Genomic DNA, 57671 nt, shown 5'->3' on the forward strand with positions numbered 1-57671 from the left:
CCTGACCACTCCCCCCTCACCCCGGGGGTCGGACAGGGACCACCGGGGTGACCCGACAGGGCCCGGGCCCGCGCGATCCGCGTGGCCCGGGCCCTCTCGGGGTTGTGCTGCCCGCGCCGGGCGTTGTCAGGATGCGCACCGGGCCTGCCTTCCGGGGTCGCGCCCGTTCAGCGCGTGGCGGCCTCCTCCCGGGCGCGGCGGACGTCGTACGCGAAGAACCGCCGGACCGCGTGGCCGAGTTCGTCCGGGCCGGAGAAGCCCCGACGGGCCGTTTCGACCTCCGATGAGGTGCCGGGCCGACGCCAGTGGCGCAGGAAGAGCCTGGCGCACATCGCCGGCGGCGGGACGATGAGGCGGTGACGGGCCTCCTCGGCGGCCGCGTCCGCGCGGGCGACCAGGTCGCACCACTCGTCCCAGCGTTCGTCCGCGCGCAGCCGGGCCAGGGCCGCCGGCCGCCAGTCGACCGACTGCCATACCGGCCAGACCCGCACCATGAGGAGCCGGTTCCGGTTCGCGGCGGTGAGCCCGTCCACTTCCGCTGCCGTGAACCAGCGGGTGAGCGCCGGTGGCAGCGGCGCGTGGTCGTCGAGTCCCAGCCGGGCCCGCGCGTAGGCCTCGGTGGTCGCGCCCTCGGCGCGGGCGAGGTCGTCGAGCAGAGCGCTGAGGACCTCCTCGTGCAGCCCCGGGTAGTCGTCCTCGAACAGCCGGACCGCGTCCAGGACGTCGAGGTCGGACATCCACCGGCCGGGGGCGTGCTCGCGCCGGGTCCGGCGGGCCAGGGCCTGGGTGCGGCTGATCCCGGTGACGGGCACCTCCGTGGCGGCCGGGCCGGGTGCCGTGGTGCCACCGCTGCGGATCGCGCGCAGTGCCGACACCGCGTCATTGCGCTTGAGGTCCCAGAAGCCCGAGCCGATCATCTCCTCCAGCGTCCGCAGCGCGTCGTGGTCCTCCTCCCCCACGGCCCGTTCGAGGTCCTTCCACCCCCGGTGGGTGAACGGCAGGGCCTTGGCGGCCGCCACGATCCGCCGCCCGGCCGCCTCGGGAACGAGATCCGTCTCGGCGCCCTCCCGGCAGCCGTGGCGCAGGTTCACCAGCGCCACGGTCTGCGCCGGGTACCCGACCGCGGCGGGCCCGTGCAGGACGCCCACCTCGTCGTCCCCGTCGATCTCGCCGGAGGCGTACATCTCGTAGACGGTGCCGATGCCCCGCATGCCGCACGGGGCCAGTTCGGCGGCCCGCAGCGCGCCCATGCTCGCCGCGCCGAGGACGTGGGCGCCCTCGGTGATCACCTGGAGGATCTCCTTGTGGCCGACGGACCGGCGTTCGCGGAAGTAGCCGTCGATGATGACGGCGACGTCGCCCGGACTCCAGTGGTCCGCGAGGAGGTCACCGCGCCCGGCGGGCGGGCGCACCTCGGCGTCCGGGAGCACCGCGTGGACCTCGGCCGCGGACAGCGTCGGCCCGGTGTAGACCACCACCCTGGATGCGCTCACTACAACACCTCCGGACAGACGCGGCTTCCGGGCGCCACGACCTTGACGACGGGGACCCCGATCTCCTCCCGGGTCAGATCGACCAGGAGGGGCGGGTTGGAGAAGGCCTCGGCCGCCCGCTGGACGACGTACCGGAGGTCGTCGACCAGGCCGCCGCGCTCCACGGGCCGGTCGATCAGGTCGCCGAGGTCGGCGGCCGGGCCCCGGTCGCGGCTCAGCCGGCCGACGTCCACCTGGTCGAAGTCGTCCTGAAGGTCGTCCCTGGCTCCGGAGATGTACGCGAGCCGGGCCTGCGCCGCTTCGGTGACGGCGCGGGTCAGCGCGATCGAGGGGTTGACGTGGCAGCCGAAGCCGAACATCGCGGCCGGGTAGTCGTGGCAGGCCACCCAGGAGAGGAAGCAGGGCAGGCCGGTGGGCGACGGCACCAGGCGGACCTCCAGGGTGACGCCGGCGCGTTCGATCAGCGTGCACAGTTCCTCGGCCACCGCAGACCCGGACGTCCTCGGATCGACGCGCACGCCCAGCTCGCCGCCCGCCTTCACGGCCGCCGTCATCGCGTCCCGCTCGATCACCTCGCAGAGCGCGTGGAGCGCGGCCTCCACCAGGGTGTTGCCGCTGGCCAGGCCGTTGGTCGACTCGAAGAAGGCGGGCGGGTTCCAGCCCGCGTGCTCCACCAGGGTGAGCCGCACGACGTCCACGGGGACGAGGGTGGGCGCACCGTCGACCAGCGATCTGGCCGCCGTCCACTCCAGGGGCAGGCCGTCGTGCAGCACGCTCGGATCCGAGGGCGCCAGCGCCGCGACGTCGTAGCCCAGTTCCCCGCCCAGTGCCCTGCCGACGTCACGGGGAGCGGCCGTCAGGACGGATTCCACGGGCTGCTCGACGTGCCAGGTCTCGACGGACTCCATCACCGCCGACAGCCGAGCCAGCTCGGCCGTCACCCCTTTGCCCTGGGACACGGCGAGGGTGCGGGACAGCGGCCGGACGGCCTGGAAGGTCGGGATGCCGATGGTGTCGAGCCGGGTGATGTCGGCGATCCGGGTGACGCCCACCTGCTCCGCCGCCCGGCGTGCCATCTCCCACGTGGCCTCCGGGGGCCGGGCCCGGTTCGTCCCCGGCAGCCTGAGTACCGCCCGGTCCTGCTGCGAGGCCGCCCAGTGCGGGGACGGGTTGTCGGTCCGCGCGATGGCGGCGGCTGCGTCGTCGTTCTGCACGGTGATGGGACTCCCTGCGGGTCAGAGGTTCTGGGTACGGCGCAGCAGCGCCCGTCCGGCGACGGCGTTGGCGACGAGGGCGACAACGGCCAGCACCACCAGCGCGGGCCAGGCCTTCCCGAGGCCGAAGATCGCGGCGTCGCGCATCCCGTTGACCGCGTACGTCACCGGGTTCACCGTGGAGATCCAGCGGAGCACCTCGGGGAGCTGCTGCGTGGTGGACAGCGACGGGGCGGAGAACACCAGGACCGGGACGGACACGCTGGTGAGCACCATGAAGGTGCGGTAGTCGCTGATCAGGATCGCCGCCGCCAGGTAGAGCCCGTTGAAGGCCACCGAGGACAGCACCAGCGCCACCAGCAGCCAGGTCCACTGAGCGACGCCGAACGGGTAGTCGAAGAGGATCGCGGCGACAACCAGGGCCAGCAGGCTCTGCGCCAGCACCAGCGTGACCCCGGCGAGCAGTTTGCCGGCCAGGAAGCGCGACCGGCGCAGCGGCCAGCTCCACAGCTGGGTCGACACACCGCTCATCTCCTCCTGGAACATCGCCATGCCGGTCGTCCCGGAGGCGCTGACCACCGACATCGCCAGCACCATGGGCAGGAGGAAGACCGAGAACGGGAGCCGGTCGCCGCGGTAGGTGATGTCCCCGACGACGTTGCCGAGCGAGGTGTTGACCAGCAGCAGGTAGACGAGCATCGGGGTCAGGCCGAGGACGAGGTTCACCCGGTTGCGGGCGAGGAGCGCGTACTCGCGGTAGAACACCGCGGTGAAGTCGGCCGTCCTCCTCGTCGCGACCGGTGCGGTGTTCTCGAATACGGGCACGGTCACGGTGTCAGCCCTCGCTCCCGGTCATGCGCAGGAACACCTGCTCCAGTGAGTCTGTGACGGTGGAGACTCCCGAGACGGCCACTCCGGAGTCCTGGCAGTGTCGGGACAGTGGCGGCAGCACGTCCCGGACCTGCGCGTTCTCGATGCGCACCTCGGTGTCGTCGACGGCGGCGGTGAGCCCGGCCGCGTCGGCCCACTCCTTGACGACCTTCGCGCCGACCGCGTCGTCCACCTTCACCAGCACGTGCGCGGCGCCGAACTCCCGGACGAGCTCGCTCGGTTGGGCGAAGCGGACGACCTTGCCCCGGTTGACGACCAGGACGCGCTGGGCGTTGCGCTCCAGTTCCTCGATGATGTGGCTGGTCCAGATCACGGTCATGCCGTTCTCCTCGCGCAGCCACCGCACGAAGCGCTCGATCTGGTGCCGGCCGGCCACGTCCAGCCCGGCCGAGGGCTCGTCGAGGATCAGGAGCGCCGGGATGGTCAGCAACGCCCGTACGAGTTGCAGGCGTTGGCGCTGGCCGCCGGACAGCTGGAAGACGAGCTGCGAGAGCGCGTCCTTCAGACCGAGGAACTCGGCCACCTCCAGCGCCCAGGGCCGGGCGGCACGCCAGGACAGGCCCCGGAAGCGGGCGGCGATCTGCAGGTTGTCCAGCGCCGAGAGCATCTCGTCGTACGGGGTGGACTGGTGCATCGCGCCGATGCCGCTCTTGGCGGCGACCGGGTCACGGGTCGGGTCCGCGCCGAAGACCCGGATCTTCCCGGTGGTGGGAGGGGTGACGCCGCAGATCATCTTCATCAGGGTCGTCTTTCCGGCACCGTTGGGGCCCAGCAGCCCGATGGTCTCGCCCTCGGCGATGTCGAACGATATACCGTCGACGGCCGGTGTCGTTTTCCCCCGGTAACGCTTGGTCAGTTCTTCGGCGTGCACCACAGCATTCGCCACGATCCCTCCCTTCGCATTTCTCACATCGCGCTCGATCTCTTCTTGATCTCTTGTCGATCTCTTTCGGGCGGGTCGGCCGAGGTGTTCCCGGTGGACCCTACGCCGATCGGAGAACACGCAACCGGCCACTGCGGAAGCTGCCTTGGAGCTGCCGCCGATCTGCCGCGGCACGCCCGGGCCGAGTGGCTAGCATTCCTGACGTGAGCCGTTCAGGACATGCGGGGAACCACGACGGAAAGGCCGCCGTGGTGCTGGTGAATTGCGCGGGCGGCCGCGAATTGGAGATCGTGCGCGAGATATTGACGGGGCCGCTGGAAACGCCGACGATACTGATCCGGCAGGCCGACCTCCACTCGACGCCCATGGCACTCGACGTGGACACCGGCCTGCTGGACGTCGCCGGTCAGCGGGTCAGGCCGGCGGTCGTCTGGGTCCGTCACGCGGCGGCCTGCGCGCTCGTGGCGCAGGCCGAGCCTGCGGGCTCGGTGACGCCGCTGCAGGCGGCGGCCTGGTCCGGGTTCCTCCAGCAGGTGGCGTCAACGGCGACCACCGCCCTGCCCGGCAGCACCCTCGTCGGGCCGGGTCAGCTGGCGCAGGCCCGGCGGCTGGGCGTGCGGACTCCCCGCACGGTCGTCACCAACCACGTCCCGACGGGCACGCGCGGGCTGGGCACGCCGAGTGTGATCGTCAAGACCCAGGACTTCCGGTTGTTCGAGCCGGATCGGCGGAACTGGTCGAGGTGGCTGCCGTCGGTCATCGGTCCGGACCCGGTGCCGGGGGGTCATCCGGTCGCCGACGATCCGCTCGTCGGTCGTCCGGTCGTCGGTCATCCGGTCGTCGTCCAGGAGTACCTGGGCGGCGCCCGGGAGCTGCGGGTGTACCACCTCGGCGGCGGGATCTGCGCTTTCGAGGTCGACAAGCCGGATCCGTCGAGCCTGATGACGGACCCCGGCAGCGTCACGGTGCGGCGGGTCTCGTGCCCGCCGGCCGCCGCCGACGCGGTGCGCGCCCTGTGCGCCGCGTGGAACCTGCGCTACGGGGCGTTCGACCTGCTCGTCCCCGACACCGGGGAGCCGGTGTTCCTGGAGGCCAATCCGGACGGTGACTGGCTCTGGTTCGAACGCAGGGCGCGTTGGCACGGCGTCTCGTTCATGGCCGCCGTGATGGTCCGCGAGTTGTTCCTACGGACGTCGTGAGGAGACCGCACCGATGACGGCGATACGGGGTGTCGAGGTCTCCGCCCGGGACCTGCTGCTGGTGGCCATGCTGGCGCGGGGGCACACGACCGACCGCGTGGCCCGCGAGCTGCGGCTGAGCAGGCACACCGTGGGTGAGGAGATCAGCGTCCTGCTCGGGCGGTTCAACTGCCGCAACCGGGCGGAGCTGGTGGCCTACTGCTACGTCCACCGACTGCTGCCGATCGGCATCTGGCCGCCGCCGTGCGGCCCTCGTGAAAGGGATGTGTGAAGGGGATGGGTGTCATGTTCGATCCGCTGACCAGCCTGCGCGAAGCGGGGCTCCCGGTCGACCAGTTGAGCGCCGCGCAGCGCGAGGTGCTGGCCGGTCTGACCGAGGAGGAGACGGCCGTCGTCGCATCGGTCCAACGCCGGCTCGCCCAGGCGGAGGCCGAGCCGGACGCCGAGGTGTGGGCCCACGACCTGAAACTGCTCTGACCCCTGTCCACGACGATCCCCTGTCCACGACCCGCATCGACCCGCGTCACCGACCCCGCACCACGACCGAGCCCGGCCGGAGGACCACGCATGAGTCGCAGGTTGGTGGTCGTGCTCTTCCTCGACCTCGTCGGCTGGACCCGGCTCGCCGAGCACGTCGATCCGGAGCCGTTGCAGCAGCTCCTTGAGCAGTACTACGAGATCTGCTGCACCACGGTGGAGGAACACGGCGGAACGGTGGAGAAGTTCATCGGCGACGCCGTCATGGCGGTCTTCGGGGCGGACACCTCGCGGGAGGACGACGCGCTGCGGGCGCTGCGCACGGCCGTGCTGATCCGCACCGGGGTCGGCCGGCTGCGCGCACCGGCCGCCGACGTCGTACCGGTGGAGATCCACTGCGGCATCGCCGCCGGTGAGGCCCTGGTGACGCGCTCGGCCCGGGCCGGTCTGCGGATCGTCGGCGACGTGGTCAACCTCGCCGCGCGCCTGCAGTCCTCGGCGGTCGCCGGCGAGATCATCGTCAACGAGACCGTCGCCCAACTGGCGGGCCCGCACTACGCGATGGACCCGGTGCCGCCGCTGACGCTGAAGGGCAAGGCCGAACCCGTCGCCGCGCTGTGCGTGACCGGCGAGGCCGCCGTCGACGGGATCGGCGACGAGCCGCGCATGGTGGACCGCCGTACCGAACGCCGTCGGCTGCGCCGGATCTACCACCGGGTGGCCGGGGACCGGAGACCGGCGGTGGTGTCGGTGCTGGGGCCGGCCGGCATCGGCAAGACGCGCCTGGTCAGGGAGACCGTCGAGGGGCTCGTCGCGGCCGGGGCCGGGCCGGTCGCCGTGTTCGGCAACTGTCCGTCCTACGGGGCGAAGGGCACGTACGCGGCCCTCGTCGACGTCCTGGACGGGCTGGAGCGACAGGTGCCCGCCTGCGCGGAGTTGCTGCGCACCGACCAGCGCATCGCCGGGGTGTTCGACGGCCTGCGCGAGGCCTCGCCCGCGCGCCCCGCCACCGCCGGACCGGGCCCGGGGGTGGAGGAGGTGTCCTGGGCCGCGCGTGAGCTGCTCGCCGCCGCCGCGGCCACCCGCCCGCTCGTCGTGGTGTGGGACGACCTGGAGTGGGCGGGGCCTTCGTTCCTGCAGTTCATCGCCGAACTGACCGGCGCCCTGCGGGACGTCCCGCTGCTGACGCTCTGCGTGGCCCGGCCGGAGTTCGGCGGGCCGGACGGGCCCCGGCTCGGCGGCGACCAGGTGATCGACCTCGGCGCGCTGGACCCGGTCGACAGTGCCCGGCTGGTGGCCTCGCTGGCCTCGGGCCGCGGCCCCGGTGAGGTGCAGCTGCACGACCTCGGCCTGGCCGACCGGGTCGCCCTGTACAGCGCGGGCAATCCGCGGTTCATCCGGCTGATGGTGGAGTGGCTGGGCACCGGCCGGACGGTGGACGAGGTGCCGCCGACCATCACCGCCATGGTGGGCGCGATGATCGACCGGCTCCCACCGCCCGCCCGGCGGCTGCTGGGCGCAGCCGCGGTGATCGGTCCCACGTTCACCCTGGAGCAACTCGCCCTGCTGGACGAGACGGCGCCGGAGGGAACGGTGCGGGAGGGGACGACGCCGGACGAGACGGCGCCGGCCGCGACCGCCGACGCACTGGCGCGGCAGCAGCTTTTCCGCGCCACCGCGGACGAGGGCGGCTACCGCTTCATCCAGCAGCCGGTCCACGAAGTGGCGTACGGGCGGCTGGAGAAGCAGCAGCGCATCGCGTGGCACCGGCGCCTGGCCGAGCGCGGCTTCAGCCCCGGCTTCCACTTCGAGGCCGCCGCACACCTGCTCGGCGGGCTGCGCCCGGACGACTCGGAGCTGCCGCAGCTGGCCCGGCGGGCGGCCGAGGCGCTGCTCGCCGAGGGGACGGCGGCGCTGCGGCAACGCGACCTGCCGAGCGCGATCGAACTGCTGGAACGCGCGCTGGTGCTGGCGGGGCGGGGGCCCGGCCGGTGGCGGCAGGTCGCGGCGATCCGTCTCAGCGACGCCCTGATGCTCGCGGGGCACTCCGGGCGCGCGGTGGAGGTGGTCGCGGACGGCCTGCGGCACGGTCCCGACGCCCCCGGGCGACGGCTCTACCTGGTGCAGCGCTCCCTGCTGGCGGCGCGCCTGGGCACGGTCACCGAGGTGGGCGTCGAGGAGCTGCGGGCCGAACTCGACGGCGACACAGGCGCCCCCGGCGACACAGCCCACACCGACGGCACGGCCGACCCCGGCGACACGGCCGACCGGTTCGCCCGGTGCCGGTTCGAGCAGCTGCGAATGCTGCTCCACCTGTCACGCGGCCGCTTCGGGGCCGCCGAGGAGGCGGCGAGCGCCGCGCTAAAGCACGCCCGGGCCGCCGGTGACGCGTACGAGGAGGACCGGCTCCTGGTCGCCCTGTGCGAGGTCCGGCAGTGGTCGCCGACCCCGGTGCCCAGCAAACTGGCGGGCTGCGCCGAGCTCGTGGAGCGCTTCGCCGCCGACCGGTTCCTGCTCCTGCCCGCACTGGCCGCGCGGGCCCGTTGCCTGGCACTGACCGGGGACGACACCGGGGCCCGCGCGGCGCTGGCCGAGGCCGGGTCCGTCGTCGAACAGCTCCGGCTGACCATGGGAGGCGTCCTGGTCGACCAGGTGACCGGGCTGGCCTGTTCGCTGCGCGGTGACCACGCCCGGGCCGAACGGCACTTCCGCCAAGCGGCCGAGGCCCTGGAGGCGGCCGGCTACGTGTCGGTCCCGCTGGGCATGCGGGTACAGGCGGCCCGTGAGTGCGCCCGGCGGGGCCGCCTGGACGAGGCCGGCGAGCGGATCGCCGAGCTCCTCGACCGGCGCGAGGAGATGGACGTCCGGGGGCGGATCCTGTGCCTCTCGGCGGCGGTGCTGATCGCCGCCGGGCGCGGCCGCGCCGATCCGCTGCTCGCCGAGATCCCGGCCCTGCTCGACGGCGTCGACGACCCGTGCCTGCGCGGCGAGGTCTGCTTCGACCTGGCCCGCGCGGCCCGGCTGCTCGGCGACGAGGCCGGGGCCCGTGCCATGGCCGTGGCGGCCGTCGACAGCTACACCGCCGCCGGTGCGACCCAACCTCTGGAAACGGTGCGGAATTGGACGTGAACGGCGCGCCCTGGCGGCGTGAACGGCCGCAGCACTTCTCCGGCATGCCCGCCTGGAGCATGCCGTCCGACGGTGACCTCGGCGAGCCCCTGCCGACCAGCCTGTTCGACGGGATCGACTCCCGGTGGGCCTGGGCGGGCGCGAGCGGTGAGGGCATCCGGGTCTGCGTGCTGGACAGCGGCGTGGACGCGACCCATCCGCTGGTCGGGTCGGTCGAGCGGGCGTGGCAGGTGGTGACGGCCGAGGGCCGGGCGCCGCGGGTGGCGGAGTGCGAGCCGAACGACGACGCCGGGCACGGCACCGCGTGCGCGGGGATCATCCGCGCGATCGCGCCGCGGGTCTCGCTCAGTTCGCTGAAGGTCCTCGGCGACGGGAGGTCCGGCAGCGCCGCCGCACTGGTCGCCGGGCTCGCCTTCGCGATCGAGGAGGGCTTCGACGTGATCAGCATGAGCCTGTCGACGAGCAGGCTGGAGTTCCGCGGCCGCCTCAGCGAACTGTGCGACCGCGCCTACTTCCGCCGCACGACGATCGTGGCGGCGGCGCACAACCTGCCGATCGAGAGCTTCCCGTGGAACTTCGCCTCGGTGATCTCGGTCGCCAGCCACGCCGAGCCGGACAGCATGCGGTTCTACTACAACTCCGCGCCGCCGGTGGAGTTCCGCGCCCGAGGGGTGCGCGTCCCGGTGGCACGGCCGGGCGGCGGTACCGTCCGCAGCACCGGCAACAGCTTCGCCGCGCCGCACATCGCCGGGATCGCGGCCCTCGTGCTGAGCAAGCACCCCTGGCTCACGCCGTTCCAGCTCAAGACCGTGCTGTACCACTGCGCCGCAAACCTATCGGCCCCAGGAGGCAGAGAATGAAGCCCTTGCCACCCGATCCCGTCAGCGGGGCGACCGAGCGTCAACTGCTGCAGTCCGTCGTGTCGGTGGCCCGTTACGTCTACGGCGCCGCCGCGTCCTCGGTCTTCATGGTGAGCCCCGACACCGGTGAGCTGGTCTTCGCGGCGGTCGCGGGCGAGGGCGAACAGGGCCTGGTCGGCAAGCGCTTCGAGCCCGGCACCGGCATCGCGGGCTGGGTGGCGGCCAGCGGCCAGCCGCTGATCACCGACAACGTGGCCGACAGCGACCGGTTCGCCCACGACGCCGCGGCTTCCACCGGGTACGTCCCCACCAGCATCCTGGCCGCCCCGCTGATCGCGGACGGGGAGTGCATCGGCGTGATCGAGGTGCTGGACCGCCACGTCCGGCCGGCGAACGACCCCAGCCGCGAGCTCGACGACATCGAGCTGCTGGGCCTGCTCGCCACCCAGGCCGCCCTGAGCCTCGCCCTGCTCCGGCGCGGCGAGCGGACGGTGGACGCCGCGCCGCGGCTGGGCGAGCTGGTGGCCCGGCTGTCGGACCACGCCGTCATGGACTCCTCCGACCCGCTGGCCGCCGCGCTGCTGGGCATCTCCCTGGAGCTGCTGGACCGGCGGGCCCAGCTGGCGCCGAACTCGGGGTGACGGCCCGCGAAGACGCACCGCAGACGCAGCGCAGACGGATCGGCGACGCAGCGCAGACGGGCCGGCGACGCACCGGAGACGCACACGGAACGGGCCTCGTCTACCGTCCTGGCCCATGGTGCACAGTACCGAGACCGAAGCGCCGTTCCCCGAACTGCTCCGCCACAAGCGGGTCCAAGCCGGACTCACCCAGCGGACGCTCGCCGATCTGTCGACCATCAGCCCCCGGACGATCCGGGACCTCGAATCGGGCCGTGCCCACGCGCGGATGCAGACCGTCCGCCTGCTCGCGGACGCCTTGCGGCTGCACGGCCTGGCGCGCGACCTCTTCATCAGCTCGGGTTCGGGCGGCCGCTGCGGAGAGCCGGACGGAACCGACCCCGTCCTCGCCGCGCCTCGGGCCGTCAACGCCCTGCTCGGGCGCGACACCGAGGTGCGGGCGATGGCGCAGGCCCTGGAGTCGGGCCATCGCCGCATGGTCTCCGTCTCCGGGCTCCCCGGCGTGGGCAAGTCGAGGGTGGCCGCCGAGCTGGCCGCCCGGCTCGGCTCGCGCCGCGGCTGGCCGGTGCTGTGGATCGGGACCGGCCCACAGCCTCACGGCGCCGGCGGCACGGCGTTCGGCCCGTTGACGAAGTCGCTGCGCCTGCTCGTCGAATCGGGGGCGGCGGACGTCTCCGCGGTCTGCCGGCTGATCGGCCGCCACGAGGCGCTGCTGGTGCTCGACGGGGTCGCCGACACCGGCCCCCCGGCCGGGGTGGAGGAACTGCTGGCGTACTGCCCCGGCATCCGGGTGGTCAGCACCTCCCGGACGCCTTGGCAGGTCGCGGGCGTCCAGGCGACGGTGCTCCCACCGCTGGCCGCGCCGGGGGCGGAGTGGGACGCGACGGGGTCACCGGACGCGCTGACCGGCGTGCCGTCGGTGCGGCTGTTGCTGGACCGGCTCTCAGAGGTCCGGCCGGGGTTCGCGCCCGGCCGCGCCGACGCGGACGCGCTGGCCCGGGTCTGCCGACGACTGGACGGCCTGCCGGTCGCCCTGGAGGCCGCGGCCGGCCGGTTCGGGGTGCTGGGCCTGCGCCAACTCGCGGAGGAGCCCCTGCCGAGCCTGCTCGACCTGCCGGTCCCGGCCCGGTCCGCCGGTGCTCCCGGAACGATCGGCGGCCTGCTCGGGGGCGAGGTCGACCGTCTGGACGCCGCCCACCGCGCGATCCTGCTGGAACTGGCGCGCTGCGACCGGGCGCCGACCGTACCCGAGGCCGCCACGGCCCTGAACCTCCCGCGGAACGACCTCGTCGACGGCGTCGGCCAGTTGCTGGGCCGTGGGCTCGTCCGCGCCTCGCACGAGGAGTCGGGGACGCGCCTGCACCTGCCGAACCTGCTGCGGGCGCTGCTGCGGGCCCCCCGGAACCCTCGCGGGTCGCTGTGACCGGGACCCTCGATCTGGATCCGAACGCCCCGGAGCACCGCGCCGACCCGTACCCGCTCCTGCACCGGATGCGCCGACTCGCGCCGGTCCACCGCCGGGTGGACCGGGTGAGCGGCCGGGCGTCCTGGTACCTGACCCGCTACGCGGACGTGCAGCGCACCCTGCTCGACCCGGACCTCGGCCGTCAACTCACCCGGCTCCCCGCCGAGTTGGCCGCAGCCCACCGGCAGTGGGAATTCGACCCGCTGGCGATGGTGCGGCGCAACGTCTTCAACCTCGACCCCCCGGACCACACCCGGCTGCGCCGCCTGATCGCCCCCGCCTTCGGCGCCCGCACGGTGGCGGCGGTCCAGCGACGCGTCGAACAGGTCGTGGACGGGCTCCTGCCGGCAACCCGGGTCGCCGCCCGGGGCACCGGGGACGTGGTCGACGTCATCGCGGAACTGGCCCTGCCGCTGCCGGTCGTGGTCGTCGCCGAACTGGTCGGCTTCCCGATCGACGACCTGGCCGCGCTGCGCCGGTGGAGCGACGAGATGCTCCGGACCAGGGACCCGGTCCGGGTGCGCCGCGCGGGATTCGAGTTCATCGCGTACGTCGAGGAGCGGATCGACGAACGGCGGCGCCGCCCGGGCGCGGACCTGCTCTCCCGGCTCGTCGCGGAGCAGGACGGCGGCGGGATCAGCCGGGCCGAGCTGGTCTCCACGGTGTTCCAACTGCTCCTCGCCGGTGACGAGACGACGGTCAACCTGATCGGCAACGCCGTCCTGGAACTGCTGCGCCACCCCGACCAGTTGGCCCGGCTGCGCGAGCGGCCCGCGCTGCTGGACTCCGCGATCGAGGAGGTGATCCGCTTCAACGGCCCGGTGGGACACACCCGGCCGGTGTACGCGCTCACCGACGTGGAGATCGGCGGGGTGGTCGTCCCGCGCGGCGACACCGTGGTGCCCGTACTGCTGGCGGCCAACCGGGACCCGGCCGTCTTCGCCGAGCCGGACGCCTTCGACCTCACCCGCAGTCCGAACCGCCACCTCGGGTTCGGCCACGGCATCCACTTCTGCCTCGGCGCGGCCCTGGCCCGGCTCCAGGCCCGGGCCGCCGTCGGGGCCCTGGTGCAGCGCTTCCCCCGGCTGGCCCTGGCCGTCGACCCGGCCGAGCTGGACTGGACGCCGGAGCTGTTCCTGCACGGGGTGCGCCATCTACCGGTATCACTGGGAAGGGACTGACGACGTGATCGATCCGAAGGTGTCCGGGAACCTCTCCCGGATGGCGTTCGGCCATGCCACCTCGCAGATCATCTACGCGGCCGTCCGGCTCGGGGTGCCGGAGGCGCTCGCTGACGGGCCGCTGACGGCGGGCGAGCTGGCCCGGGCGGTCGACTGCGACCCGGACGGGCTGACCAGGCTGGTCCGGGCCCTGACGGTGCTGGGACTGCTCGACGAGGCCGCGCCGGGCCGCTTCGCCCTGGCCGAGCCGGGCCGCCTGCTGTGCGCCGGCCACCCGCGGTCGATCCGCGCCAGCGTGCTGCTGCTGGGCGACCCGGTGACGTGGCGGGCCTGGGGTGCGCTGACCGAGGGCGTACGGACCGGCGGCGCGGCCTTCGACCGGGCCCACGGCCGGCCGCTGTTCGACCACCTGGCCGACGACCTCGAACTGTCGGACCTCTTCAACGCCGCCATGGGCGAGGGCACCGAATGGACCGCCCGGGAGGTACCCCGGGCGTACGACTTCACGGGCGGCCGCACCGTGGTCGACATCGGCGGCGGGAACGGCACCCTGCTGGCGGCCGTGCTCCGGGCCGCCCCCGACGCCCGGGGGGTCCTGTTCGACAGCGCCCAGGGGTCGGCGGCCGCCGCCGAGACCTTCCGGGGAGCCGGGCTCGCACCGGACCGCTGGTCGATCGAAGCGGGCGACTTCTTCCGGGCGGTGCCGCGGGGCGACGTGCTGCTGATGAAGGGCATCCTGCACGACTGGGACGACGAGCGCTGCGCCGCGCTGCTGCGCAACTGCCGGAAGGCGATCGCCCCGGACGGACGCCTGCTGGTGGTGGAGCCCGTCCTGCCCGACCGGCTGGACGCCCAGGAGGCCGCCGGCGTCGTCATGAGCGACATCGCGATGCTGGTCTACACCGGGGGCCGGGAGCGCAGCCGGGACGAGTTCCGGGCGCTGCTCGCCGACGGCGGTTTCCGACTCCTCGACGTCACCCGGCGGTTGGCGGCCACGCCGGTCCGGATCCTGGTCGCGGCCCCGGACTGACCGGGGCCGGCGGCCCGGCCGGCCGGGAGCGGCCGGGTGGAGCGGTTCGACGGAGCAGTGCGGCGGAGCAGTGCGGCGGAGCGGGTCGGCTGGACGAACCAGCCGGCCCGTCATGCCAGGTGCTCGGCGAGGAAGCGTTCCACCGCCGCATAGTAGGTCTCGCGGTTGCCGGGCCTGGCCAGCCCGTGGCCCTCGTCGGGGAACAGCAGGTACTCGTGCGGCAGTTTTTTGGCGGCCAGCGCCGCGACGATCTGCTCCGCCTCCTCCCGGGGCACCCGGACGTCGTTGGCCCCCTGGGCCACCAGGACGGGGACGGCGATGTCGTCGACCCGCGACAGCGGCGACCGCTCCCACAGCATGTCGCGCTCGGTCTCCGGGTCCCCGACGTTGGCGGCCATGAACGCCCGTAGCGGGGTCCGGTACGGCGCCCCGGCCGCCAGCATCGTCAGCAGGTTCGACGGCGCGCACAGCGCTATCGCGCAGGTGAAGACGGAGGGGGTGAAGGCCGCTCCGACGAGCGCCGCGTACCCGCCGTACGAGCAGCCCATGATCGCGACCCGGGCGGCGTCGACGCCGCCGTCCGCGACCAGGTGGTCGACCGCGTCGAGCAGGTCGGTGTGCATCGCGGCGCCCCACTGCTTGGCACCCAGGTTGCGGAACCGCTTGCCGTAGCCCGTCGAGCCCCGGTAGTTGACCTGGACGCACGCGTAGCCACGGTTGGCCAGCAGCTGCGCCTCCTCGTCGAAGGCGAAGGTGTGCCGGGCCCAGGGCCCGCCGTGCACGTTCACCACGGCCGGCAGGTTCCGGCGTTCGGCGCCCGGCGGCCAGGTCACGTAGCCGTGCACGGTGACCCCGTCGCGCGCGGTGAACTCGAAGGGCTCCATCCGGGCGAGCCGGTACCGTTCGAGCTCCGGCTGGTGGCTGAAGAGGTGGCGCAGTCGGCCGTCCGCGCGGTCGTGGAGGTAGTAGAGGACCGGGCCTGCGCCGGTCACCACCGAGACCGTCCACAGCCGGTCGGAGCGGTCGCCGCGGTCGACGTAGACCTCGCCGTCGATCCCCTGGAGCGCGAGTTCGCCGCGGATCCGGCCGAGGTCCTTGCCGAACTCCTCGTCGAGGTACACCCACGTGTCGCGGTCCTTGGCGAACAGCACCGCCTGCGGGGTGTGCCGTAGGGGGTCCGGCTCGACCTGCTTGACGTCGTAGACGGGATCCTCGGCGAGCACGGTGTGCCGCCCGGTCGCGAGGTCGACGGCGAACAGGCGGCTGCTGTTGGCCCCGATGGAGGACAGCAGGTAGCAGGTGGCGCCGTCCCGCGCGAAGCCGAGGACCCGCGTGCCCATGACGTCCTCGTAGGGCACGTCGAGCCAGGGCTCGGCACCGTCCGGATCGTCCGGCGGGTCCAGGTACACGGCCGCGCCGCCGTCGGGCTTCATCGCCGAGCCACCGCGCACCCGCAGGTCGGTGTCCACGATCCAGCTCAGGTACCCGGGGTTCTCCGCGACCTTGGTGAGCCGCGCCGTCACCAGGTCCAGCCGGTAGACGTCGTGCAGGTCGCGCCGGTCCTTGTTCAGTCCGATCAGCATCGTGGTCGGATGCCACCGGTTGTGGGCCAGCACCCGCGCCTGGACGCCCTCGAAGGGAGTGGCGCAGCGTTCCTCACCGGTGACGAGGTCGAGGAGGTGCAGCCGCCAGCTCTCGTCGCCGTTCTCGTCCCGCAGGTGGAACAGCGTGCGGTCGTCGTGGCAGAGGCCGTAGGTCCGGATGCCGCGCCCGCGGTCCCGGGTCAGTACGGTCGCCTCGTCCGGACGGTCCACCGGGGCCGTCCAGACGTTCATCACGCCGTCGTCCGGGGCGAGGAACAGCAGCCTGGCCCCGTCCGGTGAGATCCGCGGCAGCAGGTACGAGGGGTTGCCGAACAGGACGGAGTGCGGGATCAGCGGTACGGGTTCAACGAATTCAGCCGTCACGGCTCACCCCCGGGGTAGCTGGCTGGCGTGGGCGCCCGGAGAGCCACCAGTGGGAGAGCCCCGGGTACTGCGCGACCGCCTCGTCGGTGTCGCGCGGAGGGTTCGGGTCGGCGGACGGCCCGTGCGGGAGGGGCGGGTTGACGCCCCGGGGGGAGGGGACCAGCGTCTGGGCCCGGAAGAGCGCCGTCATCAGCGCCGGGCTGCCGAGCACGGCCCGGGACATCCCGGCCCTCGCCCGGGGCCCGGGGGCGGAGTCGGCCCGCGGCCGGTCCTGGTCGGTCGCCATCCGCCAGGCCCGCTCGGCCACCTCGGCCATGGCGACCTGGAGTTCGGGCAGGACGGACGGGTCGGCGCCGTGCCGCGCCAGCTCGCGGCCCAGGCGCACGGCGCTAAGCAGGGCGATCGACATCCCGTGGGAGTAGACCGGGTTCATCGCCGCCAGGGCGTCGCCGAGGACCAGGAAGCCGTCGGGCCGGGGCCCCCGTTCGAAGTACCTCCTGCGGTTGGCGGTGGCCCGGAACGGCCGGACTCCGCCGAGGGGTTCGGCGGCGGCCGTCAGCTCCGCCACGATCGGCGAGCCGAGCGCCCGGGCGCCGTCGGCGAATCCGCGTTCGTCGGTGGGCGGTGGCGCGGCGCGGGTGCCGGTCAGGGTGACGGTCCACCGGCCGCCCTCGATGGGGAACAGCGTCGCGCCGTACCCGGGCCCGCCGTCCGCCGGGCGCGGGTGCACCATGATCGCCGGGAGGTCGGCGGTGAGGTCCGCGGGCGCCCGGTAGATCCGCGTGGAGTACGCGAGTCCCGGGTCGACGGTCTCCTCCTCGACGCCGGTCCCGCCGAGCGCGGCCAGCCACTCGCCCGCCCGTGAGCGCCGGCCCGTCGTGTCCACCACGAGGTCGGCCCGCAGGGTCTCGCCGGAGCCGTCCTCCCGGCCGACCACCACTCCGGTCACCCGCGAGGCGTCCCCGACGAGGCGCAGCGCACGGGTGCGCTCGCGCACCGACACCGCACCGTCGGCCAGGGCCCGGCTCCGGATGACGTGGTCCATGAGCCACCGGCTGCACGAGACCAGGAAGGCGCCGGTGTCGTGGCGGCGGAACCAGCCGCCCGCGGTCAGGATCAGCGCGTCGCCCGGGAGCCCGCGCCGGTGCGCGCCCGCGGCAAGGAGCGCCTCCAGGGTGCCCGGCAGCAGCGCGTCCAGGGCCTGGGCGCCCGCGGTCACCAGCACATGGCTGTGGAAGGCCTGCGGCAGACCCGAGCGGACGCCCGGGCCCGCCGGATAGCGGCCGCCCTCGACCACGGTGACCTCGTCGACGTGCTCGGAGAGCACCTTGGCCACCAGGATGCCCGCGAAACCCCCGCCGAGGACGACCGCCCGTGTCACGGCCGCGCGGCCTGCGCGGCTCCGGTCTCCTGGAGCAGACCGGCCTCGACCATCGAGGTGATGAACGAGTCCACCTCGGTACGGATGCGCTGCCCCAGCGCGGCGTTGTGACCGGCGAACAGCAGGGACAGCCGCTCGACGACCTCCTCCCGCTCGCCGGCGCTCTCCACCAGGGCCCAGATCTGGGCGGCGGTCGCGTTCAGCGTCCGGAAGTCACCGGACTCGGTGTGGTAGAGCGAGATCCCGCCCGCGCTCTCCTGCCAGATGACCGCATCACTGATGTGCAGGGACAACGCCCGACCTCCTGTTGACCGGCATGATGGGAATGAGCTCACCGACTGTGATCGCGGACTTCGGCGTGGGGACGTAGGTCTTCCACTGCTCGTGCACGGGGTGCACCTCGCCGGTGGCGACCAGCCGGGGAACCGTCATGTCGAGGCTCTTCTCGGCCAGTTCCGCCCGGGTGACCCCGGCCTCCTGCCACAGCTGCGTCGTGACGCCGTGACGCAGGATCCGGCACAGGTGCCGGCTGTTGCGCCGGACGTCCCCGGACTCCGCCATGTGCGAAGCCCGGCACCCGCCGCCGCAGTTCGCCTTGATGTAGCACTTCTCGCAGTCTGCGTGGAACTCCCCGCCGAAGACCGTGCTGCGGCGCATGGCCGACAGCACCGGACTGGCGAAGACCTCCGACAGCCGCTGCCGTCGGACGTTGCCCGCGTGCTGTTCCTTGCCCGTGACGAGCTTGCACGGGTACACGTCGCCCAGGGAGTTGATGTAGATCTCGTTGCCGCCCATGCCGCAGTTGCCCTTGACCGAGCACGGCGTCACCGGCCGCGGCCCGTCCGGCAGGAGCTTTCCGGCCACCGGCGAGGTCCAGACGAGCTGCTGCACCCGCAGGTGGTCCTGCCAACCGAAGTCGTAGTCGTCGCCGACGCCCCGGCCCAGGTCGTTGTGGTTCATCAGGCGGATGCTGTGGATCTCGATCCCGTCGAGGAAGGACGCGAAGTCCTCCAGCTCGTCGATGTTGTCCGAGGTGACGATGTGGTTGATGGCCGGGGCCACGCCGGCGTCGTTGAGCAGCCGGATCGCCTTGTGGGTCCGGGCGAACGCGCCCTTGCCGCGGGTGCGGTCGTGAGTCTCGGCGGTGCCTCCGTCGAGGCTGACCGTGACCGCGTCGAAGAGCTCGGCGAAGCGCCGCGCCGTCGCCGCCGTTCGGATCATCGTCGCGTTGGTGATGATGTTCGACTTCAGGCCACTGCGGTTGGCGTGCTCGACGACCTGGAACAGGTCCTTGCGGAGCATCGGTTCACCGCCGGTGAAGACGAGGGTCCGGGCGCCGAGGTCGGCGATCTGCGAGACCAGATCGAGCGACTCGGCGGTGTCGAGCTCGCCCGGGAGGCATTTCTCGGACGACGCGTAGCAGTAGGGGCAGCGGAGGTTGCAGCCGTCGGTAATGGCGTAGTACGCGACGTTCAGCGGGGCCTCGGCGACCTTGACCGCGGGCCGGTTGCCGTTGTAGTAAACGATCCAGTTCAGGATGAGCCTGGCCAGGACGCGTTCCGTCTCGTCGCTCGGCTCCAGTGCCCGTTCCCCTCCGGCCCGTTCGCCGGCCAGGGCTTCGAGGACGCTGAACTCGCTTCGGTCGAGGACACATCGGGCACCCACTTCCGGGTTGACCACGAGGTATTCCTCGTCATGCACGAAGTACGTCAGGTCCGCCGGCACGTCGAACAACGACAGGTTCCGGACCAGATGCCCTCGCATCCCGCCTCCCATCCGGGCTGGCACACGCGCGACCCGACGAGCCTGGCCGTCGGGCCGCGCCTGTGGACTGTCAGGACTACTTCTGCGCCTGGCCGGCGCCGGACCAGGCGCCGCACGCACACAGCATCGCGGCGTCGAAGCCCTCCTGGGAGGACTCCGGCGCGGCCCACTCCTGGGAGTGCGCCACCACGTCGGGCAGAACGGCCATGAGGCGGGTCTTGGTCGAGATGAGGACCCGGGTCTCCTCGGGGGTCAGGCTGGCGTAGAACTCTTCGAGCTCGGGCGCCATCGTTCCGCCGAGGATCCCGGCCTCACGAAGGGCCTCCAGGGAGTTGAAGGTCATTGCTCCACCTTTCGCTGTCTCGGGCTTTCTGAGCTGGGCTACCACCGAGACTGCTGCGTGGCGGACTTGTGAAACAACCCCACGATTGTGGGTTGCCGTGTCGCCTGCGGGCAGATAGTACGCACGTCGTGTGAAGTCCCGTCAACGGGTTCGGAGGCGGCGTCGCCCCGGCGGCGGGCCTCGTCGTGGGTGTTGACGATCACGGTCGGGCTGCGGTCTCATCTCTACTCAGAGTTGAGCTGACATGACTTCAAATCCGCTGTTCGCAGCGGAAATCGATGGTCATGTCAGCCTGACGGTCCCGTCGGGCAACCCGAGAGGTGCGATGAGACCCACCGACCGCGACACCGTGCACGTATCACTCCTGCCGGACTTCGTCTGCCGCATGGACGGGCGAGTCGTCGACCTCAGCGACATCCAGCAGCGGCTCGTCGCGGCCGTGGTGCTCGACGACCGGCCGGTGGGACGCAACGACCTCGCCGCGCGACTGTGGCCCGACGTCCCGCCCGTCCGGGCCAGCGCACGACTGCGCCAGACCCTCTGGCGGCTGAACCAGGTGACGGTCCGGGAGCTGTTACGGACCTCGCACACCACCGTCGCCCTGGCCGAGCACGTCGAGGTGGACTACCGGACGGCGGCCGGGCTGGTCTCGGCGGTGTCCCGGGCGGACGGGGATCCGCTCCTGGGCGGCGACCGGCTGCCGCAGGCCTGGAGCATGCTGCGGCACCCGCTGCTGTACGGCTGGGACGACGAATGGCTCGTACCGTTCCAGGGGAAGTGGGAACTGCAACGCGTCCAGGCGTTGGAGAACCTCGCCGAGACGTTCCTGCAACGGCGCCTGCACTCCGCGGTGCTCGAACTCGCCGACGCCGCCGCCCAGGCCGACCCGCTGCGCGAGGGGCCACGGCGGATAGCCGTCCAGTCCTGCCTGCACGTCGGCGAGGTCGCCGACGCGCACCGCCGGTACCGCCGTTACCGGGAGCTGCTGTCCTCGGAACTGGGCGTCGCGCCGAGCAGCGCCATCCCCCGGCTGCTGAAGCAGGACCGCGAACGCCAACTCGCCCTGGCCGGCGACTACTGACCGCACCCCCTCCCCCGCGTCGACCGCACGGCCTCATCCCGACCCGCTCTCCACAACGGCTTGTTCCGGTGCTGCCGACGCCCGGGGAGGGGCTGTCAGCGTCCCTCTCCGTGCGTCAGACCGCCGGCCAGTTGCGCAGCAGGGCGTCGAGGGCGTCCAGGATGCGCGACCAGGTGTCCTCGGTGGTGCGCGGGGTGTGCTGGAAGCCCCCGGCCCGCTCCAGGGCGACGTAGCCGTGGAAGGTGCTGCCGAGGAGGCGGACGGCGTCGGTCTCGTCGGGCTCCGCGAGGTCGTAGCCGCGCAGGATCGCCCGGGTCATCTGGGAGTGCCGGACGGCCGCGCTGTTGCGCGCGGTCTCGTAGTCGAGTTCGAGCTGCGCCGCGGCGTAGCGGCCGGGGTGTTCGCGGGCGTAGTCGCGGTAGGCGTTGGCGAAGGCGGCCAGCGCGTCCTTGCCGGCCCGCCCGGCCAGGGCGGCGGCGACCCGGTCGGCGAGCTCCTCCAGCGCGAGCAGGGCGATCCTGGTCTTGAGGTCCTGGGAGTTCCTGACGTGCGAGTACAGGCTCGCGTCCTTGACGCCGAAGTGGCGCGCCAGCGCGGAGACCGTGACCTTGTCGAAGCCGACCTCGTCGGCCAGCTCCGCACCCGCCCGGGTGAGTCGTTCCGCGTTCAGCCCTACGCGTGCCATGCGCTTCCTCTCCGTCGCAGGAGACCACTATACATTTGCCTAATACTCCTAGGTTATTTACTGTGCCTCCTATGAAACCGCTGACCGAGCAAGAGATCCGTTCCGCCTTCGTGAACTGCACCAAGGGCGAGGCGAAGCGCCTGCACATCCCCCGCGACCTGACCGAACAGCCCTGGGACGACCTGGACTTCCTCGGTTGGCGCGACCCGCAGGCCCCCGACCGCGCCTACCTCGCGGCCGAACTGGACGGCCGTACGGTGGCGGTCGCACTGCGCTCCTCCGGCGCCGCCGCCTGGCAGGCCCGCCGGAGCATCTGCTCGCTCTGTGTGACCACCCATACCGGGGGCGTCTCACTGCTGGTCGCACCCCGCGCCGGGCAGGCCGGCAAGCAGGGCAACTCCGTCGGCGCGTACATGTGCAGCGACCTCGCCTGCTCGCTCTACGTGCGCGGCAAGCGCGAGGTGGGCACCCGGCTCCACGAGTCGCTGACCGCCGAGGAGAAGATCCGCCGCACGGTGGCCAACCTCGCGGCCTTCGTCGCCAAGGTCACCGTCTGACCCCTCCCGGAGCCCGGCCGGTGGACTTGTGCCGCAGGAGGGTCCTCGCCGTGATCGTGCCCGGCATTCGGGCCGGGCACGGGGGAGAGAAGCACATGGAGCCGTTGGCAGCTGGGGATCCGTCGGCGGTCGGGCCGTACCGGCTGCTCGGACGGCTGGGCGCCGGCGGGATGGGCCAGGTGTACCTGGGGCGCAGCCCCGGTGGGCGGACCGTGGCGGTCAAGCGGGTGCGGGCCGACCTGGCGGCGGACCCCGAGTTCCTGGCCCGGTTCCGACGCGAGGTGGCGGCCGCGCGCAAGGTCGGCGGGGCGTGGACGGCACCGGTGCTGGACGCCGACACCGACTCCGCCGAGCCCTGGGTGGCCACCGGCTACGTGGCCGGCCCGGCACTGGCCGACGCGGTGGCCGGGTTCGGGCCGCTCTCCGAGAACGGGGTGCGGGTGCTGGTCGCGGGGCTGGCGGAGGCGCTGGCGGCGGTTCACGGGCTGGGCCTGATCCACCGGGACGTCAAACCGTCCAACGTGATGCTCTCGCCGGACGGTCCGGTGCTGATCGACTTCGGCATCGCGCGGGCGATGGACGGCAGCAGCACGGCCGGGCTCACCCGGTCCGGGTACGTCGTCGGGTCGCCCGGCTACATGTCTCCGGAGCAGGTGCAGGGGCTGTCACTGGCCACGGAGACGATCCGGAAGGTGCCCGAACCGGCTGGCTCGACCTTCCAGCTCTGGTTGTCGCCGCCCCAGCAGAACCACTGCTGAAGTGGAGCGCCGTCCGTGCCGACCTTGTCACCCGGCACGTCCAGGCATTCGCCTCCGGCCGTCGTCAGCGTGAACGTCCCGTCCCCGGCGTCGCTCAGCCGCCACTGCTGGGAGTCGCTGTCATTCGGCGCGTTCTGGACGACCGCGGCGCCGTCCTCCGTCGATGCGGACCTCACGTCAACATCCTTGCCGTTGTCGGCGTTTGCCACCGTGTACAGGCCGTCTCCCATCGCACTCGACGGACTGCAGTCGGCCTGGGCGGCGCCGGCCGCCACGCGAATCCCGCCGAGGAGCATGGTGCGGAAGGCGGGGTCGGCGTAGGACTCCTTGCCGTGACCCATGGCGGTGTACCAGGACCGGCCTCCCTGGACCTCCTGGCACCAGGTGATGGGGTGGTCGCCCATGCGGTCGGGGCCACCACCCGATGACGTAGACGGCCAGGCCGCCGATCAGGCCGGCGCACGCACCCTTCGCCGCGTCGGACAGCACCCCTTCGATCACCACGCCCAGCGGCTGCCCGGCCGTCACCGCCTCCGGGCCGGCGAGCCACCACCAGGCGTGGGCGACGGCGCCGGCGACCAGGGCCGTCGCGAGGAGGACCCGGCGCCGCGTCGCGCTGCCGGCCCCGGTGCGGCCCCGACCGGCCAGGAGGCCGGCCCGTCGGCGCCACGCGTACACCGCGATGACGGCCAGGCCGCCGACCGTGCTCACGTGCTGCAGCGCCCGCGCCCAGGTGAGGCTGCCCACCAGCGTGGCGGTGAGCCACGGCGTACGGGTGACCACGAAGTCGTCGTAGTGGGTGAAGGAGTCCCAGACCAGGTGCGTGGCGATGCCGATCAGGGCGGACAGCACGATCCACCCGACTCGCCGCGTCAGCGCCCCGCGGCGCGTGGCTGCGGGGCGCCCTGTGGGGTTCAGTCGACCCTCTCCCCGTTGTGCGTACCGCCCTTGCAGAGGTTGGCCACCAGATCGGGCGTTCCGCCGCCCTGCGTGCACTGAGAAGGGGTGACGTAGGATGGGGCACCCTGTGCGGTGGCGGTGGCGGCGCCCGCGAGGCCGAGTCCGGCGAGGGCCGCCGTGGCGATGACGGCGGCGAGGATTCGTCGAATGCGCATTTAGTTCCCCTTTCACGGATTTCCTCGGTTGGGGCACTAATCAGCTTGATCTTCATCCATATGGGTGGCACATCATGTTGCGCCATTCGGGTGACAGTGCTGTCGGGTGCATTGTTCACCCAGCCGCGGCTGTGGGAGCCCGGTGAGCCCGCGACCAGCTCACCCACCCCGACCGAAAGCGCGAAACGGACATCGCCTCACCTACCGCCCTCCGAGATCGAGCAGCGGCTCGCCCGCGGTCCGCCGGACTATCTCAATGCGGTCGGCCACGTCGCCGCCGGGCACGCCGGCGCGGCGGCGATGCGCGATTCCGTCACCCGAGCGCGATCGCCACCCGGTCGAGGGACCCGGTCTTGGCCTGGCCCAGGAGGTCCTGGAACTGGTCCACGCTCAGCTGGATCTGCTGGCCGAAGTCGTCGGTGATGCGGATCCGGCGCTCCTGCGGCGCGTCGGGGTCGACGAACACCTGCGGGCAGCCGCAGTTGCAGTTTCCGCAGAACCTCGCCACCGGCTCCTGCACGGACTCGGACACGGGACACCTCCGTTGCTTCGCGGCGGGCACCGGGCCCCGCCGACGTCACTCCTCGGGGCTGTACCCACCCATTCGGCCGCGCTCACCCTTTGCACTGGATCGATCACCGAAAGTGTCGGGTCGGGATCGCCGCAGGCGGGCCCGGCCGGCGGGAGCGTTCGCCGCGGGCGACCGTCGGTGGCCTGACCACGGGACAGGGGGACTGCACGTCCGCTGACTCTGTTCACCCTCCTGCGCGGCGGGGTGAACGGGGAATCGCGGGCCGCCGCGATACTCTTCGTGCCCGGCGAGGGCCGGTGGCGGCTGCCGCGGTGGACGTTGTTGCGGCATGTGGTGATCAGGCGCGGTCCGCCATTCGCACCAGCCGGATGACCGGAGCGGGAACGCCGTCCGGTCACGGCCGTCCGCCCTCCCCCTGATCATCCACGCGTGCCCCGTCTCCACGGGCGCACGTGCGCCTCCGACCTGGAGACCACACAGCCATGAGCCTGTCCCTGAAGAAGCGTCTTGCCGCCGCCTGCGCCCTGGGCGCCGCGACCGCACTCGGCGCGGCCGCGTCGGCATCGGCACACGTCATCGTGCAGCCGAACAGCGTGCCCAAGAACGCGACCGACCAGACCTTCGCGTTCCGCGTGCCCAACGAGGACGACAAGAACAGCACGGTGAAGGTCGAGATCGACTTCCCCACCGACCACCCGATCCCGTCCGTCAAGGTCGCGCCGGTGCCGGGCTGGGGTGACAGCATCCAGACCACCAAGCTCGCCACCCCGATCCACACCGACGACGGCGACATCACCGACGCCGTCTCCCAGGTCGTGTGGACCGGCGGCCAGATCACCCCCGGCCACTTCCAGGACTTCACCATCAATCTCGGCGCGCTGCCCGACGGCACGGACAAAATCGTCTTCAAGACCCTGCAGACCTACAGCAACGGCACCGTGATGCGCTGGATCGAGGAACCCCAGGACGGCCAGCCCGAGCCGAAGAACCCTGCGCCGGTCCTCAAACTGACCGCCACCGACACCGCCGCCACCGGCACCGCCACCGCCGCCGGTGACCCCGGCGACCCAGGCGCCGCAGGCCCGGCGCCGACCACCGCGTCGGCCACCCCCGGCGCCACCACGGCGAAGGCGAGCAGCTCCGACTCGACGGCCCGCGCGCTGGGCATCGCGGGCATCGTGGTCGGCGTCGTCGGCACGGTGGCGGGCTTCGTACTCGGCCGTCGCGGCCGCGGCACCGGCGACTCGGGCACCTCCGCGTAACCACGCCCGCCGCGGGGAGCCGGCGCGGTCGGCGCAGGAAGTCTCCTGCACCGACCGCGCGTCCCAGCGGCGACGGACGGCGGTGCGCAGATCAGCGCGGCCGGGCACCCCACCACGAGCCTTGCACTTGAAGCTTCAAGTCACAATGGAGCAGCGAGGGCACTCGCCCCCTCCGACGGGCTCAGGCCAGGCCGAGCTGGGCGGCGATGACTGTGCCGGACGGGTAGCAGTCGAAGCGCTTGCCCTGCCGTCGACCAGCTCGAACACGTCGCAGCACGGGGCGTCCATCCGCCGGCCGGTGGGCGGAACGGTGCCGGAGGACAGCTCCAGCGGGCCGAGGTGGGTGCCCTGCAGGCGCAGCTGCACCACCACGATGTCGCCGGTGACGTAGAACCGCTCCAGCTCGCGGTGCATGTCAGGGAAGGCCTTCGTGTAGACCTCGACCGTCTTGCCGAGCTCCTCGGGACCCCGGCAGGTGAGCGGCAGGGACATGTCGGTGAAGGTGCCGTCCTCGGTGAACGCCGCGATCCAGCCGGCGACGTCCTGCTCCTCGGCGACCTGGTAGGCGGCGCGGATGGCCTTCTCGTTGTCGTGCGACATCTCGACTCTCCTGGTCCGTCGGCGGCGACTGCCGCATGCCTTCGGGTTGCACATTCACTTTAACCTTCAAGTCATGCCTGAACGCAAGAGACTTGTCGGCAGCAATTTTCCGTGTGGCTCCTGGCGATCAGTGACCGTTGACGACCTCAGTCGCCGGCTTCAGCCGGCCGGTAGCGGACCGTCGATCCTCCATTGACGAGCCGTCGATCTCATGTTGATCCCCGTCCCCTGGAATGGTCGGCATGAGGTCGACGACTAGGGAGCCGACGTGGCTCTGATTCAGGGGAACGAGCGGGCCACGCTGGCCCAGGCCGCACTGTACTTCGCGGACGAGAAAACCGAAGCGGCCGGGGCCTTCAACCTCGCGGTGCGGGTAGAGGTCCGGGGCAGGATCGCGGCGGCGGATCTGGCCGCCGCCTGCCGGCGGCTGGTGGCGGCGACGCCGGCCCTTCAGGTGCGGATGGGCATCGACACCTGGACCGGGGAGATCGTCTACGGCTTCTCGGACGAGGGGCCGGAGATCGAGCTCCTCGCCGAGCCGGTGGACGAGGCCGAGGCCTTCATCGCGGCGCGGACCATGCGGCCGTTCGAGGTGGACGGCGGTCCGCTGGTGCGGTTCCTCGTACTGCCGGTGGCCCCCGCGCACACGGTGGTGGTTCTGATCGTCCACCATCTGATCTACGACTGGATCAGCCACCGCCTCCTCGCCGAGCGACTGAGCGGTTCCATCACCGGTGGCCCCGCGGCACCGGATTCACCGGATTCACCGGATTCACCGGACGAGTACGTCCGCCTGGTCCGCCGGGTTCGCGCGGCCGAGGAGTCCGCGCTCGCCGAGGACCGCGACTACTGGTACGACCGGATCCCGCCGTCGGCGATGGTCGTCCCCTTCCCGCGTGAGGGCGCCTCCGACACCGTGATGCGGCGGATCATCACCGCGGATCCGACCGCGACGGCGGGCATCGGCGCGTGCGCCGGCTCCGCCGGCGTCAGCGTCTTCAAGCTGGTCTCGGCGGCGGTGCACCACGCCCTGCCGGTGCCGGACAGCGGCGTGACCGTGCTCGGCGGGGCCGCGTCCCAGCGGCTCGGCGCGGAGTCCGCGATCGTGGGCTGCTTCATCAACGAGGTGCCGCTGTCGGCGAGTCGGAAGGCCGGCGAGACGGTCGTCGACCTGGTTCGGCGCGAGCACCCGGGATGGTCCGCCGATCTGCGGCGGCGCCACTACTCCTTCGCCGAGCTGGCCGCGCACGTGCGCCGTGGCGGCGGTGCGGTGGAGGCGCTGAACCAGGTGATGATCTCCTACCGCCGCCAGCAGCAGTCCGTCGAGCACGCCGGTGCGGGCGTGACCTGCACGGCGGAGCTCGACGTCCCCAACTTCGCGGCCAAGACCCCGCTGTCGGTGCGCTTCTTCGAGGACGGCGCCCGCCTCGGCTGCGAGGTGCAGTGGAGCGGGCACCTGTCGGCGCGGTCCGGCGAGCGGTACACGGACCGCCTGGCCGAGTCACTCGCGCAGTGCGCCGGAACCGCGGTTCGGATCGAGGAAACCTCTTGAACGGGACGAATGGAGAAACCGGGATGGACGGGACGGGCGAGAACGGTGCCGAGCACCTGATACCCCTCGGTGACACCGGGTGGCAGGTGTGGCGGGACGTGGAGCTGCGCTCGGCCGGGTTCCCTTCGGCCATCGTCGAGCCGCTGGCCGACGACGAACTGCTGGCGGCCGCGGCCGCCGAGGACGGCGAAGGTCCGCCGTCGGACGCGCTGGTCCGGGAGTACGACCGTGCCGTCACACGGATGGAGACGGCGCTGCGCACGGCTGCGGCGGACCCGATGCTCCGCGAGGCGGTCGCGTGGCAGAACCCCGCCATGCTGAGCGGCTGTGTGGACAAGGTCGCCGCCCGGTCCAAGGCCCAGCCCGCCCGGCAGCGCCGACGGGAGCTCAAGGTCGCCACGTACCTCCAGCGCTACGGCTTGAAGAACGAGACGATCGGCTTCTTCGGGCCGCACTGCTGGGGTCGGTGGTCCGAGGACACGACCGGGATGGCGGTCCGGCCCGGTGAGCGGCTGCTGCGCCGACGCCAGGTGTACTTCGAGCACTGGGCCGTCGAAGCGGTGGCCCGGGCGCTCGCCGCCGATCCGCGGGTGCGGGTGTCCCTCAAGCCGCGCCGTTCGGAGGCCGACACCCTCCTGGGGGACAACGCCCTCCTGGGGGACAACGGCGACGACACCGGGATCGGCGTCCGCAGGCCGCGCGGCCCGGTGCGCAGGCTCACCGCCGCGGAGGCCGAGATCTTCGAGCTGTGCGACGGTGCCACGACAGTCCTTGAGATCGAGCGGTCCGTCCCCGGCTACGCCGGGCGGACCGGCGAGAGCGTGCTGACGGTCGTCGACCGGCTCAGCGCCGAAGACCTGCTGGTGTGCGAACTTCCCCTGTCCACAGGCGAGTTCCGCGAGCAGGGGCTGCGCGGCGCGCTCCTGACGGTGGACGACGTGGCGGCCCGCGAGCAGGCGCTCGGTCTGCTGGACGAGATGCTCGCCGCCCGCGAGGCCGTGAGCGAGGCGGCCGGCGACGCCGACTCGGTGTTCAAGGCCATGGAACGGCTGGACGAGGTCTTCGAGCGGGTGACCGGGCAGGACCCGGCACGCCGGGCGGGGCAGGCCTACGGCGGTCGGCGCGTGGTGTACGAGGACACGCTCCGCGACACCGAGGTGGAGCTCGGCGCCGACCTGCTCGGACAGCTCGCCGCCCCGCTGGGCCTGCTGCTCGACAGCGCGCGCTGGTTCGTCGGCCAGGTGGGCGACGGGTACCGCCGGCGCCTGACGCAGGTGTACGAGCGGCTCCGTGCGGGCTCCGTGGACGGCGAGGTGTCGCTGAACGCCGTTCTCAACGCGATGACGCCTGATCTGGCCTACTCGTTCCAGGACCTCGCGCCGCCGGTCGCAGCGGTCGTCCCGGAGCTCCAGCGACGCTGGGCCGAGATCCTGGCCGTCCCGGACGGCGTCCGCCGCCACCACGTGTCCGCCGCCGACCTGGCCGCTCGGGTACGCGAGCTGTTCCCGGCCTGCGAGCCACCGTGGTCGTCCGCGGTCCACCAGTGCCCCGACATCATGATCACCGCTCGCGATCCCCGAGCGATCGCCGCCGGCGACTACGAGTTCGTCCTCGGCGAACTGCATCTGGCGATCAACACCCAGGACAGCCCGGCCGGGATCGCGCAGTTCCCGGAGCCCGAGCGCTTCGCCGCGATGGACGCGGTCGACCGCCGGACACCGCGCGTGCTCCCGCTGCCCGCGCGGGAGTCCCCGGCCGTCAACTCCCGGACGTATCCCCCGGTGCTGGTCGGCCCGCAGGACCTGGTGTGGACCATGCACGCCCGCAACACCGGGACGACCGACACCGGAACGACCGGTACCGGCACGGCCGACCCCGGCACGACGCGCCGGGTCGTCCCCGGCGCGGCCATGACCGTGCACCGCGACGGCGAGCGACTGGTCGTCAAGTCCCCCGACACACCGGACCTGGACCTCCTGGAGGTGCTGGGCGAGTACCTCTCCGGCGCCGCGATGAACGGCTTCAAGCCGTTGCCGTCGGCCGCGCACCGCCCCCGCGTCACCATCGACCGACTGGTGATCTCCCGCGAGTCCTGGAGCATCGGCGTCAGCGACCTGGCCTGGGTGCGGCGTTCCGACCGCGTCGAGCGGCATCGGGCCGCGGTGCGCTGGCGCGACGCGGTGGGGCTGCCACAGCGCGCCTTCTACCGGGTCGCCGTGGAGACCAAGCCGATCTACGTCGACTTCAGCAGCATCGCGCTGGTGGAGCTGCTCGCCGCCGCCGTCCGGAGCGCGGCCGCGGACGATCCCGCGTCCCGGGTCTCCTTCTCCGAGATGCTGCCCGACCTGCCCGGCCACTGGCTCCGGGACCGCGCGGGCGCGGCCTACGCGTCCGAGTTGCGGCTCGTCGCGATCGACCGGGCCCGCGCGTAACTCCCCACCGGCGACGGCGCCGTACCACTCACCACCATCACCCTGACCCAAGGAGCACGACTCATGAGCACCGCATCGGACCTGACCTCCGGCAACCCCGCCGCCGAGGAGTTCGCGCCGCGCGTCACGGAGGTCTTCCAGGAGATCCTCGGCGGCGACGCCCCCGTGCGCGGCGACAGCGACTTCTTCGAGCTCGGCGGGAACTCCATCCTCGGCGCGCGGCTGGTCGCCCGGCTGCGCCAGGTCTTCGACGTCAAGGTGACGATCCGCGACGTCTTCCGGGCCCGAACGGTCGACGGCGTGGCCGAGGCCGTGGCCGTGCGAAGCGCCCGGGGCTAGGGCGCGACCGGACACGGGAGGCGGACACGCACATGACCTCAGCACCGCAGGGGTGGGACCGACTCACCCGGAGCGGCCAGGGCGCCCTGGTCCTGGCCGTCGACTTCGACGGGAGCACCCGCCAGGAGGCCACCTTCCGGGACCTGGCCCGGCTGCTGCCCGATCAGCTGGACGTGTGGCACGCGGTACCGCCGTCGGCGGACGCCGAGCAGGCCGACGAGTACCTGGCCTGGTGGCTGGAGAGCCCGCCGCGCCCCGGCGAGCACGTGTCGGCGGTCCTCGGCTACTGCGCCGGCGGAGTGTACGCGGCGGCGCTGGCCGACGCGATCGAGCTCCGGCAGGAGGTCCGGCCCGAGGTCGTCCTGTTCAACCCGGGAGCGCCGAACACGACGACCCTCAGCCGCGACCTGTTCGGCGCGCTGGGGTCGATGACCGCGCTCGACGAGGGCGAGCAGCAGCGGTTCCGGCGCCGCGCCGAGCGGATCGTCGAGCAGCACACCGGCGGATTCGCCGCCCTCGCCGAAGAGTTCGCCACCGTCTACGTCGATGCCTCCCGGGTCGCGTTCGAGCGGTGGGGCATCGAGGGCGAGGTCGGCGATGAACTCATGGGGCTGTTCCGGGCCTATGCGCGCTACCTGTCGGCGGCGCGCCGACTGGAGCGCCGGCCGCGGTGGGCGGACGCGCTGTCCCTCAACTCGGCCGATCACGTAGGCGGTTTCACACGTCGTGAGACCTCGTTCGACAGCAGCCGCGCCGATCTGCTGCGCAGCCCGGCCGTCGCCGCCGCCGTCACGGCGGCGCTCACGGTGAGCAACTGAAAGGTGGCCATCACCATGTCATCCCGAATGCCGTCCCGACCTTCCACGGACGCGCCGCGAACGGTCCCCGAGCTGTTCGCCGAGCAGGTCCGTGCGACTCCCGACGCGGTCGCCGTCGTCCACGACGGCCGTGCCTCGACCTACCGGCAACTCGACGACCGGGCGGCCCGGTTGGCCGGAGTGCTCGCCGACAAGGGCGTGGGGCCCGGTGTGCTCGTCGCCGTGATGCTCGACCGGTCGACCGACATCGTCACCACGCTGCTCGCGGTGCTGAAGACCGGTGCCGGCTACGTGCCGATCGCCGTCGACGACCCGGCCCGGCGGATCGCGCACGTTCTCGCCGACTCCGCCGCACCGATCGTGGTGGCGTCGGGCGAGGCCGCCCGCACCGCGCTCGCCGGTACGGACACCGGGGCCTGCGTCGTGCACCTGGGCTCCCCGGAGACCGAGGCGCTGCTGGACGCCCGCGATCCGGCCGGATCCGGGTACTCCGCTTTCTCGCCGTGCGCGGCACCGCCGCCGTCGAACGACGGCACCGCGTACGTGATCTACACGTCCGGCTCCACGGGCACGCCCAAGGGTGTGGTGATCGACCACGCGGCCCTGAACGTGTACCTCGACCACGCGCGCACCCACTACCCGGCCACGGCCGGCCGGACCCTGCTGCACTCCTCGGTCTCCTTCGACCTGGCCGTGACGAGCATCTTCCCGCCGCTGATCGCCGGAGGATCGGTCGAGGTCGTCGATCTGGTCTCGCTGGCCGAGGGCGCCGCCCTTCCCCCGGGGTTCCGCAAGCCGAGCTTCCTCAAGGTGACCCCGTCGCACCTCGCGCTGCTGCGTCGACTGCCCGACGAGTGCTCGCCGAGCGAGCAGTTGGTGATCGGCGGCGAGGCCCTGCTCGGCGCCGCGCTGGAGGCGTGGCGGGAGGCCCACCCCGGGGTGGGCGTCGTCAACGAGTACGGCCCCACCGAGGCGACCGTCGGCTGCTGCGTGTACGTGGTCGAACCCGGCCGCCGCTCGGAGCCCGGAGCCGTGCCGATCGGGCGCGCCGTCGAGGGCACCCGGCTGTACGTGCTCGACGACGCCCGGCGGCCCGTCCCCGACGGCGGGACCGGCGAACTGTTCATCGGCGGCGCCCAGTTGGCACGCGGCTACCTGAACCGTCCGGCGCTCACCGCCGAGCGGTTCGTCGAGGACCCGTTCGGCGAACCCGGAGCGAGGATGTACCGCACCGGCGACCTCGTCCGGACGCGGCCGGACGGCGAGCTCGAGTACCTGGGCCGGATCGACGAGCAGGTGAAGGTCAACGGCTACCGGGTCGAGCTCGGCGAGATCGAGGCCGCGCTCGTCGGGTCCCCCCTGGTGGAAGCGGCCGCCGTGGCGCCGCACCCGGACGACGCCGGCCACACCCGGCTCACCGCCTACGTCGTCGGCACGGCCGGAGCCGCCGTCGACGCCGTCGAGCTGCGCCGCCTCCTGGCGAAGACCCTGCCCCCGTACATGGTCCCGGCGGTCTTCGTCCCGATGGCCGAACTCCCGCTCACTGCCAACGGGAAGCTCGACCGCGCGGCGCTGCCCGCGCCGGAGGCGGCCGGGCCCGACCGGTCCGCGGCCGGGCCGATGACCCCGGAGCAGGAACTGCTGTGCCGGGTCATCGGGGAGACCGTCGGCGCCGAGGAGGTCGGCATCGACGACGACTTCCTCGCGCTGGGCGGCACGAGCATCGCCGCCGCCCGCGTGGTCACCCGCGCCCGCAAGGCCGGACTGCCGATCTCCCTGATGGACGTGCTGCGCAGGCGCACCGTCCGGGACATCCTCGCCGGCTGACCGACCCCGGACTCCGACCCCCGATCCCCGGTCTCCGGGCCTCCGTTCAAGAACAGGACCGTCAATGCCCCGCACCGAAGACAGCACGATCGGCGGCGTGCAGGCCGCCGTTCACGACAACGGCCACACCGCCGCACTGGTCTACGACCTCGCCGCCGTCGAGAACCCCCTGGCCTGGGTCACCGCCCACCGGGAGCCGCTGCGCGCGGCGCTCCGCAGCCGCGGGTTCGTCCTGCTGCGCGGCGCCTCGCGCGATGTGGAGGCGTTCCACCGGGTGGTCAGCGCGGTGGGCGGCGACCTGCTGGAGTACACCGAGCGCTCCACCCCCCGCAGCGCGGTCAGCGGCAACATCTACACCTCCACCGAGTACCCCGCCGACCAGGCGATCCCGATGCACAACGAGAGCTCCTACTCCAGTCGTTGGCCGCAGTCGGTGTTCTTCTTCTGCCAGACCCCGCCCGCGACCGGCGGCGCCACCCCGATCGCCGACAGCCGGTCGGTGCTCGCCCAGCTGCCCGCGGATCTGCGCGAGCGCTTCGCTGGCGGCGTCGTCTACACCCGTACGTTCCGCGACGGGCTCGGCCTGAGCTGGGAGGAGGCGTTCCAGACCGCCGACCGCGCGGCGGTCGAGCAGTACTGCACGGGCCACGGCATCGAGTTCGAGTGGGTCGAGGACGGGCTGCGCACCCGGCACCGCCGCCCGGCCACCGCCCGGGCCGCGCACACCGGCGAGGAGGTCTGGTTCAACCAGGCCAACCTGTTCCACGTCTCGGGCCTGGAGCCGGAGGTGCGCGAGGCCCTGCTCGCGCTGTACGCGGAGGCCGACCTGCCCCGCAACGCCTACCTCGCGGACGGCGGTTCGATCCCCGACGAGGACCTGAGGACGATCGCGTCGGTCTACGACCGGGTCGCGCTGGCGCTGCCGTACCGGCAGGGCGACGTCCTGATGATCGACAACATGCTGATGGCGCACGGCCGTGAGCCGTACACCGGCGACCGCCGGATCCTCGTCGCGATGAGCTGACCGGCCGCGGCACACCCCGGTACGACATCGCGACACCCCCGACCCGAACACCCCGACACGAAGGAGAAAGCCATGGCCGACGGCCGTGAGGCGCAGTTCAAGGTGGTCGTCAACCACGAGGAGCAGTACTCGGTCTGGGCCGCGGACCGGCCGAATCCGCCCGGGTGGACGGACGAGGGGACGGCGGGTTCGAAGCAGGACTGTGTCAAGCACATCGAACAGGTCTGGACGGACCTGCGGCCGCGCAGCCTGCGCGACCGGATGACCGCCGCCGCGGACGCCTGAGCCCGCGAACCTTCCGAACGACGCTGATTGGAGATGGCGATGAATCAACGGTTCCGGCCGACCCCCGAGCAGTTCCCCGACGCCGGTCTCGACGCGGAGGGTCTGGACAGCGTCCTCGACCGGTATCCGCCGGACACGATCGTGGACGTCTACGTCCTGTCGCCGCTGCAGGAGGGGATGCTCTTCGAGTCGACGCACCGCCCGGACAGCGGGAACTACCTGACCCAGGCGGTGTTCGAGATCCGGGGCCGGCTCGACACCGAGGCGTTCATCGCTGCCTGGCGGTACGTCATCGACCGGCACCCGATCCTGCGCACGACCTTCGTCGCCGACGGCGTCGCCCACCCCGTCCAGGTAGTCCACCGGGGCTTCCCGCTGCCGCTGCGGACCCTGGACTGGCGCGGCCGGGACGACGAGGCCGTGGAGGCGGCGACGACCCGGCTGCTGCTGGAGCGGCGCCACCGCGGCATGGACCTGGCCGCGGCGCCGCCGCTGGCGTTCGACCTGATCCGGCTCGACGGCGAAGACGGCGAACGCCATCTGTTCGCCTGGCACCAGCACCACATCGTCATGGACGCCTGGAGCGGATCCATCGTCCGGGCCGAACTCGGCGCGGCCTATGCCGCGTTGGCCGCGGGCTCGCTCCCCGACCTGCCCGAGTCGGTGCCCTACGGCCGCCACGTCGAGTGGCTGCGGCGGCGCGACGCGCAGGCCGACGAGGCGTTCTGGGCGGACCTCATGGGCGGCTTCGACTCGCCGACGGCGCTGCCGTTCGTTGCCGCCGCCTCGCGCGAGGCGAGTACCGGCAGTGCGTCTTCCGTACGCACCCTCTCCCCCGCCCTCACCCAGCAGGTGGCCGAACTCGCCCGGCGCCATCACTGCACCGTCCATGCGGTGGTGCAGGGCGCCTGGGCGATCACGCTGAGCCGGTACAGCGGGCAGCAGGACGTGTGCTGGGGCACCATCCTCTCCGGCCGTTCCGCGGACCAGGCCGACCTGGAGCGGATCGTCGGCCTGATGATCAACACGGTGCCGGCCCGGGTCACGGTCGATCCCGACGCGGTCGTCGCGGACTGGCTCACGACGCTTCACTCCTCCCTGAACGGGATACGCAAGGCCGAGCACATCGGCATCGCCCGTATCCGGCGGCACACCTCGGTGCCGAGCGGGACGCCGCTGTTCGAGAACCTCTTCCAGTTCATCGATCTGCACCAGGACACCGAGTCGGAGGCCGCCGGGCTCGATCTGCGGGTCGTCCGCAGCTACGAGCAGACCGGCTTCCCGCTGGACCTCAGCGTGGTGGCCGGTGACGAACTGCTGCTCCACGTGACATACGAGCCCTCACGGCTGAGCGAGGCCGACGCGGAACGCGTGCTGGCGACCTATGAGCTGATACTCCAGCAGATGGCCGAGCGGCCCGAGGCCCGCATCGGCGAGATCGAGGTCCTCTCCGCCGCCGATCGTCAGGAACTGCTCGATTGGGGTCTCGAAACCCTCGGCACCACCGTCGAGGCGACCGTGCCCGAGCTCTTCGCCGCGATCCTGCCCACCGCGTCCGGCTCGACGGCCGTCGTCGGTGCGGACCGGACCATGACCTATGCGGAACTCGATGACAGCTCCAACCGGTTGGCACGAGTGCTGCGCGCGCACGGCGTGCGGACCGACACCGTCGTCGGGATCGCGGTCCCCCGGTCGGCCGGCCTCATCACGGCGCTGCTCGCGGTACTCAAGGCCGGTGGCGCGTACCTGGCGCTCGATCCGATCGCGCCGCCGGAGCGCAACCGGCTGCTGGTCGGCGACAGCCGGGCCGAAGTCATTGTGGCCACGGCCGAGGCGATGGCCGGGATCGGCGCGGCGGCGCAGGGCCGTACGGTCGTCGTCCTCGACGACCCCGCGGTACAGGCCGCGCTCGCCGTGGAATCCGCCGAAGCGTTCACGACGGCCGCACACCCGGACTCGCTCGCGTTCGTGACCTTCACCTCGGGTTCGACCGGAGTCCCGAAGTGCGTCGGCATCACCCATCGCAACGTCGTCCGGCTGGCACATCGGCAGGCCTATCTGTCGTCCGGCCCCGGGTACACCTCCCTGCACACCGTCCCGCTCGCCTTCGACGTCTCCCTGGAGGAGATCTGGGTTCCGCTGCTCAACGGCGGCACCGTCGTCGCGCCCGCGCCCGGGCGGCTCGACGTTCCCGAGATCGCGGCGCTGATCCGCGAACACTCGATCACCAGCTTCAGCCCCACCACCGGGCTGTTCCACCAGATCGCCGAGCAGGACATGGCGGCGTTCAGCGGCCTGCGGCAGTTGCTCATCGGGGGCGACGTCGCGTTGCCCGCTCCCTGCGCGAGCGTCGCCCGCGCCCATCCGGAGCTGACGCTGATCAACGCCTACGGCCCGACCGAGAACACCTGCGTCACGACCGCGGCGGTCCTCGGCCCCGAACAGGGGCCGAGGGTGTCGATCGGTGGTCCCATCTCGGGGACGTCGGTGTACGTGGTGGACGAGAACTTCGATCCGGTGCCGGTCGGCGTGGTCGGTCAGCTGTGCACCGGCGGCGCGGGGGTCTCACGCGGATACCTGAACGACCCGGGTCTGACGGCGGCACGCTTCGTCCCCGACCCCTTCAGCCCGCTCCCCGGAGCCCGGATGTACTGCACGGGCGACGCGGTGAGATGGCGTCCCGACGGACAGCTGGACTTCGTCGGCCGGATCGACCGGCAGGTCAAGATCCGCGGCTTCCGGATCGAACCCGGCGAGGTCGAGGCGCGGCTGATCGCTCATCCGGACATCGCCGAAGCCGTCGTCGTGGCGCACGCCGACGGCAGCCACAAGCGCCTGATCGCCTACATCGTCGTGCGCGGTGGTGCCGAGGTCCCGGTCTCGGTACTGCGCGCCCATGTCGGACAGGCCCTGCCGGAGTACATGGTGCCGCAGGCGTTCGTACCGATGGAACGGATCCCGCTGACCGCCAACGGCAAGGTCGACCGCGATGCCCTGCCGACACCCTCGCCCGCGGAGACGCCCGGAGACGGCGGAGCCCGTCGCGCGCCGCGTACGGAGGCCGAGCGGGTGCTCGCCGAGGCGTGGTGCGAGGTGCTCGGCCTGGCCGAGGTGGGGATCGACGAGAACTTCTTCGAGCTCGGCGGCGACTCCATCATGGCGATCCGGGTGGCCTCCAAGGTCCGCCGGGACGGAGTGACCCTCACCTCCGGCGATGTGTTCGACCATCAGACCATCGCGGAGCTCGCGCAGACCGCCGGGGCAGGTGCTGTGCCGGTACGGGCGCAGCAGGGACCGGTGATCGGCGAAGTCCCGCTGACCCCGATCCAGCACTGGTTCCTCCACGCCCACGGCCCCGAGAACCACTTCAACCAGTCGAAGTTGCTGCGCTGGCACGACAAGGCCGACCCGGAGGCGCTGCGCAGCGCCCTGTCCGCACTGGTCGAGCACCACGACGCGCTCCGGCTGCGGCTGGAGGAACGCGACGGCCGCTGGCACCAGTTCATCGCACCGATCGACGACACCCCGGTGTCCCTTGAGATCATCGACGCCTCGCGGTGGCCGGAGGCCGAGCGCGAGGAGCTGGCGGAGGCGGCCGGGGCGCAGGCTCAGGCGGGCCTCGACCTGGTGACCGGCCCGGTGGTGCGTGCGGTCCTGTTCGACCACGGCGGGACGGCGCCGGACGAGCTGCTGATCGTCGTCCACCACATGGCGGTCGACATCGTCTCCTGGAGCTTCCTGGTCGGCGATCTGGCCGCCGCGTACACGAGCGCCGCAAGGGGCGAGCCCGTCGAACTGCCGGACAAGACCACCTCGTTCAAGGAATGGTCGGAGCACCTGCACCGGTACGCGGCCGGCCCGGCGTTCCAGCGGGACGCGGAGTACTGGACCCAGGCCCGCGGCCGGTCCACCCGGCTGCCCCGCGACGCGGCCGCCGGGTCGGGCCCGGCGGGGACCGGCCGGGTACGGGTCGAGCTGGACCTCGCCGAGACCGAGGCGTTCCGCGCCGCGACGCGGCGCACCACCGGTCGGATCACCGCCGCCGAGCTGCTGCTCGCCGCGGCCGTCCCGGCGCTGCACGACTGGGTGGGTGGCGGCGCCGTGGCCCTCGACGTCGAGATCCACGGGCGCGAGGCGCTGGCCCCCGACCAGGATGTCGCCCGGACGGTCGGCTGGTTCACTGCCGTCCATCCGATGACCTTCCACCTCACGGGTGGTGACAGCCTCGGCTCCTACGTGGCGCAGGTACGGGACCAGACCCAGGCGATGCCCAACCGCGGGATGGGCTACGGCGTCGCCCGCCATCTCGCCGGCCCCGAGCTCGCCGCAGCGGTCTCCTCCGACGCGGAGATCGCCTTCAACTACATCGGCGAGGCGGGCGACACACCCGGGGGCGGCGGCTTCCCCTTCACCGACCTGCCCCGCACGCTCGGGTCGGAGGCGCCGGCGGACTTCGCGAGCTCGTATCCGCTCGAAGTCATGGCCGGGATCATCGACGGCCGGCTCCAGGTGACATGGCTGTACGCGGCCGACGCCTTCGACCGCGAGACCGTGCGGTCCGTCGCCGAGAACCACCTCCGGGAACTGCGGCGCTTCGTGCACCAGATCTCGCTCTGGGACGCGGACCAGGCCGAGCCCGAGGAGTGGCTGCGGCGCATCCATCCGAGGACGCCACTGCTGATCGGACCGATGGTGCGCTACCGCGTGCCTGGCCTGAGCGTCGCCACCGTCACGGACGGTGAGATCAGGGCGTGGGGGCACGGGGTGACCGCGGCCGGCGGCCCGGTCCCGGTGACCGAGCACACGGTCTTCCAGGTCGGGTCGGTGGCGAAGCACCTCGCCGCCATCGCCGTGATGCGGCTCGCCCGCGACGGCGTGCTCGGGCTCGACACCCCCGTGAACGAGCTGCTGCGCAACCAGCACGTGGAGACGCAGGCCCCGGCTCGGCCGGTGACGGTCCGCGATCTGCTGTGCCACAGCGCGGGACTGAGCCCGGACGAGGACGCGGAAGGGCCGATCATCGCCGTCAGCCGACCGGCGGGCTCCCACTACGAGTACAGCCTGGCGAACTACACGCTGATCGAGCGGATCATCGCCGACGTCACGGACCTCACGTTCCCGAAGGCGCTGAGGAATCTCGTCCTCGATCCCCTGGGCCTGGACGACACGGTGTTCCTGCCCGAGTTCCCCACGGAGGCCGGGGATTCCGTCGCCGTCGGGCACACCGCGACCGGCCGCCGCTACGGCCGCGGTCGGCGTCCCGCCAACGCTGCGTCGGCCGAACTCATGTGGATGTCCGCCTCGGACCTGGCCCGGGTCGGCGTCGAGTTCCACCGCGCGCTGACACAGGACCAGGGGGCCGTGCTCAGCCGCTCCGACGTCGAGCTGATGCTCGACGGGCTGCGGACCGGTTACGGGCTCGGCACCTCCGTGAAGACCGTGGCGGGCCGGCGGTGGATCGGACACCCCGGTGACGGTCCGGGATTCCGCAGCGTCTACGCCGTGGATCCGGTGTCCGGCCACGGCCTGGTGATCCTCGCCAACGGCGACGGCGCCACACCGCTGCTCGAAGATCTGCTCGCCGAACTGCGGGTCGACCTGGTGATGCGTGTCCAGGGCCCGCTGATGACTTGGGACAGGGGATAGCCCGATGACCGGTGTTGAAGTTGAAGACGTGGGAAGCGTCGCGAACCCGGAGCTCCGGGTGGGCGGCAGGACGATCGACCTCGCCGCCCGGCTCGCCCGGCGCGCGATCCCGCGCCGGGCGGGCGCGGACGCCGCGCTCTCGCCGATCCAGCGCGGGGTGTGGGCGGCGGGGCAGCTGGCCGCCGACGAGGGCCTCTACGTCATGACCGAACTGTCGTGGCTGCGTGGAGCGTTGGACCATGAGGCCCTCCGGCAGGCCTTCGCGGACCTCGCGCGGCGGCACGAGACGCTGCGGACGACCTTCGCGGGCGAGGACCCGCCGCGTCAGTCGGTCGCCCCAGAGGCCGCGGCCGCGGTCGACTTCGAGGTCATCGACCTGAGCGCCGACGGCGCAGCGGCCCGTGAGCACGCGGTGTCGGCGCTGACCCACGAGGGCGCCCGTCCGTTCGACCTCGCCGACGGGCCACTGTGGCGGGTCCGGCTGGCCCGCACGGCGCCGGACGAGCACCTGCTCCTGCTGGCCGTGCACCACCTGATCGGTGACGAGTGGTCACTCGGTGTCCTGCACCGGGAGCTCGACGCCTGCTACACGGCCCGGGTGTCCGGCGCCCCGGTCGAACTCCCGGCGCTGCCCGTCCAGTACGGCGACTACGCCGAGTGGCAGACGGCCCGCTTCGACTCCGAGCCCGGCCAGCGCGATCTCGGGTACTGGCGCGAGGCGCTCGCGGACATCCCCCACGTGCTGGAGCTGCCCACCGACCGGCCGCGTACCTCGGCCCGCTCGCCCAGGGGCCACCGCGCGCAGTGGTCGATGTCCGCCGAGCAGAGCCGGCGCTTCCGCGATCTGGCCTCCGCCACGGGCGCCACGCCGTTCACCGCGATGGTCGCGCTGTTCGCCACCGTCCTGAGCCGGCACTCCGGGCAGTCGGATCTGGTGATCGGCGCCGCGGTCTCCGGCCGCCGGCGCACCGAGACCGAGGGGCTGGTCGGCCTGTTCGCCAACCTGGTGCCGATCCCGGTCCGGCTCGGCACGGCCTCGACCGTCGAGGAGGCGGTGCGGCACACGGCGAAGGCCTTCCTCGGCACCCTGGACCATCAGGACATCACGCTGGAACGCATCGTCTCCGAGCTGGGCGTGCCCCGCGGCGGCTCGCGGATGCCGCTGTGCCAGGCGGTCGCGGACTGGGTGGACACCGAGGCCGGCGGCTGGTCGCTGGCGGAGGTCACGGCCGAGTCGGTGCCCACCGCCGACCTCGGCTCGGTGAAGAACGACCTGATGCTCGTCGGCGTCGGCCGGGGCCCGGTGATCGAGTTCGAACTGATCGGGGAATCCGGGCTGTTCGAACCGGCGACGGTGGGAGTCCTGATGGACCACTTCCGCCAGGCCGTCGAGCAGGCCGTCGCCGACCCCACGGCCGCGCCGGCCGAGCTCCGGCTGGATTCGTCCGCCGAAGCCGATCGGATCACCGCGTGGACGGGGTCGGTGCACTGGGACCTGTCGGCCGGGACCATCGGCGAGCTGTTCTCCGACGCCGCGGCGCGGCACCCGGACGCCGTCGCCCTGACCGGGGTCGGCGGCACCCTCACCTACGGCGAGCTCGACGCGCTGACGAACCGGCTGGCGCGGGTGCTGCGCGGCCACGGGGTGACCGCGGACTCCGTCGTCGGGATCGCGGTTCCGCGATCAGTGCAGATGGTGGTCGCGCTGCTCGCGGCCCTGAAGGCCGGCGGCGCCTACCTCTACCTGGACCCGGCCGGACCGGCCGAGCGGGCCGCTGCCTACGCCGCGGGCAGCGGGGCCGAGGTCGTCGTGACCACGACCGAGGCGCTGGCCGGGCTCGGCCAGGCCGCGCAGGGCCGCACCGTCATCGTGCTCGATGCGGTCCGGGCCGCGATCGCCGCGGAATCCGCCGAGGCGTTGACCACGGCCGTGCACCCGGACTCCCTCGCCTACGTCAGCTTCACCTCGGGTTCGACCGGATTCCCGAAGTGTGTCGGTATCACGCATCGCAACATCCTGCGGCTGGCCTATCTGCCCGACTACCTGGCCCACGGCCGGGACGAGACGTTCCTCCAGCTCGCGCCGCTCAGCTTCGACATCTCCTCCATCGAACTGTGGACGAGCCTGTTGCAGGGCGGGCGGCTCGTGATGCCGAGGGCCGGGCAGCTGGACATCCCCGAGATCGCGGCGCTGCTCCGTGAGCACACGGTGACCAGCCTGGTCACCACCACCGCGCTGTTCAACCAATTCGTCGAACACGACCTCCACGGGCTCACCGGTCTTCGGCAGATCGTGATCGGCGGCGATGTGGCCCTGCCCAGCGCGTTCGCGGCATCGCTCGCCGATCCCGCGACCCGCGGTGTGACGCTGGTCCACTGTTACGGCCCGACCGAGAACACCGGTACGACGACCAGCGCCGTCATCAAGGACGCCCTCACCGCGCGGATGCCGATCGGCGGCCCCATCGCCGGGACCTCGGTGTACGTGGTGGACGAGAACCTCGACCCGGTGCCGGTCGGCGTGGTCGGCCAGCTGTGCACCGGCGGCGCGGGGGTGTCCCGCGGGTACCTGAACGACCCGGGCCTGACGGCGGCCCGCTTCGTCCCGGACCCGTTCAGCCCGGTACCCGGCGCGCGGATGTACTGCACCGGCGACGCGGTGAGGTGGCGCGCCGACGGACAGCTGGACTTCGTCGGCCGGATCGACCGACAGGTCAAGATCCGCGGCTTCCGGATCGAACCCGGCGAGGTCGAGGCGCGGTTGATCGCGCATCCGGACATCGCCGAAGCGGTCGTGGTCGCCCACGCCGACGACGGCCACAAACGTCTGGTCGCCTACCTCGTCCTGCGCGACGGCGCCGAGGTGCCGGTGTCGGTGCTGCGCGCCCACGTCGGACAGGCACTGCCGGAGTACATGGTCCCGCAGGCCTTCGTACCGATCGACCGGATCCCGCTCACCACCAACGGCAAGGTCGACCGCAAGGCCCTGCCGGCACCCGCCCCGGCGGAGGAAGCCGGCGCGGACCGTCCCCGCCGAGCCCCGCGGACGCGGACCGAGCAGGTCCTCGCCGAGGCCTGGCGCCAGGTCCTCGGGCTGACCGAGGTCGGGATCGACGACAACTTCTTCGAACTCGGCGGCGACTCCATCATGGCCATCCGGGTCGCCTCCAAGGTCCGCCAGGCCGGAGTGACCCTCACCTCCGGCGACGTCTTCGACCACCAGACCATCGCCGAACTCGCCCGGGCCGCCGCGGCCGGCGCCGTGCCGGTGCGGGCGCAGCAGGGACCGGTGACCGGCGACGTCCCGCTCACCCCGATCCAGCACTGGTTCCTCCGAACCCACGGCCCCGAAAGCCACTTCAACCAGTCGGTGCGGCTGGAGTGCGCCGAGCAGCTGGACTCGACCCTGCTGAGCGACGCCCTGTCCGCGCTGGTCGGGCACCACGACGCGCTGCGGCTGCGGTTGGAGGAACGCGAGGGCCGCTGGCACCAGTACCTCGCGCCGCTCGACGACACCGACCTCCTCGACATCGTCGAGGGCGCCGGCCTGACCGCCGACGAGGCGGAGCGGGCGCTGCTGGCCGCCGCCGAAGCCGCCCAGGCGTCCTTCGACCTCGCCGCCGGACCGCTGCTGCGCGCGGTCCTGCTCGAAGCGGACGAAGGCCCCGACCAGCTGGTGCTGGTCGTCCACCACCTCGCGGTGGACACCGTGTCCTGGGACATCCTGCTGCAGCACCTCGGGCTGGTCTACGGCCAGCTCGAAGCCGGCCGGCAGCCGAGCCTTCCCGCCAAGACGACCTCGTTCCAGGCCTGGGCGGGCGCGCTCGCCGCCCACGCCCGGTCCGAGGAGTTCGCCCCGGCGGCGGAGCACTGGCGCGCGCTCGGCACCGTCCACGCGGGCGAACTGCCGCGCGGCGACGGCGCCGACGGCAACACGGCCGCCGATGCGCGGACCGTCTCCGGCACCCTGGACGCGGCGGCCACGGAGGCGCTCGTGCGCCGATCGGCGGCGGTCCACCGTACCGACATCAAGTCCGTGCTGATGACCGTCCTCGCCAGGACCCTGGCGGACTGGACGGGCAGGCGGGAGTTCCGGATCGACACCGAGGGCCACGGCCGCGACGCCCTGGGCACCGGGCTCGACGTGTCGGCCACCGTCGGGTGGTTCACCGCGGTCTACCCGGTGCACGTGCGCCTGCCGGAGGGGGACGACCCGGTCGCCCAGCTGCTGGACGTCCACCGCCAGCTCTCCGGACAGCCCGTCGGCGCCGGCTACGGGATGACCAGGTACCTGCGCGACGAGTCCACACCGTGGACCGCGTCGGACCTCTGCTTCAACTACCACGGGCAGCTCGGCTCGGGCTCGGAGGACGGCCTGCTCCGGCGCGTCGGGGGCGAGCGCGGCGCGGAGTTCGCGCCCGGCCTCCCCCGGCCCTACCGCTTCGAGGTGACGGCGCTCGTCGCGGACGGCGAGCTGCGGCTGCACTGGGGCTACCCGGGCCGCGCGTGGGAGGCGTCCGCCATCCAGGAGCTGGTCGACCGGTTCCTCGGACACGCCCGCACCCTGGCGATGAGCTGCGGGCCCGACGCCGACCCGGTGCGGGAGGAATCGCCGTGACACCGCCCCGGACGCCGGACGCCCCGGCCGACGCTCACGAAGGGACCATCATGAACCTCGTCCGGCTGTCCAGGAGTCAGCAGCAGCTGTGGTTCGCCGAGCAACTCGGCGCGCACCCGGCCGGCTACCTCGTTCCGCTGCCGCTCCGGCTGTCGGGACCGCTCGACGTCGGCGCGCTGCGGTCGGCGCTGACGGCCCTGGTCGCACGGCACGAGCTGCTGCGGACCTCGTTCCGGCTCGTCGACGGCGAGCCGTGCGGCGTCGTACGGCCGGCCGAGCGGTTCGGTCTGTGCGTCGAGGACGCGCCGGAACGCATGAGCATCGAGGAGCACGTGCTCGCCGAGGCGACGGCACCGCTGGACATCGCCGAGGAGCTGCCGATCCGCGCCCGGCTCGTCCGCCTGGCCGACGAACTCCACCTGCTGTTCGTCACCGTCCACCACCTGGCCTTCGACGACTGGTCGCGCAACGTCCTCTACACCGAACTGGCCGAGCTCTACAACGCCGCCGTCACGGGCCGCGCGGCGGACCTGGCCCCGCTGGAGATCACGTACGCGCGGTTCGCGGCGGAGCAGGAGGAGCGAGCCCTGGACGGGAGCGCCTCGGAACACCTCGACTACTGGCGCGAGCAGCTCGCCGGCCTCGACCCGTTCGAGCTGCTCCCCGAGCTGCCGCGGCCCGCGCACCGCTCCGGGGCCGGGGACGTCACCGGCTTCGTGATCCCGCGCCCCGAGGCCGAGCGGCTCGCCGCACTCGGCCGGTCCGTGGGCGCCACGCCCGCCATGGTGCTGTTCGCGGCGTGTCAGGTCGTGCTGCGGCAGTACACCGGCCGCGACGACGTGACCGTGGGCACCGCCGCCGCGGCGCGGGACGCGGCTGAGACGACCTCGATGATCGGCCCGCTCCTCACCATGCTGGTGCTGCGCGGCGACACCTCCGGCGATCCGACCTTCGCCGAATCGGTCGAGCGGATGCGGGACCTGGTGCTCGACGCCTTCGAACACGCGGAGGCTCCGTTCCCACTGCTCGTCGAGGAGCTCGCCCCCGAACGCGACCCCTCCCGCACCCCGCTGTTCCAGATCATCGTCGGCTACGGCAGCGGGCGCCGCGGCGCGCCCGACCTGGCGGGGCTGACCGTCACCGAACTGCCGGTGCCGGGTGTGGGTTCCAAGTACGACCTCGGCATCTGGTTCGACCACCTGGCGGACGGCGCGATGGCGGTGGACGTCGCCTGGGACGTCAGCCTGTACCGGCCCGAGACGATGCGCCGGTTCGCGGCGCAGCTGGAGGCCGTGCTCGCCCAGGTCGCCGAGGACGGCCGGCGTCGGATCGGCGAGCTGTCCCTGGCCCCCGGGGCCGGACGGGCCCTGGCCCGGTTCTCGGCGGGACCCGACCGGCCCACGTCCGAGACCGCGCTGCACGAGCGCTTCGCCGTCCAGGCCGGGATAACCCCTGAGGCCGCCGCGCTGGTGCTGCCGGACGGCACGGCGACCAGCTACGCCGAGCTGAACCGGCAGGCCAACCGGATCGCGCACCGGCTGCGCGCGGCGGGTGTCGGCCCGGAGACGCTGGTGGGTGTCCGGGCGGAGCGCTCGTTGGAGCTGGTGGCCGCCCTGTACGGCGTCCTCAAGGCCGGGGGCGCCTACGTCCCCCTCGACCCCGAGCATCCGCTGGACCGCCTCGCCGACCTCATCGAGGACACGGCCCTGCCGGTGATCCTGACCCAGGGGCGGATCGCCGGAACGCTCCCGGCCACGGAGGCACTGGTCCTCGACCTCGACGATCCGGCGCAGTGGACCGACTGGCCGGACACCGACCCGGCCGTACCCGGCGACCTCGACAACGCCGCCTACACCATCTCCACCTCGGGCTCGACCGGGCGCCCCAAGAGCGTCGTTCTCTCCCACCGCAACGCGGTCGAGCGGCTGGACTGGTTGCAGGCGAGGTACCCGCTCCGGCCCGAGGACGCCTTCCTGCAACGGTCCTCGCTGAGCTTCGACGCCTCGGTCCTGGAGTTCTTCTGGCCGCTGACCGTCGGCGCGCGCCTGGTCCTGCCCACCCGCGACGGCCACCGGGACACCGGCTACCTGCGCGATCTGATCCGGACCGAGCGCGTCACCGCTGGCCAGTTCGTGCCGTCCATGCTGAGCGTTCTGCTCAGCGAGCGCGACATCGAGGAGTGCACGACGCTGCGGCTCGTCGTGGCCTGCGGCGAGGAGGTGCCCGTCGCCACGGCGCAGGAGCTGTTGCGCAAACTCCCGGGCTGCGAGCTGTACAACGGCTACGGCCCGACCGAGGCCACGGTCTGCGTGAACTGGTGGCAGTGCACGCCCGACACGCTGGCCGGCCTCAGCACGGTGCCGCTCGGGACGCCGTTCGGCAACACCGCCACCCACATCCTGGACGCCGACCTGCGGGTCGTTCCGCCGGGCGCCGTGGGCGAGTTGTTCATCGGCGGCACGGGCGTGGCCCGCGGCTACCTGAACCGCCCCGGTCTGACCGCCGAACGGTTCGTCCCCGACCCCTTCTCCGCCCACCCCGGCGCCCGGCTGTACCGCACCGGGGACCTGGTGCGGCTGCGCCCCGACGGCGAGAGCCTGGACTTCCTCGGACGGGCCGACCAGCAGGTGAAGGTCCGTGGCTTCCGCATCGAACTCGGCGAGATCGACGCGACCCTGTGCGCCCACCCCGACGTCCGGGAATGCGCGACGGCGGTCACGGCGCTACCGCCCGGCGACTCCAGGCTCGTCGCGTACGTGGTGGCCGCAGAGGGCGCGCTACCGGAGCCGGACGCGCTGCGGGCCTTCGCGGAGCGGCGCCTGCCGGCCCACGCCGTGCCGAGCGCGGTCCTCGTCGTGCCCGAGCTGCCCAGGACGGCCAGCGGCAAGCTCAACCGGGCGGCGCTGCCCGTGCCGGAGCTGTCGACGCCCGGCGAGGCGGGTGGCGCGGCGGGTGACGGCGAACCGCGGAGCGCCTTGGAGGAATGGCTCTGCGAGGTGTGGCGGGAGGTACTCGGGATCCCGCACGTCGGGATCCACGACAGCTTCTTCGGCCTCGGCGGCCATTCGCTGCTCGCGATGCGTACCGTGAACCGGATCCGGGACGACCTCGCCCTGGACTTCCCGATGAGCCTGCTGTTCGAGTGCCCGACGGTGGCCGCCATGGCACCCAGGCTGGAGGAGTTCCTGCTCGCCGACGAGCCCGCTGACGAGCTCGCTGACGAACTCGTCGACGGGGCAGAGGCGCACTGATGAGTGACCTGCCCCGGGGCCGCCGCACGGGACTGTCAGGCCACCGGGACTTCCGCTCGCTCTGGATCGCCGACACGGTCAGCCAGTTCGGGGTGCAGGTGTCCGTGCTGGCGATGCCGCTGGTGGCCGTGCTGTATCTGGGCTCCGGACCACAGGCGGTGGGGCTGCTGATCGCGATGGAGTTCCTGGGGTCCTTGCTGATCGGGCTGCCGGCCGGGGTGTGGTGCGATCGCGCCCGGCGACGCCCGATCATGGTCTGCGCCGACCTGGTGCGCGCCGTGCTGCTGGCCTCGGTGCCGATCGCGGCCTGGTACGGTGCGCTGACGATCTGGCAACTCTACGCCGTGGCGCTGGCCCAGGGCTTCGCGACGGTCTTCTTCGACGTCGCGTACCAGAGCTATCTGCCCACCCTGATCGACCCCGGCCAGCTGGTCGAAGGAAACACCAAGCTGCAGGCCAGCGCCTCGGTCGCGCAGATGGCCGGGCCGTCGGTGGCCGGTGTGCTGGTCCAGGTGCTCACCGCACCGGCGGCGATCATGGCGAACGCGGTGAGCTTCGGCCTGTCGGGCCTGCTCATCGCGAACATCCGGCAGGCCGAGCCCGCACCGTCCCGTCCGGAGAAGCCGAGGCTGCTGCGGGAGGTCGGCGAGGGCGTGCGGCTGGTACTGCGCGATCCGATCCTGCGCGCGATCGCCGCGGCCACCGCCGTGGTCAACCTGTTCATGGCGGTGTTCGCGGCGGTCATCACCGAGTTCCTGGCCCGCGATCTGGGACTGTCCGCCGGACTCATCGGCGTGCTGATGACGGCGGGCAGCGCCGGCGGCCTCGCCGGCGCGTTCGCCGCGCCCGGCCTGATCCGACGGGTCGGCCACGCCCGCGGGGTGTGGCTGCCGCTGGTCGTCGGCGTACCGCTCGGGCTCCTCGTCCCCCTGACCCGCGACGGAACCGGGCTCATCGCGTTCGTGGTCGGGTGGTTCGGCTGCTCGTTCGCGATCGTGGGCTACAACATCGCCCAGGTGAGCCTGCGCCAAACGCTCTGCCCGCCCGGGGCACTGGGTCGGATGACCGCCACCATGCGCTTCCTGACCTGGGGGGTCATGCCCCTGGGCGCGCTGCTGGGCGGAGCACTCGGCGCCGGCCTCGGAGCCCGCCCGACGCTCTGGACGGCTCAACTCGGCGAGCTCCTGGTACCACTGATCCTGCTCGCCTCCCCGCTGCGGCGGATCCGCGACCTGCCTGTCGCCGAGCAGAAGCCGGACCCCTCCGGCGACTTGGCGCCGGCCGCCGCGAACTCAGGCGCACGGCACGGTGGTTAGGGGTGCGCGGGGCGGCAAGACTGGCCGCCCCGCGCTGCTCCGCCGGGTGGTCATGCCACTGGCCACCCTCCTCTTCCGGCCGCGGGTGCGGTTCCCGGAGCTCTGCCGCAGCCCCGACGGTTACCTGCGCCACCTTCGCACGTACCTGGCGAAGGCCTCAGCGCCGGACGGCCGTTCGCCGCTGGAACCCCACGGGCCCAGGAATTCCCTGGGCCCGCGCACTCTCAGAGGTTCCCAGCAGCGGTCGGACGATCAGCGCACCGGCAGCGTCAGCTCGGCCGGGTCGGCCGTGGTCGAGCTGAAGGCCATCCGGGCGCCGAACGGAGTCTCCCCGCCGTACAGGGCGTCCCGGGTGCCGAGCACCAGCGCCAGGCGGTGGCCCGCCGGCAGGTCGTAGGCGGTGGCGAAGAGCGAGACGTCCAGTGGGAACGGCTGCCCCGGCGTCCGCCCGGACCAGCTTTGCGGCGCGTGCGAGATCAGCCGGCCGACGCCGAGCGCGTCCACGTCGTAGAGGTAGGCGACGACCGTGCCCTGCGACGCCGTCGCGGTGACCGTGGTGTGCACCCGGGCGACGCCGCGCAGCGACAGGCCCTGCGGGTAGGGCTGAGACTGTCGGACGACGGCGGCCGAGCGGGCCAGCAGTGGCACGACCACGGTCGGTGGCTGGTGCACCGCCTGGTCGACGAGCCCGGACAGCAGGGCTACGCCGCCGCTCGCGCCGGAGGGGGTGTCGCCGAGCACGGTGGTCCGCCAGTTCGCGGAGGCCGGATCGCCGGAGGTGTCGGCACCGAGGGTGTCGGAGCCGAGCACGAGGTGTTCGGTGCGGGAGCTGACGGACTGCCAGTCGGCGTGGCTCTCGTGCGCGCCGGAGGGGCGGACCTCAAGATTGACCGGCTGCGTTCGGGTGTCCGGGGCCGGGGCGCCCTTGACGTACTGGTCGAGCCACGAACGCGCATTGTCCCAGGTGGCGTTGTCCAGTCCGAGCAGTCCGGTGAACTCCTGGCTCGCGTGGTCACCCGGGCGCAGTTCGAGGCGCTTGGGCACGGTCAGCCGCCGGTAGAAGTCGGTGACCTGGCTGGGGTTGAAGAAACTGTCGCCCCAGGCGTTGGCCATCAGGACGGCGGTGCCGTTCGCGTTGATCCGGTCCAGGTAGCGGGCCGGGGAGCGGGTGTCCGCCCAGCCGATGACCTCGGGCAGGTCGCGGTCGGCGAAGAGGTCGTCCAGTACCCGCGCGAACTCGGGGCTCTTGCGGCCGGTCGGGGCCTGGATGCCGGCGAGCACGGCCGCGGCCTGCAGGTGCCGGGTCTGCCCGCTGTAGAGCGAGTCGGTGAGGTCGGCCCAGCCACTGAGAGAGGCGACGGCCTTGATCCGCGGATCGAAGGCGGCGCCGAGCAGGGTCAGACCGCCGCCCAGCGAGAGCCCCACCATGCCGACCCGGTCCGGGTCTGCATGGGTGTGCGCGAGCGCCCAGTCGATCACCGTGGAGATGTCCGCGACGTCCTTGGGCCCGGCGACGTCGACCTCCCCGCCGGAGCCCCAGAAACCCCGCACCGTGTAGGTGACGACGACGTACCCGTCGGCGGCGAGCGCACGGCCCTGGGCCACGTACTCCAGGTCGTTCTGCCCCCAGCTGGCCGGCTGCACCACCAACGGGTAGCGCCCCTGCGGATCGGCCCCCGGCGTCCCGGGGGCCGGCGTGAACACGTCGGCCTTGAGGACGACGCCGTCCTTCATCGGCACGTCGGCCAGGCGGAACGACCCGACACCCACCGCGGCCGCGGGCAGCGGGTCCGCGACGGCGGGCTGGGCGACGACGGCACCGCCAAGGGCGAGCGTCGCCACGAGGACGGCACTCGCCGTCCGGCGTCCACGGCTGGTGGTGGGTCGTTCCATCACGTGCTCCATCTGTGCTCGAACCGATCGACTGCCGGAGCGTAGCGATCTGACGAAGCTTCAGGGGAGGTGTTGATCAGCCAAATTACCAGCCAGTAACGCCAGTGCCCTCGCGGGGAGCAGCGCGACCCTTGAGCAGGGCCACCCTCCGTGCGTCCTGAGGTCCGTGGTGGTCGTGGCGCCGGTGGTCACGCGCTCGGCGCGGAAGGTGATGGCGCCGGGCGGGACATCGGCGGCCTGGCGGGGCCGGGGCTTTCGGAGTAACGGCGACAGGGCCCGTGCCACGCGGGTTGCGCGGGCACGGGCCCTGTCGGGGTCATCCTGGTGGTCCCTGTCCGATCCCCAGGGTGCGGGGGGTCAAGGTCGCCGGTGTTCCTGGGGGTTGGCTTAGTACCAGTGGTGGTTCTGCCAGAAGGCCCAGGCGGCGCTGGGGCTGCCGTAGCGGGTGTTCATGTAGTCCAGGGCCCACTTGATCTGGGTGCGCGGGTTGGTCTTCCAGTCGGCGCCGGCGGAGGCCATCTTGGAGGCGGGCAGGGCCTGGCCGAGGCCGTAGGAGCCGGAGCTGGGGTTGGTCGCGGTGACGTTCCAGCCGGACTCGTGGGAGATGATCTGGCTGAAGGAGGCGAGCTGGTCGGCCGGCACCATCTTGGCGGCGATGGCCTGGGGGGAGGCGTCGGCGGCGGAGGCGACGGCGGGGACCACGGCGGCACCCAGGGCGGTCAGTCCGGCGGTGCCGGCGAGGATCGCGGCGGAGGTGCGCATACGCAGCTTGAACGTGGGCATGTAGACCTGGACCTCAATCGGGTTGGGCCGCGTCGTGCCCCGTGGGGGGACCGTGGCCGGACAGGGGCCGAGCGGTCGCGGGGTGCGACGTGGCGGTGAGCCGTTCACCGGAGGGACAGGGGCCGGTGGGGCTTGTTGCAGCAATTGTTGCCAGGTCGGATCGGCTTTCGACAAGACCCCGTTGTTACGATCCGCTGTCGTAGACCACGGGTTCGCCGGGGTCGGCATCCGGGGCGGGCTGCGTGGCCAGCACGGCGCTGAGCCGGGAAAATGCCGCAGTCAGAGGTCGCGAGTGGTGCCGGGGGTGGCTACTATCGCGGGTCGTCGAGCGTTTCGGGTGTGAGCGGGCTCACGGTTTATGTCAGGGTTTGCCCGTTTTGTCCGTCACTGGTTGAGTCGTCACCCGTGCTCTGGGTACAGGCGATCTTCCCGGGCTGAGGCCCACGTCACACGCGGATGCACGCCCGCACACACGGTCAGCGCCATCAGAGCCCGCATGGATCGCCGCCCCGGCTGGCCGACAGTCCGACGGAGCCGGCGGCCCCCTACAGGCCGGCGTAGAGCCTGAGGACGTCCCGGTCGAAGAGCGAGGCGTACGAGTAGAAGACCTCCCGCCCGCCCTTCGCGTAGCCGCCGAGGGTGCCGATCACGTCGTGCGTGCCGTCGGGGACCCACGGGCTGCCACTGGTGCCGATCTCGTAGCCGTCGCACGCGAAGCCGAGCTGGTACTTGAGCGGGTGGTCGGGGGCGTTGTGGCAGGTGATCGGGTGGCCGCCGTTCGGGCCCTTGGTCGGGTAGCCGGTGACCGTGACGCTCTTCGGCAGCGGTAGGGAGGCGCGCAGGGTGAGCCCGCCGGTGCGGCTCTCGACGTCGCCCTTGACCAGCACGAGCGCGAAGTCCAGGTCGGGGTCGTGCGACTTCGCCCAGCCGGCCGGGACAGCGACCTTCGTGCCGGCGTAGGTGCCGAAGGGCAGCTGGCCGCCGTCGTACTGCGGCGCGAAGACGATGTCGGTGAACGCGGCGGTGCCGTACACGCAGTGGGCGGCCGTCAGGATCGCATTGCCGCCGTTCGCGCGGTGCACGACGCTCGCGGTGCAGGCGTGGCGCCCGGGAACACCCGGGGTGACGGAGAACAGCCGGCCGACCATCGGCAGCCCGGCGGAGCGTGTCGCCTGCGGGGTGCCGGGCGGCGGCGTGGCCGCGGCGTCCGGGGTTCCTGCGGCGGCCGCTCCCTGCGGGGCCGGGGTGGTGGGCCAGTCGTCGTCCGCCTCGGCCATGCGCTCCGGGGTCCAGTAGGCGGCAGCGGCGTCGGTGTCGGTCGGCGCGAGCTCGGTCACCACGCCGGGCGCGCCGGCCGCGGGGTCACCGGTCCCGGGGGACTCGGTGGCGAGCGCCGTGCCCGTCACAGCCGCGACGAGCGCGGCGGCGACCGCGGTGGACGCGAGCGCCCGCCGGAGCCGACGGCCAGTGGTGGGTACGCGATGCTTGCTGCGCCTGCTGTGTTCCATCGGTCCTGAAGCCCCCGTTCGACGATCTCGCACTGACATGCGAATCGGCGCGCAGCTTACTGCAGGGCCCCGTGCTGAATGATCATCAGGTCGTGGGCTCGGCGGCCTCGTGATCGTCCTGGGGTCCGTTTCAGAGCATGACGAGTGCGGCCCGGCCCGTCCGGGCTCCGGGCGACTCGTAAGGCGAGCCCGATGGATCGGTGCCGCCCCGCCCGGACAGCCCTGAGGCGACTGGCCGGCACCCGCGACCGGCCGAACCATGAAGGCATGACCATCACCCTCATCACCGGAGCGAACAAGGGTCTCGGCCGCGAGACCGCCCGCCGCCTCATCGAGCTCGGCCACACCGTGCTCGTCGGGTCTTGAGTCCACATCCCTGGAGGGAGAACTGCGCCCCCTTCACCTCTGCCGCCTGGAGGAGCGACGCCGGCGGCCCCTCTGACACCGTGCCTATGCGGGCGCGGCGGGCTCCGAGGCGGGCTCAGCGGGCGCAGCGGGCGCAGCGCTTTCAGTCGGCGCGCGGTCCGCAGCGGAGGCGTTGTACTCGGCGAGCGTCTCCCGGGTGAAGCCGAAGAAGTACGTCGCCAGGAAGCCCACGACGTAGCCGGTCAGCAGCCCACCGGCGTAGACGGCGGCGTTCGCCGCCATCCCGTGCGGGCCGGCCAGCAGGGGGAACAGCGCCCAGCCGGAGGGGCCGATGGCCGTCGAGCCGACCGCGCCGCCGAGCTGGCCGGCCACGCCGACGAAGGCGCCCCCGGCCGCGCCGCCCACGCAGGCGGTGACGAACGGACGCCCCAGCGGCAGGGTGACCCCGTAGACCAGGGGCTCGCCGACCCCCAGCAGGCCCGCCGGGAGCGCGGACCTGATGACGGCCCGGATGGAGGCGTTGTGGCGCAGCCTCAGGTAGACGGCCGCGGCGCAGCCGACCTGCCCGGCGCCGGCCATGGCGAGGATCGGCAGCAGGACGGTGGAGCCCTGCTGCTGGATCAGGGTGGTGTGGATCGGGATCAGCGCCTGGTGCAGGCCCAGCATGACCAGCGGCAGGAAGAGGCCGCCGAGCACGAGCCCGGCGAGCAGGCCGCCGTGGGCGAGCAGCCAGGTGGCGGTGTGGCCGATGGCGGTGGACACCTCCCCCGCGACGAACATCAGGCCGAACAGGGCGGCCAGGCCACCGAACAGGACGGTGACCGTGGGGGTGACCAGGACGTCCAGGGCGGCGGGCAGGATCCGCCGGGTCCACCGTTCGATCTGGACCGCCAGCAGTGCGGCGAGCAGCGCCCCGACCACCCCGCCCTGCCCGGGGGTGAGGTGCTGGCCGAACGCCTCCACCTTGGCGACGCCCGCGTAGACGATCACACTGGCCACGGCCCCGCCCAGCACGGGCGTGCCGCCGAACTCCTTCGCGGTGTTGTAGCCGACGAAGACGGCGAGCAGGGACATGAACCCCGAGGAGACCGGCCCCAGGGCCGCGACCAGCGACGGCGCCCAGCCGAGGTTGGCGAGGGCGCCGGAGAGGGCGGCGACGATCCCGCAGCCGATCAGGGCGGGGATCAGCGGGACGAAGATGTCGGCGATCCGACGCAGGGCCCGTTTCACCGGGGTCGCGTTGCGCACCCGGGCCTGCGCCCGGATCCGGGCGCCGCGCCCGGCGAGGTCCTCGGCGGTGGGGGTGTTCCCGCCTCCGGGCGGGCTGCCGGGGTCCAGGAGCCGGCGCAGCTGGGTGGTGACCCCGGCGACGACGCCGGGGCCGAGGACGATCTGGTAGGTGTCGTCCTCGACGGTGCCCAGGACGGCCGGCAGCGCCCGGAGCGCCTCGTGGTCGACCAGGGAGCTGTCCGCGAGGCCCAGCCGCAGCCGGGTCATGCAGTGGGCGACCGAGCGGATGTTGGCGGCGCCGCCGACCAGCGGGAGGACCGCCTCGGCCACGGCGCGGTTCTTCTCGTCCGACATGCCAAGGGACGTACCCGGATCGCCCCGGGGCTCAACCGGCGCCGTTCGGGGCGCTCCCGACCCGAACCTGCGCCTCCGGCGGCGGCGTCCCGGTTCCGGGACGCCGTCCGTCAGCAGGCAGGCCAGCGAGGCCTGTACAGCCTCCATGTCGTCTTCTGCGTCCGGCATGGAGGAACTTTGACGTGCTCCTCCGGCTGACGCCGGAGGATTCCGGCCCGTACCGCAGAGCGCGGCACGACCACGGCTTCCTGCTTCATTGACCTGCGCCGACGCTTGCGCCGGTCCTACCGAGTCTCCACAGGCTTTCGAACCCGAAGGTTCCGCTCCCGCCCGTCCGGCGGTACCTGACGCAGTCATCCTACCGGACACCGGATCTCCTTGACGGCGATTCGGATATCCCTATCCCGCTGACGCGGGATCGGTGACCGGATTTCGGACAGATTCGGCCGTCCTCTGGTGCGCCCTTTCGCCACCACGGACCGCGAGCTAGCGTGACGGCAAGTTAGTTGTGTTTGGCACGTAAATGGCCCTCGGCCTGCCGCGGCAGGGCGTCGAGCCCGGCCCCACCACACCCGCAGGCCCACCCCACCGGCACTGCCGGCCCCACCCAGCTCCGAGAAGGGGAACCCCCTGATGGCCACTGCCGCGCAGACCCCACGCTTCACCCACCCCGCCGCCCGCGGCGCCTGCCCGTTCGCCCCGCCGCCCGCCTACCAGCAGGCCCAGCAGGAGGAACCGATCAGCCGCGTCTCCCTGTGGGACGGCTCGACCAGCTGGCTGGTCACCCGCCACGAGGACATCAAGGCGGTCCTCGCCGACTCCCGCTTCAGCGCCGACGCCACCCGGCCCGGCTTCCCCTTCATCAGCGCGGGCGCCCGGCAGCTGAGCTCCGGCCAGCCCACCTTCATCCGGATGGACGACCCGGAGCACTCCCGCCTGCGCCGGATGCTCACCGGCGAATTCATGATCAAGAAGGTCGAGGCGCTGCGCCCCGAGATCCAGCGCATCGCCGACGACCTGCTGGACCGCATGACCGAAGGACGCTCCGGCGCCGACCTGGTCCGCGAGTTCGCCCTGCCCCTGCCGTCCCTGGTCATCTGCCTGCTGCTCGGCGTCCCCTACCAGGACCACGCCTTCTTCCAGGAGTGCAGCCGCGTCCTGCTGCGCCGCGACTCCTCCGCCGAGGACGTCATCGCCGCCCAGGCCCGGCTCGCCGACTACCTGATCGAACTCACCGACAGCAAGCGCACCCAGCCCGACGACGGCATCCTCAGCCGCCTGGTGGCCCGCGGCGAACTGAGCACCGAGGAGATCGGCGCGATGGGCCGACTGCTGCTGGTCGCCGGACACGAGACCACGGCGAACATGACCGCGCTCTCCGTCCTCACCCTGCTGCGCAACCCCGACCAGCTCGCCCACCTGCGCGAGCACCCCGAGTCCGTCCCCCAGGCGGTCGAGGAGCTGCTGCGCTACCTGACCATCGTGCACTCCGGCCTGACCCGGGTCGCCGCCGAGGACGTCGAGCTGGGCGGCACCCGGATCCGCGCCGGCGAGGGCGTCGTCTGCATGATCAGCACCGCGAACCGGGACGAGCAGGAGTTCCCGGACGGCGACGAGCTCGACCTGGCCCGCGACGCGCGCCGCCACCTGGCCTTCGGCTTCGGCGTCCACCAGTGCCTGGGACAGCCCCTCGCCCGGTTGGAACTGCAGATCGCCCTGAACACCGTCCTGCGGCGACTGCCCGAACTGCGGCTGGCCGTGCCGTTCGAGGAGATCAGCTTCCGCGGCGAGATGCTCGTCTACGGCGTCCACGAGCTGCCGATCGCCTGGTGACCGGGCCCCGCCCGGCCTGACCGACCGCCCGGTGACCGGGCCCCACCGGGCCACGACCGGGCACCGAGTTCCGAGCGCTCCAACGCGC

General features: G+C 72.6%; 42 protein-coding genes and 3 pseudogenes. 26 read left to right on the top strand and 19 right to left on the bottom strand.

Annotation, left to right across the window (positions count from 1 at the left end; all coding sequences use genetic code 11):
- Positions 1-167 precede the first annotated feature (167 nt).
- Genes ACIRYZ_RS35055 through ACIRYZ_RS35070 form a run of 4 tightly spaced genes read right to left on the bottom strand, consistent with a single transcriptional unit; the run spans position 168 to position 4484 of the window.
- Positions 168-1493 (bottom strand): TfuA-like protein, encoded by a 1326-nt coding sequence (locus ACIRYZ_RS35055; RefSeq protein ID WP_402952185.1) that lies wholly within the window; start codon positions 1491-1493, stop codon positions 168-170.
- The gene (locus tag ACIRYZ_RS35060) at positions 1493-2707 is read right to left on the bottom strand and encodes a YcaO-like family protein (protein WP_402952186.1); all 1215 of its coding nucleotides are present in this window, start codon (positions 2705-2707) and stop codon (positions 1493-1495) included. The genes ACIRYZ_RS35055 and ACIRYZ_RS35060 overlap by 1 nt, the downstream gene beginning before the upstream one ends.
- A 21-nt stretch (positions 2708-2728) precedes the next feature.
- Positions 2729-3538 (bottom strand): ABC transporter permease, encoded by an 810-nt coding sequence (locus ACIRYZ_RS35065; protein ID WP_402952188.1) that lies wholly within the window; start codon positions 3536-3538, stop codon positions 2729-2731.
- A 4-nt stretch (positions 3539-3542) separates the two neighbouring features.
- Entirely contained in the window at positions 3543-4484 is a 942-nt protein-coding gene (locus tag ACIRYZ_RS35070; RefSeq protein WP_402952189.1) for an ABC transporter ATP-binding protein, read from the bottom strand.
- Positions 4485-4684: 200 nt separating this feature from the next.
- Here ACIRYZ_RS35070 and ACIRYZ_RS35075 point away from each other — a divergent pair, with 200 nt between their 5' ends.
- From ACIRYZ_RS35075 to ACIRYZ_RS35115, 9 genes are all read left to right on the top strand, one after another.
- Positions 4685-5680, top strand: coding sequence for a hypothetical protein (locus ACIRYZ_RS35075; protein ID WP_402952191.1), 996 nt, complete (start codon positions 4685-4687; stop codon positions 5678-5680).
- A gap of 13 nt (positions 5681-5693) precedes the next feature.
- Entirely contained in the window at positions 5694-5951 is a 258-nt protein-coding gene (locus ACIRYZ_RS35080; protein ID WP_402952193.1) for a LuxR C-terminal-related transcriptional regulator, read from the top strand.
- A 14-nt stretch (positions 5952-5965) separates the two neighbouring features.
- Positions 5966-6157 carry an aroma-sacti cluster domain-containing protein gene (locus ACIRYZ_RS35085; protein ID WP_402952194.1) on the top strand — a complete coding sequence of 64 codons (192 nt, stop codon included), beginning with the start codon at positions 5966-5968 and terminating at the stop codon, positions 6155-6157.
- A 90-nt stretch (positions 6158-6247) separates the two neighbouring features.
- Complete coding sequence (locus ACIRYZ_RS35090) at positions 6248-9286, top strand: AAA family ATPase (protein WP_402952196.1); 3039 nt, start codon at positions 6248-6250, stop codon at positions 9284-9286.
- Positions 9283-10146, top strand: coding sequence for a S8 family serine peptidase (locus ACIRYZ_RS35095; RefSeq protein WP_402952198.1), 864 nt, complete (start codon positions 9283-9285; stop codon positions 10144-10146). The genes ACIRYZ_RS35090 and ACIRYZ_RS35095 overlap by 4 nt, the downstream gene beginning before the upstream one ends.
- A complete protein-coding gene (locus ACIRYZ_RS35100) occupies positions 10143-10787 on the top strand; it encodes a GAF domain-containing protein (RefSeq protein WP_402952200.1) in 645 nt (214 codons plus the stop codon). The genes ACIRYZ_RS35095 and ACIRYZ_RS35100 overlap by 4 nt, the downstream gene beginning before the upstream one ends.
- 115 nt (positions 10788-10902) lie before the next feature.
- The gene (locus tag ACIRYZ_RS35105; RefSeq protein WP_402952201.1) at positions 10903-12210 is read left to right on the top strand and encodes a helix-turn-helix domain-containing protein; all 1308 of its coding nucleotides are present in this window, start codon (positions 10903-10905) and stop codon (positions 12208-12210) included.
- Positions 12207-13433: a cytochrome P450 gene (locus tag ACIRYZ_RS35110; protein WP_402952203.1), complete on the top strand. Its 1227-nt coding sequence runs from the start codon at positions 12207-12209 to the stop codon at positions 13431-13433. Before ACIRYZ_RS35105 ends, ACIRYZ_RS35110 begins: the two co-directional genes overlap by 4 nt.
- A 4-nt stretch (positions 13434-13437) precedes the next feature.
- Positions 13438-14463: a methyltransferase gene (locus tag ACIRYZ_RS35115; protein WP_402952205.1), complete on the top strand. Its 1026-nt coding sequence runs from the start codon at positions 13438-13440 to the stop codon at positions 14461-14463.
- Positions 14464-14573: 110 nt separating this feature from the next.
- Here the strand turns inward: ACIRYZ_RS35115 and ACIRYZ_RS35120 are convergent, their stop codons facing one another.
- The 5 genes from ACIRYZ_RS35120 to ACIRYZ_RS35140 all read right to left on the bottom strand — a co-directional run bounded on the left by ACIRYZ_RS35120 (position 14574) and on the right by ACIRYZ_RS35140 (position 19918).
- Positions 14574-16430 carry a prolyl oligopeptidase family serine peptidase gene (locus tag ACIRYZ_RS35120; RefSeq protein WP_402952207.1) on the bottom strand — a complete coding sequence of 619 codons (1857 nt, stop codon included), beginning with the start codon at positions 16428-16430 and terminating at the stop codon, positions 14574-14576.
- Positions 16420-17811, bottom strand: coding sequence for an NAD(P)/FAD-dependent oxidoreductase (locus ACIRYZ_RS35125; protein WP_402952209.1), 1392 nt, complete (start codon positions 17809-17811; stop codon positions 16420-16422). Before ACIRYZ_RS35125 ends, ACIRYZ_RS35120 begins: the two co-directional genes overlap by 11 nt.
- Positions 17808-18104 carry a PqqD family protein gene (locus ACIRYZ_RS35130; protein ID WP_402952211.1) on the bottom strand — a complete coding sequence of 99 codons (297 nt, stop codon included), beginning with the start codon at positions 18102-18104 and terminating at the stop codon, positions 17808-17810. The genes ACIRYZ_RS35125 and ACIRYZ_RS35130 overlap by 4 nt, the downstream gene beginning before the upstream one ends.
- The gene (gene stsB / locus ACIRYZ_RS35135; protein ID WP_402952213.1) at positions 18085-19575 is read right to left on the bottom strand and encodes a StsB family radical SAM/SPASM domain sactipeptide maturase; all 1491 of its coding nucleotides are present in this window, start codon (positions 19573-19575) and stop codon (positions 18085-18087) included. Before stsB ends, ACIRYZ_RS35130 begins: the two co-directional genes overlap by 20 nt.
- Positions 19576-19651: 76 nt before the next feature.
- Positions 19652-19918 carry a StsA-related sactipeptide RiPP gene (locus ACIRYZ_RS35140; protein WP_380615075.1) on the bottom strand — a complete coding sequence of 89 codons (267 nt, stop codon included), beginning with the start codon at positions 19916-19918 and terminating at the stop codon, positions 19652-19654.
- A gap of 325 nt (positions 19919-20243) precedes the next feature.
- On the opposite strand from ACIRYZ_RS35140, the gene ACIRYZ_RS35145 reads away from it, so the two are divergent.
- Positions 20244-20999, top strand: coding sequence for a BTAD domain-containing putative transcriptional regulator (locus ACIRYZ_RS35145; RefSeq protein WP_402952214.1), 756 nt, complete (start codon positions 20244-20246; stop codon positions 20997-20999).
- A 115-nt stretch (positions 21000-21114) separates the two neighbouring features.
- Here the strand turns inward: ACIRYZ_RS35145 and ACIRYZ_RS35150 are convergent, their stop codons facing one another.
- Positions 21115-21684, bottom strand: a complete 570-nt coding sequence (locus ACIRYZ_RS35150) for a TetR/AcrR family transcriptional regulator (protein WP_402952216.1) — start codon at positions 21682-21684, stop codon at positions 21115-21117.
- A 71-nt stretch (positions 21685-21755) separates the two neighbouring features.
- Between ACIRYZ_RS35150 and ACIRYZ_RS35155 the strand changes: the two genes are divergently transcribed.
- Both ACIRYZ_RS35155 and ACIRYZ_RS35160 read left to right on the top strand, forming a co-directional pair.
- Entirely contained in the window at positions 21756-22241 is a 486-nt protein-coding gene (locus ACIRYZ_RS35155; protein WP_402952217.1) for an FBP domain-containing protein, read from the top strand.
- A gap of 95 nt (positions 22242-22336) precedes the next feature.
- Positions 22337-22903: pseudogene (locus ACIRYZ_RS35160) on the top strand (serine/threonine-protein kinase); the annotation flags it as partial.
- Here the strand turns inward: ACIRYZ_RS35160 and ACIRYZ_RS35165 are convergent.
- The 4 genes and pseudogenes from ACIRYZ_RS35165 to ACIRYZ_RS35180 form a co-directional block, all read right to left on the bottom strand.
- On the bottom strand, positions 22876-23403 hold the full coding sequence (locus ACIRYZ_RS35165; protein WP_402952219.1) for an RICIN domain-containing protein: 528 nt from the start codon (positions 23401-23403) through the stop codon (positions 22876-22878). The pseudogene ACIRYZ_RS35160 and the gene ACIRYZ_RS35165 sit on opposite strands and share 28 nt — an antisense overlap.
- Positions 23404-23488: 85 nt before the next feature.
- Positions 23489-23995 (bottom strand): annotated as a pseudogene (locus ACIRYZ_RS35170) (DUF4184 family protein); the annotation flags it as partial.
- Complete coding sequence (locus ACIRYZ_RS35175; RefSeq protein ID WP_402952221.1) at positions 23914-24114, bottom strand: hypothetical protein; 201 nt, start codon at positions 24112-24114, stop codon at positions 23914-23916. The gene ACIRYZ_RS35175 and the pseudogene ACIRYZ_RS35170, both read right to left, overlap by 82 nt.
- A 313-nt stretch (positions 24115-24427) precedes the next feature.
- Positions 24428-24646: a hypothetical protein gene (locus ACIRYZ_RS35180; RefSeq protein WP_402952222.1), complete on the bottom strand. Its 219-nt coding sequence runs from the start codon at positions 24644-24646 to the stop codon at positions 24428-24430.
- Positions 24647-25128: 482 nt separating this feature from the next.
- On the opposite strand from ACIRYZ_RS35180, the gene ACIRYZ_RS35185 reads away from it, so the two are divergent.
- Positions 25129-25908, top strand: coding sequence for a YcnI family protein (locus ACIRYZ_RS35185; RefSeq protein ID WP_402952224.1), 780 nt, complete (start codon positions 25129-25131; stop codon positions 25906-25908).
- A 135-nt stretch (positions 25909-26043) separates the two neighbouring features.
- Here ACIRYZ_RS35185 and ACIRYZ_RS35190 read toward each other — a convergent pair whose 3' ends face one another.
- Entirely contained in the window at positions 26044-26508 is a 465-nt protein-coding gene (locus ACIRYZ_RS35190) for a nuclear transport factor 2 family protein (protein WP_402952226.1), read from the bottom strand.
- 268 nt (positions 26509-26776) lie between these two features.
- Here ACIRYZ_RS35190 and ACIRYZ_RS35195 point away from each other — a divergent pair, with 268 nt between their 5' ends.
- From ACIRYZ_RS35195 to ACIRYZ_RS35245, 11 genes are all read left to right on the top strand, one after another.
- Positions 26777-28060: a condensation domain-containing protein gene (locus ACIRYZ_RS35195; protein ID WP_402952228.1), complete on the top strand. Its 1284-nt coding sequence runs from the start codon at positions 26777-26779 to the stop codon at positions 28058-28060.
- A gap of 23 nt (positions 28061-28083) precedes the next feature.
- Positions 28084-30492 carry a lantibiotic dehydratase gene (locus tag ACIRYZ_RS35200; protein WP_402952229.1) on the top strand — a complete coding sequence of 803 codons (2409 nt, stop codon included), beginning with the start codon at positions 28084-28086 and terminating at the stop codon, positions 30490-30492.
- A gap of 63 nt (positions 30493-30555) precedes the next feature.
- Entirely contained in the window at positions 30556-30831 is a 276-nt protein-coding gene (locus tag ACIRYZ_RS35205) for an acyl carrier protein (protein WP_402952231.1), read from the top strand.
- Between the two features lie 32 nt (positions 30832-30863).
- Positions 30864-31649, top strand: coding sequence for a hypothetical protein (locus tag ACIRYZ_RS35210; RefSeq protein ID WP_402952233.1), 786 nt, complete (start codon positions 30864-30866; stop codon positions 31647-31649).
- A gap of 15 nt (positions 31650-31664) precedes the next feature.
- The gene (locus tag ACIRYZ_RS35215) at positions 31665-33476 is read left to right on the top strand and encodes an amino acid adenylation domain-containing protein (RefSeq protein WP_402952234.1); all 1812 of its coding nucleotides are present in this window, start codon (positions 31665-31667) and stop codon (positions 33474-33476) included.
- Positions 33477-33540: 64 nt separating this feature from the next.
- Positions 33541-34500 carry a TauD/TfdA family dioxygenase gene (locus ACIRYZ_RS35220; RefSeq protein ID WP_402952236.1) on the top strand — a complete coding sequence of 320 codons (960 nt, stop codon included), beginning with the start codon at positions 33541-33543 and terminating at the stop codon, positions 34498-34500.
- A gap of 72 nt (positions 34501-34572) precedes the next feature.
- On the top strand, positions 34573-34785 hold the full coding sequence (locus ACIRYZ_RS35225) for an MbtH family protein (RefSeq protein ID WP_402952237.1): 213 nt from the start codon (positions 34573-34575) through the stop codon (positions 34783-34785).
- Positions 34786-34824: 39 nt separating this feature from the next.
- Complete coding sequence (locus ACIRYZ_RS35230) at positions 34825-40431, top strand: amino acid adenylation domain-containing protein (protein WP_402952239.1); 5607 nt, start codon at positions 34825-34827, stop codon at positions 40429-40431.
- Between the two features lie 28 nt (positions 40432-40459).
- Entirely contained in the window at positions 40460-45049 is a 4590-nt protein-coding gene (locus ACIRYZ_RS35235) for an amino acid adenylation domain-containing protein (RefSeq protein ID WP_402952240.1), read from the top strand.
- A 50-nt stretch (positions 45050-45099) separates the two neighbouring features.
- Complete coding sequence (locus tag ACIRYZ_RS35240) at positions 45100-48300, top strand: amino acid adenylation domain-containing protein (protein WP_402952242.1); 3201 nt, start codon at positions 45100-45102, stop codon at positions 48298-48300.
- Entirely contained in the window at positions 48300-49616 is a 1317-nt protein-coding gene (locus tag ACIRYZ_RS35245) for an MFS transporter (protein ID WP_402952244.1), read from the top strand. Before ACIRYZ_RS35240 ends, ACIRYZ_RS35245 begins: the two co-directional genes overlap by 1 nt.
- 252 nt (positions 49617-49868) lie before the next feature.
- Here the strand turns inward: ACIRYZ_RS35245 and ACIRYZ_RS35250 are convergent, their stop codons facing one another.
- The 3 genes from ACIRYZ_RS35250 to ACIRYZ_RS35260 all read right to left on the bottom strand — a co-directional run bounded on the left by ACIRYZ_RS35250 (position 49869) and on the right by ACIRYZ_RS35260 (position 53800).
- Positions 49869-51509 carry a CocE/NonD family hydrolase gene (locus ACIRYZ_RS35250; protein ID WP_402952246.1) on the bottom strand — a complete coding sequence of 547 codons (1641 nt, stop codon included), beginning with the start codon at positions 51507-51509 and terminating at the stop codon, positions 49869-49871.
- 387 nt (positions 51510-51896) lie between these two features.
- Positions 51897-52292 (bottom strand): transglycosylase SLT domain-containing protein, encoded by a 396-nt coding sequence (locus ACIRYZ_RS35255; RefSeq protein ID WP_402952247.1) that lies wholly within the window; start codon positions 52290-52292, stop codon positions 51897-51899.
- A 545-nt stretch (positions 52293-52837) separates the two neighbouring features.
- Complete coding sequence (locus ACIRYZ_RS35260; RefSeq protein ID WP_402952249.1) at positions 52838-53800, bottom strand: trypsin-like serine peptidase; 963 nt, start codon at positions 53798-53800, stop codon at positions 52838-52840.
- A 267-nt stretch (positions 53801-54067) separates the two neighbouring features.
- On the opposite strand from ACIRYZ_RS35260, the pseudogene ACIRYZ_RS35265 reads away from it, so the two are divergent.
- Positions 54068-54163: pseudogene (locus ACIRYZ_RS35265) on the top strand (SDR family NAD(P)-dependent oxidoreductase); the annotation flags it as partial.
- An 87-nt stretch (positions 54164-54250) separates the two neighbouring features.
- On the opposite strand, the gene ACIRYZ_RS35270 reads toward ACIRYZ_RS35265, so the two are convergent.
- Positions 54251-55750, bottom strand: a complete 1500-nt coding sequence (locus ACIRYZ_RS35270; RefSeq protein WP_402952251.1) for a PTS transporter subunit EIIC — start codon at positions 55748-55750, stop codon at positions 54251-54253.
- A 633-nt stretch (positions 55751-56383) separates the two neighbouring features.
- Here ACIRYZ_RS35270 and ACIRYZ_RS35275 point away from each other — a divergent pair.
- Entirely contained in the window at positions 56384-57583 is a 1200-nt protein-coding gene (locus ACIRYZ_RS35275) for a cytochrome P450 (protein ID WP_402952253.1), read from the top strand.
- Positions 57584-57671 lie beyond the last annotated feature (88 nt).

Origin of the sequence: Kitasatospora sp. NPDC101155 (assembly GCF_044768305.1) — a bacterium.
Classification (GTDB): domain Bacteria; phylum Actinomycetota; class Actinomycetes; order Streptomycetales; family Streptomycetaceae; genus Kitasatospora.

What these genes read in the sequence shown, in the direction of transcription:
- ACIRYZ_RS35220 (WP_402952236.1), top strand. Translation starts at nt 33,541, where the DNA reads ATGCCCCGCACCGAAGACAGCACGATCGGCGGCGTGCAGGCCGCCGTT.
- ACIRYZ_RS35185 (WP_402952224.1), top strand. Translation starts at nt 25,129, where the DNA reads ATGAGCCTGTCCCTGAAGAAGCGTCTTGCCGCCGCCTGCGCCCTGGGC.
- ACIRYZ_RS35250 (WP_402952246.1), bottom strand. Translation starts at nt 51,509, where the DNA reads ATGGAACGACCCACCACCAGCCGTGGACGCCGGACGGCGAGTGCCGTC.
- ACIRYZ_RS35240 (WP_402952242.1), top strand. Translation starts at nt 45,100, where the DNA reads ATGAACCTCGTCCGGCTGTCCAGGAGTCAGCAGCAGCTGTGGTTCGCC.
- ACIRYZ_RS35090 (WP_402952196.1), top strand. Translation starts at nt 6,248, where the DNA reads ATGAGTCGCAGGTTGGTGGTCGTGCTCTTCCTCGACCTCGTCGGCTGG.
- ACIRYZ_RS35105 (WP_402952201.1), top strand. Translation starts at nt 10,903, where the DNA reads ATGGTGCACAGTACCGAGACCGAAGCGCCGTTCCCCGAACTGCTCCGC.
- ACIRYZ_RS35260 (WP_402952249.1), bottom strand. Translation starts at nt 53,800, where the DNA reads ATGGAACACAGCAGGCGCAGCAAGCATCGCGTACCCACCACTGGCCGT.
- ACIRYZ_RS35140 (WP_380615075.1), bottom strand. Translation starts at nt 19,918, where the DNA reads ATGACCTTCAACTCCCTGGAGGCCCTTCGTGAGGCCGGGATCCTCGGC.
- ACIRYZ_RS35155 (WP_402952217.1), top strand. Translation starts at nt 21,756, where the DNA reads ATGAAACCGCTGACCGAGCAAGAGATCCGTTCCGCCTTCGTGAACTGC.
- ACIRYZ_RS35145 (WP_402952214.1), top strand. Translation starts at nt 20,244, where the DNA reads ATGAGACCCACCGACCGCGACACCGTGCACGTATCACTCCTGCCGGAC.
- ACIRYZ_RS35215 (WP_402952234.1), top strand. Translation starts at nt 31,665, where the DNA reads ATGTCATCCCGAATGCCGTCCCGACCTTCCACGGACGCGCCGCGAACG.
- ACIRYZ_RS35230 (WP_402952239.1), top strand. Translation starts at nt 34,825, where the DNA reads ATGAATCAACGGTTCCGGCCGACCCCCGAGCAGTTCCCCGACGCCGGT.
- ACIRYZ_RS35150 (WP_402952216.1), bottom strand. Translation starts at nt 21,684, where the DNA reads ATGGCACGCGTAGGGCTGAACGCGGAACGACTCACCCGGGCGGGTGCG.
- ACIRYZ_RS35205 (WP_402952231.1), top strand. Translation starts at nt 30,556, where the DNA reads ATGAGCACCGCATCGGACCTGACCTCCGGCAACCCCGCCGCCGAGGAG.
- ACIRYZ_RS35080 (WP_402952193.1), top strand. Translation starts at nt 5,694, where the DNA reads ATGACGGCGATACGGGGTGTCGAGGTCTCCGCCCGGGACCTGCTGCTG.
- ACIRYZ_RS35190 (WP_402952226.1), bottom strand. Translation starts at nt 26,508, where the DNA reads ATGTCGCACGACAACGAGAAGGCCATCCGCGCCGCCTACCAGGTCGCC.
- ACIRYZ_RS35210 (WP_402952233.1), top strand. Translation starts at nt 30,864, where the DNA reads ATGACCTCAGCACCGCAGGGGTGGGACCGACTCACCCGGAGCGGCCAG.
- ACIRYZ_RS35275 (WP_402952253.1), top strand. Translation starts at nt 56,384, where the DNA reads ATGGCCACTGCCGCGCAGACCCCACGCTTCACCCACCCCGCCGCCCGC.
- ACIRYZ_RS35165 (WP_402952219.1), bottom strand. Translation starts at nt 23,403, where the DNA reads ATGGGCGACCACCCCATCACCTGGTGCCAGGAGGTCCAGGGAGGCCGG.
- ACIRYZ_RS35175 (WP_402952221.1), bottom strand. Translation starts at nt 24,114, where the DNA reads ATGCGCATTCGACGAATCCTCGCCGCCGTCATCGCCACGGCGGCCCTC.
- ACIRYZ_RS35100 (WP_402952200.1), top strand. Translation starts at nt 10,143, where the DNA reads ATGAAGCCCTTGCCACCCGATCCCGTCAGCGGGGCGACCGAGCGTCAA.
- ACIRYZ_RS35225 (WP_402952237.1), top strand. Translation starts at nt 34,573, where the DNA reads ATGGCCGACGGCCGTGAGGCGCAGTTCAAGGTGGTCGTCAACCACGAG.
- stsB (WP_402952213.1), bottom strand. Translation starts at nt 19,575, where the DNA reads ATGCGAGGGCATCTGGTCCGGAACCTGTCGTTGTTCGACGTGCCGGCG.
- ACIRYZ_RS35255 (WP_402952247.1), bottom strand. Translation starts at nt 52,292, where the DNA reads ATGCCCACGTTCAAGCTGCGTATGCGCACCTCCGCCGCGATCCTCGCC.
- ACIRYZ_RS35245 (WP_402952244.1), top strand. Translation starts at nt 48,300, where the DNA reads ATGAGTGACCTGCCCCGGGGCCGCCGCACGGGACTGTCAGGCCACCGG.
- ACIRYZ_RS35200 (WP_402952229.1), top strand. Translation starts at nt 28,084, where the DNA reads ATGGACGGGACGGGCGAGAACGGTGCCGAGCACCTGATACCCCTCGGT.
- ACIRYZ_RS35270 (WP_402952251.1), bottom strand. Translation starts at nt 55,750, where the DNA reads ATGTCGGACGAGAAGAACCGCGCCGTGGCCGAGGCGGTCCTCCCGCTG.
- ACIRYZ_RS35085 (WP_402952194.1), top strand. Translation starts at nt 5,966, where the DNA reads ATGTTCGATCCGCTGACCAGCCTGCGCGAAGCGGGGCTCCCGGTCGAC.